Genomic DNA, 50,461 nt, shown 5'->3' on the forward strand with positions numbered 1-50,461 from the left:
CAGCCAAGGCTGATTTATTTGACTATATTGAGCGATTCCATAATCCTCGCATGAGAAGACGAGTCGCGAGAAGCGACATGAAGTTTTCAACCGTTTTCAAACCGTCCGTGGAATCGGGGTAGAACCCCAATTATCGTTTTGTGACAGAATTTTTGGCTTTCTAGCTCTACTTCCATCAAAGAAATGTTCTTTATATGTCCACTCATAGTGGTGCTCAAGTGTGTACAGAGCGGCTTCTTGCATCAGGCCTGCCGTGACAACACTGACCGCAGCATCATACGGTGTGAAGGTTGAGCCACAGGATATTCGTTGTTCATTGTGACGGTTTAAATTTTCAAATCTGAGATCAGTACCATTTTTATAAAAACCTCTCTCGGATATTAAGCATCCAAAGCATGACTGGCCATTATCAATGAATACTTTTGATGCACGCCCAAACCCATCATTGAAACCATGGATGATTACTGGCCTCGCACCACTATCGATTTCACGAACAACACAGGCAAGTCGCTTAGACACAGTTGGTCTTCCAGTTGCATCGATAATGATGTCATATTTCCTCAGGTTAATTTTAGTTATAGGAAAATAACTGTCAAAGGCCTCTATGGTGGTCGTGAAGTGAATGGACTGATGCAGCATTCTAGTAGTGGCTTCGGCCTTGTTTGTTTGAAAAGCTTCAGAGGTTAATGAGTGACGGCCATAATTTTCCGGTTCGAAAATACCAGGGTCGTATAAATGTAAATAACCATCACCACAACCTGCACCTGAGCGAAGTAAAAGCGGTGCTAGGTATCCACCTATTGTTCCACATCCAATTAAAGCGATTTTCTTAGTACGTAAATCGCCAACTTCGGGGCGAGGGCGATTGCGTGCGAGCAACGACTCTTTATCTAGTTTTTCAACCCTTAACCGGATGAACTGTTCAACTACTAGAGGATTTTTCAGAACTGACAATAGATTTGCTTCTCTGAGCTTCCTGGGGTTTTTCTTGGTTTTTCGATGTTTGCCACTGTAACTTTTGAGAGCTGCTTTGTTGCTATTGATTGCAACGTAAAGCGCTATCAGTCCATATCCTAAGACGTCAAAGAGTAAAAAATGTCTTTTCTTGGTGTGGGCTGCGAAATACTGTAAAAGATTCGATAAAGTGTGTGAATCCACCTCATTTAACCAAGCTAAGAATGCCTTGAAGTTTTCTGGAGGCCAAGATAAACCTGACAGTTTTTTAGGATTAACCCTAAAGCAACTGGAAGAGCATGTATATTTCTTTGTCTCATTAAATTTATTGAGATGCAGCCATTTTTGATATTCGGCAACATCATTCTGATCAAATAAGACCCAGCGGGATTTTTTCTCTTGGTTAACTATACATAAATCTAGAGTTTTTGCCTGTAATGGTTGCGTTTGAGAAAGAAGATAAACAGTCCTGTCAGCAAGCCAGTAAGCTGAAAACTCTCCCTCAAGTCCTTGATCTGTACTTTCACTGTTACTGTTGGCAACAATTTGCAGTGTTTCCTTTATTTGGGTGTCTACACAGTAGTAAGTGCTGTATAAATCATTAGGATCCCAATCAGCCTCCATTTGTTCGACATAACAAAGGAACCAACCAAAGTTTATATGTGGTAGAAGTCGCCCCTTATAGTGGTCTGGAATACTCAATAGACAGGCTGTTGGCAGCAGAAGGTGAGGATCTTTGGAAATATCTAATAGAACACAGAATTTCCCACCTGATGTAACAAATTCTTTTTGGTAGAAACCAGTGGAGTGACTATATTTTAATATGGGAGAATCTTTGGGAAGTTTGTTCGAACTGATGTAGCAGTAACCCAACCCCAATAAAATTTGGTGCAGTTCACTCAAGATACTGTTAACCACTAGACATTGTAGGGCTTATACGTTTTGGCTTTGCTGTTAGTGTGGGCTCATTCGTGAATGCGGGAGTTGCTTGTTTAGCAATGATCAATTCAGAATTAGTAACCCAGGCACCGAACATCTGACTCATCATATCTAGTGCTTCAGACTTTGTTAATGCTTTATAAGCACTGTTGATAGTAACTTTTAGAAGATCAAGTTTACCCATCACATCAATCTCATCAACACCATGTTGATGGGAAGGTGGGAATAAAAAACTATCACTGGTGGGATCTGGACTTTTTATGCCCGAGGTAAATTCAACGGGTAATTTCTCAACTAAAAGTCGCATAGCTGAGTCCATGTCACTCTTATCATGCGGATACGAGTCTAAAACATTCACAGTGGCGGTCATCAAGGCTATTGAGGAGGGCCCCCCATCGGACCACTGTACATCACGCCATGATTTCATAAAACGACATAAGCTGCGTAAATGTTTGCCAATGCGTATGCAGCTCTCATTGAACCAGTCTTCAACAATTTTCGGATCGCTTTTTATCCATTTCTCTTCGCCTTCACGTACGGCAAGATTCACAGAGTTTGAATCAAGTTGATACTGAGATTCACGACCTGTTAGCAGCTCATTGATATTAATATAAGAGTCTGAAAAAGACAGTTGAGCCTTTAACGCTGCTTCTTTTTGTTTGAATTGGTCTGCTGGAACGGCATACATTGGTACATCAATATGAGTATTATGCTGCGGAATTTGTAACCGAGCGCAAGTACGTTTGGGGGTGAATTTCCAGTTATTATTTTCAGCAACCAATGAGAGCAGCGCTGAGTCGACGAGTAAAATGAGTAAACGATGTCCAATTACTGGTCGTTCATCAAATAGCTCCATTGGTAAATAGGTGCCATCGTCAATATCCATTTCCTGTGGGGGAGTAACATAAGGCTTGTTTAAAGTGTCATACTGAAAACTACCTTGTGTTCTGAATCGAGGGTTTAGGGAGATAAAAGACTTCCTAGCCTTCTCGTCCATGGTACTCAACAATCGAGTAATCTCTGTCTGAGTCTCAGGTGTTAGGTATCTAAGTAAGCTTTTTGATACTTCAATCTTGACGCTTTCGAAGGTGAAATTATTACGCTCGCACATGCGAGCAATAGTTTTTGCCTCATCAAATACATCTTTTATCCTAGACCTTACCAGTGAACGTAGCCTCTTGAGACTTGTGGTATGAGCCTCGTCGAGGCGTAATTTTCCTATCAGTCCATCTGAGCGGTTAGCGTAATACTGGTGGAAGTTCCAGACCATTGTTCTTCTCCCTTGAACGTCTATATTTTTTGGGTGGAAAGTTGCAGCTTATGGTCGCAAGTCTGCAACTTATGCCCGTTTCTACATCAATCAAATCATCAGTCCCATTTGAGACCAGCACCAGTCTGATATTCAGTGACTTTAGTCTCAAAGAAGTTTTTCTCCTTCCGCATATTGGCCTGTTCATCGAGCCAGGGCAGGGTGGCTTCGGCACCGGGGAACGGTTCTTCAAAGCCAAGCTGTTTGGCACGACGGTTGGCGGTGTAGCGGAACTGGCCGTGGTGCATTTCTTTTGAGTAACCCAGGATCGGGTCTCGCAGAATGTAACCGGCGTAGGTTTCTTCGGCCGCGTCGGCCTCTTCAAACATGGTCTGGATTTTCTTCGGATCCAGTTTGACGTTTTCTTCTTTAATGATCTGCTTGACCACACGGATACCGAACGAGGCGTGCATGACTTCGTCACGCATGATGTATTGCAGCTGTTCGGCGGTGCCTTTCATCAGGCCGCGGCGTTGCAGGGCAAAGATCGGTGAGAAACCGTTATAGAACCAGGCGCCTTCGAAGATGCCGCCGAAAAAGGCATAGGACATTACGAAGTTTTCCAGTTCGTCCGGGTCACGCAGGTCGATATCGCTGCGCAGCACGGTATTCAGACGGTCATTGGCCAGTTTGATCTTCTGGTAAATCTCCGGCACTACGCGGTAACGGTTGTAGATTTCCGACTGGTCCAGACCGATGGTTTCGATACAGTGCTGGTAGGTCCAGGTGTGCAGAGCTTCTTCATAAACCTGACGTGCCTGATAGATTTGCAGTTCGGGCGCCGCCATTTTTTCCATCACTGCCAGACCGATATTACGCATGGCGAGAATATCGGAGGTGGTCAGGTAGGAGAGCACGTTTTCATAGACGTGGCGTTCTTCCATCGTCAGCTTGTGACGATAGTCGTGAACGTCCTGCGCCATGTTGATATCCAGCGGCGTCCAGTGGTTTTTGTTGGCATTGAGAAAGTAGTTCCAGGCCCATGGATACTTGAACGGTGCCAGCTGGTTAATGTCGGTTTCGCCGTTAATGACGCGCTTGTCATCGACATTGACCGGCTTGGCATTGTTCATGGGCATCGCTTTGACCTCAGCCGAAGCGGGTGCTTCGGTGAGATCATTGGCTGCAGGGGCTGCAGCTTCGGCCTGTTGTGCTTTCTCTTCTTCTTTTTTCGCCTCAGCGGTACCGGCTATCGGTGCTGAGAATGGATCATCCCAATTCAACATTACTGACATGCCTCGCAATCTGGTTCCAAAATTGAGCACGCTTTCGGTGCTTCCATACCTTCGCCCAAGAAGTCTTCACTGTCGGCTTGGGCTGTGGCCGTAGCCAGGGTCGAAGTGCTTGTTGCAGCACTGGCAACCGGGGCCGCTGCCGGGCCAGAGGCAACCGGTTTAGGACCGCTTGGCTTTTCGGCTGATGGCGGTGGTGTCGGTGCAGAGCTGGTTTTCTCGGCACCGGTCGCACCCATCGAGCGCAGGTAGTAAGTGGTTTTGAGACCACGTACCCAGGCCAGTTTGTACAGGTTATCCATCTTCTTACCTGATGGTTCTGCCATGTACAGGTTGAGGCTTTGTGCCTGATCAATCCATTTCTGACGACGGGAAGCGGCTTCAATCAGCCAGCGTGCATCCATTTCGAATGCGGTGGTGTAAAGCGCTTTCAGTTCGTCCGGAATACGGTCGATGTCCTGCAGGCTGCCGTCGAAGTATTTCAGGTCGTTGATCATCACATCATCCCACAGGCCGCGTGCTTTCAGGTCTTCAACCATGTAGGGGTTGATGACGGTGAATTCACCGGACAGGTTCGATTTGACGAAGATGTTCTGATAGGTCGGTTCGATTGACTGGCTGACACCACAGATATTGGAGATGGTGGCCGTCGGTGCAATCGCCATGGTGTTGGAGTTACGCATGCCCTGACGTTTGATCTTGTCACGCAGCATATCCCAGTCCATGGTTTTGCTTTCGTCCTGTTGCAGGTATTCGCCGCGTGACTCTTTCAGCAGCTTGATTGAGTCGATAGGCAGAATGCCTTTGCTCCACAGGCTGCCTTCATATGACTGGTACTTGCCGCGTTCGGCTGCCAGATCAGAAGAGGCTTCAATCGCGTAGTAGCTGACCGCTTCCATGGATTCATCAGCGAACTTGACCGCTTCTTCAGAGGCATAAGGCATACGCAGTTTGTACAGCGCATCCTGGAAGCCCATGATGCCCAGACCGACCGGACGGTGCAGCAGGTTGGAATGACGCGCCTGCGGCACGCTGTAGTAGTTGTATTCGATAACGTTGTCGAGCATACGCATCGCGGTACGGATGGTTTTTTGCAGCTTCTCTTTGTCTAGCTGACCGTTTTCGTCGATGTGCTTGACCATGTTGACCGAGCCCAGGTTACAGACCGCGATTTCCTTGTCTGAGGTGTTCAGGGTGATTTCGGTACACAGGTTGGAGCTGTGAACGACGCCGACATGTTGCTGCGGGCTGCGGATGTTGCATGGATCTTTGAAGGTAACCCAGGGATGACCGGTTTCAAACAGCATGCCCAGCATTTTGCGCCACAGGTCGACGGCAGGCATTTGCTTGAAGTTACGGATTTCGCCGCGGGCGGCTTTTTCTTCGTATTCGGTGTAGGCCTTTTCAAATGCCAGACCAGTCAGATCGTGCAGATCATCGACTTCTTCCGGTGAGAACAGGGTCCATTGACCTTCTTCAGCTACACGCTTCATGAACAGGTCAGGGATCCAGTTGGCGGTGTTCATGTCGTGGGTACGACGACGATCGTCACCGGTGTTTTTACGCAGATCCAGGAACTCTTCAACGTCAATGTGCCAGGTTTCGAGGTAGGCACAGACGGCGCCTTTACGTTTACCACCCTGATTAACAGCCACCGCCGTGTCGTTGGCGACTTTCAGGAATGGCACGACACCTTGTGATTTACCGTTGGTGCCTTTGATATGGGCGCCCAGACCACGGACACGGGTCCAGTCGTTACCCAGACCACCGGCAAACTTGGAGAGCAGCGCATTGTCGCGAATCGCGCTGTAAATGCCGCTCAGATCATCCGGTACGGTGGTCAGGTAGCAGGAAGACAGCTGCGGACGCAGGGTGCCTGAGTTGAACAGGGTCGGGGTGGAGCTCATGAAATCGAAGCTCGACAGCAGGTTGTAGAACTCAATCGCACGTTCTTCACGGTTGATTTCGTTAATCGCCAGACCCATGGCAACACGCATGTAGAACGCCTGTGGCAGTTCGAAGCGGGTACCGTCATGGTGAATGAAGTAACGGTCATACAATGTTTGCAGGCCTAGGTAGGTAAATTCGAAGTCGAGTTCCGGCTTCAGCGCTTTACCCAGACGTTCCAGATCGAACAGACCCAGTTCAGAGTCGACCAGTTCGTGTTCGATGGCAGCATGAATGTAGGTTTTGAAATAGTCCGGGTAAATGTCGGCCATTTCACTTTGCTTGGCTTGTCGGTGAGTTTTGTAGACAAAGCTCAGGGCTTCACGGCGGATACCGTCCATCAGCAGGCGAGCGGCCAGCGTGCTGTAGGCGGGATCTTTTTCGATGAAGGTACGGGCACCCATTACCAGGGCTTTTTCAACGTCGGAGTGTTTCACGCCGTCGAACAGGTTACGTTGGGTGTCACGCAGAATACGTTCACGATCGACTTCGGCAAGGCCCTGACAGGCTTCGGTGATCAGATCGTGCAGGCGGTCAATATCGAGCGGTTGGCGAGTGCCGTCAGCGGCGGTGACATGCAGGGTCGTTTCGTTCGCTGGTGATGGATGTTTTTTCTCTTCTTCGGCGCGTTTTTCAGCTTGTTTCTCACGATAGAGCACGTAAGAACGGGCAACCTTGTACTCTCCGGCACGCATCAGTTGCAGTTCGACCTGATCCTGGATGTCTTCGATGTGGACCGTGCCACCTTCGTCAAGACGACGCAGCAGGTTCTCGGTGATTTGTCTGGTCAGATCTTTAACCGTGTCATGAATGCGGCGACTGTCTTTGGCCGATTCGCCTTCAACGGCCAGGAAGGCCTTGGTCATCGCTACAGCGATTTTGCTGCTGTCAAAATCGGTGACTTTACCGTTACGACGGATAACGCTGTAGCCGCTTTCGGCCGTGGCGTTGTTAATGGATTGTGCTGGTTCGCTCGCCATAATGAATTCCCTGCATAGTGGTGAAAAATCAAAAATCATGAAAACCACTATAGATTGTGGTTTTGAAATGATTGAACCACAAGATAGTGTGTTTTTGAAGCCTTGGCAAGGGGAAAAGTTGCACATAATTTGTGCACATTTTGTGGATAACTTTAAGGCGATCCCGACGTAGCGTAGCAGGGCTGCCAGCTCACAGGATTTGAGCTGTTTTGGTGCCTGAAAAATAATTTTTTCAGTGAGGCAAAAAAAGCATTTTTTGCCTGCCCGAAGTCAGGGGCTGGCAATCATACTGTCGCCGATGGCAGAAAACAACCACCGGCGACTGTTTAAATTTGAAGCTGCATGATACTCAGAGTGTATCAATAACAGAAATTGCTGCCGGGCTAAGCAGTTGTCGTGCCCGCTGTTGTGCATCACGATCCCGGGCCTGGACGATAACCGCCCATTTATTATCCCTAGTCGCTTCCATTGTTTCGTTGATCAGCGGATCGTGGTCCGGACGCACGGTAAAAGCCCCTGCGGCAATCATGCCGAAGAAAACACCGAACATCGCCAGCACCAGATAGGTCAGCATTGGGCTGGATTGGGTAAAGGTGGGGCCAATAGTGGTGACGATGGCCGCAATGATAAGACCACCCACCAGACCGGCAGCACCCAGAATGTAATGCCAGAGTATCAATTCTTTACCAATGGCCTTGGTTTCCGGTTCCAGGCGATCCTGTATATGGGTATCACCGGGTTTTAATAATTGCACTTCCTCAGAGTGGAAGTGACCTTCGTCGATCAGCGAGTCTTCAGCGTGTTTGGCTTTGTCTTCGGATTCGAAGATCCCTGCGACAGTGTGCGGGCGTTTTTCCAGATTCATTTTCATATCTTTCATCGTGCCTCCTTACAGATTCGGGATATGCCCTTACAGAAAGTGACAATAAAAAAGCCGCAGATATCCCTATCCACGGCAGGGGAAACGATAGCAATACGAGGACTAGCGAGGACTGACCTGGAACACACCCACCAGTTGAGTCAGTTTATGGGCAGTGTTTCGAACCATCACTGAGCGTTGTTGCAGGGCATCGATAGCCTGCGTCATCAGGCCGGCTGAGTGGCCGACATCCCGCGCGGTTTCGCCATGGATCTGACTGTTCTTCTCCAGTTGCTTGATGGTAGCGAACATCTGTTCTACCAGTTGGTGTAAAGCGGTGTTTTCAGAGGAGGCCTCTTCAGTTTTCTTGAGGCTGCGGTCGACGTTGTCGACGCCGGACTCCATGAATTTGACGGCTTCCAGCGTTTCGGACTGCATGGTTTCAATCATTTTCTGGATTTCTTCAGCCGAGTTCGCTGTGCGCGAGGCGAGCCCGCGGACTTCATCGGCAACGACTGAGAAGCCTCGGCCGTGTTCACCGGCCCGAGCGGCTTCAATCGCAGCATTCAGCGCCAGCAGGTTGGTCTGGTTGGTGATTTCGGAGATGACACCAATGATGTTGCCGATTTCAGCGGTACGGCTGTGCAGGTTCTGAACTGCTCTGGCCGAGGTCTCGACCACATCACGGATTTCCTGGGTGCCACTGCGGACTGATTCGAATTGTATCCGTGCGTCATGCACCACTTCATCCATTGCCTGTTTCATTGATTCAGCGGTGTTGGAGGCGCTGCCGATATCGTTAATCTGGGTTTCCAGTAGCTGCAGCATCTTATCGATGGCATCGGCTACTTCATTGGAAACGCTGAAAGCTTCACGGTTGGTTTCCAGCATGGCCTCATTGGTGTGGCTGACATTTGTGCTGGTTTTAATAACCTGGCCGACAATGCCGTCTAGGTTATCGATAAAGCTGTTAATCCAGCGTCCCATATCCCCGGTCTCGTCACTGGCCATCCGATTGTTATCGAGACGCTGAGCCAGATTACCTTCACCTTCAGCAATGGTGCGGATAACTTCAGTCATTGCATCCAGCCGGTTGGCCAGCGGATTGGTGGTGAGCTTTTTGTAGAGCATCGCGATCACAATCAACATGGAACCGGAAATAGCGCCAATGGCAAGATCCGGGAGAGCGGTCAGCATATGCAGGCCGGAATTCACCCCCAGCAGCGCCAGCATCGAACAAACAAAGCCTTTCAACAGGCTGACATTGATGGAGCGACGACGATAGACCTCTTCCAGGTCGCCTTCACACATCATGCCCCAGCGATCCGATGACCCTTTAAGCTGGAAGGTGACGCCTTTACCGATAACCGGGATATGACGGTAGTCGGAATAGCCGGGATAGGTCACAAACAGGTTGCTACCGTTACGGATGGTTTCACGCACGCCGGGGTGAAGTTGACCCGTCGCCGGATCGGTAAAGCGGATTTCAAACTCGGTATGGCGATTGACCCGGACCGTGCCCCAATTGGTATGAATACCGCTTTTGAGGTTTTCACCATGAGAGAAAGTATTGTCTTCAAAGCGTGAGCGGGAGAGGGCAATACCCTGTTGCAGATTGGGTTCAAATCGTGACTCAACCATGAATATATAGTTGTCACCCGACTCAGGATAAATGTGGCCGGCTTCACGCTGAATCAAATCACCCAGGACATCATTAGGCACCCGGCCACAGACAGCCCCCAGTTTTTCACCGTCACGACTCAGCGGCTCATAGAACATTAAAGTGACTTCATCATGGAATTTGGAACTGGAAGGCCCACCTTTAAGGTCAGCTCATCAACGTATGGTCCATGCAGGAAGGCTTCATTGATCCCTTTTGCTACCGCTTTTTTATTCAGATCGTTTTGACCGATATGGGCACTGTGCGTCGAATGGGTGACACCCCCGTTAAGGTCGATAACAAACAGCTCGGAAAAATCCGGTGCTGCAGTGAGGCGATCATTAAGTGTGTGAAGGTTAATTTCCGGGTAGCTGTTAATCAGCTGTTCGGCGAGCAATTCCATTTGATCCCACTGGCTGGCAACCCATTGCTGCAAGAGTTTGACGCGGGTAGCGGCAATGCCTTCGAAGGTTTTTTCCACAGCACTGTAGTTGTGGCGGTTAAGGAAGCAGGAGCGTGACATGGCGAGTTTGCCGGTACTGCCAAACCAGGGCAGCCATTTTCGTTCTGCCCGGCTGAGATGCATGGAGAGGCTTTTCAGATTGCTCATTATCTTTCTCTATTGTTGTAACCAATAGAGAAAGAGCAAATCCTGCGCCAGCTGATTAAACAGATGTTTTCGCTGAATATTCTGATGCACCGCTATCATACGGGTGCATCAGAATAGTGCGACTGGTTTAAAGACAGAGAAAATAATGAACCAAACTAGTGCTTGTTTTTATCTTTTAAACCATCAGTTTAAAATGGGTATTTAAAGTTCCGATATAACTTCCTTGACTTCATCGACATGTTCTTTCACTTTGACCTTGCGCCACTCATGGCGCAAAACGCCTTCTTTGTCGATAAGGAAGGTGCTACGCTCAATACCCAGATGTTCCTTGCCGTACATTTTTTTCAGTTTGATCACATCAAACAGTTTGCAAACGGCTTCGTCTTCATCTGATAACAGGTCGAAAGGAAAACACTGCTTTTCTTTAAAGTTTTCATGCTTTCTCAGACTGTCACGGGAAACCCCGACAATGACGGTATCGTGTTCATTGAAAAATTCGATATTGTCGCGGAAGTTCTGGCCTTCAGTGGTGCAGCCAGGGGTGCTGTCTTTCGGGTAGAAATAAATCAGTACGTTTTTGCCTTTAAAGTCCGAAAGACGGAAGGTTTTATCGCCGGTGCTCGGCACTTCAAAGTCAGGGACCTGCTGTCCCACTGCAACTTGACTCATCTGATCATCCTGTTTTGAAACGATTTAGGGAGAAACGTACCTTACACAATCACTGCTGATCTTGTCATCAACAGGCAGGCAAAGTACCATGCCTGTTATTTTTCCGGAGTCTCATAAATTATGTATAGCGGCAGTATGGTAGCGCTTGTCACACCGATGCATGAAGATGGTGCACTGGATGATGACAGCCTGCGAAAGCTGATTGAGTTTCATATCAGCGAGGGAACTGATGCCATCGTCGCTGTGGGCACGACCGGTGAGTCTGCTACTTTGAGCGTCGAGGAGCACTGTGGTGTGATCCGCAAAGTGGTTGAACAGGTCAATGGCCGCATTCCGGTGCTGGCCGGTACCGGTGCCAATTCGACTTCGGAAGCGATTGAACTCACACAATACGCCAAAGATCTGGGTGCGGATGCAGCCTTGCTGGTTGCACCTTATTACAACAAGCCCACCCAGGAAGGCATGTATCTCCACTTCAAAGCGATTGCTGAAGCGGTCGATATCCCGCAAATTCTCTATAACGTGCCGGGGCGTACGGCTTCTGACTTACTGCCGGAAACAGTTGGGCGCTTATCTGAAATTCGTAATATTATTGGTATCAAGGAAGCGTCCGGTGACGTGTCGCGGGTTCAGCAAATCCGCCAATTGTCGACCGAAGATTTTGAGCTCTACACTGGCGAAGACGCCAATACCGTTGACTTTATTCTCGCCGGTGGACGCGGTGTGATCTCCGTGACAGCCAATGTGGCACCGAGACTGATGCATGAAATGTGCATGGCTGCCATGAACGGTGACGAGGTCAAAGCTCGAGAAATTAACCAGAAATTGGTTGCCCTCCATCAATTTTTATTTGTCGAGGCTAACCCGATTCCTGTTAAATGGGCGTTGGCTGAAATGGGAATGATTCCGAAAGGGATTCGTCTGCCCATGACGGTATTGTCGGAAAAATACCATCAGTCAGTGCGCGAGGCCCTCATTACGGCGGGTGTCCTGAATTAGAATTAATGGGTGAACTGTATTAAATGAACGCGAAACAATTCAAACAAACATCGCTGGTCGTCATGATGACGTCCGTATTGAGTGCTTGTGGCGCATTTTCTAACCTGGACGAAGTGGTGCCTGACAACACGCAGGAATATCGCCGTGCCGAAACCATGCCGCCACTGGATGTGCCGCCCGAATTGAGCACCAATCGTATTAACGATGATATCGCCGGTGAGAAAGATTCCACCGCCACCTATTCCGAATTTGAGGAAGCCTCCAACAATCCGCTTGCGGCCAAATACAATATTCAGCCAGACAAGAAACCATCTCTGGCTGGTGAAGGTGCGGATCGTCACCTGATTGTTCCCGGTGAGCGGGAAGTGACCTGGGAGCGGATTCAGGACTTCTGGAAAACACAGGGTCTGGCGATTGAACGTATCGATAGCCGTATTGGCCTGATGGATACCACCGCAGATGCTGATGGTTACGCCTATCGAATTCGTATGGAGCGTGGTGATAGCTCCAAACAGTCAGAAGTGTACCTGAGCGCCGTGGATGAAACCCGCAGCAATGCTCAGAAGAATGAAGCGACCCTGCGTCAATTAGCTGATTATCTCGGTACCCTCTATCAGGAAGATGTGCAGGAAATGCGGGTGGCTCAACCGGCACCACCGCCGGAAGAAACCGCGCGCGTTCTGCTGATTGATGAAGAGGGTGGCCAGCAAAGTCTGTTTATCGAACAGGATTTCCAGACAGCCTGGCGTCGTGTCGGCCGGGTCCTGGACAGTAAAGGTTTTACTGTTGAAGACCGCGATCGCAGTCTGGGTCATTACTTCGTACGCTATATCGACCCGTTCAAGGAAATTGAACAGGAAGAAGAGGGCTTCTTCAGTGGTCTGGCTTTCTGGCGTGATGAAGTGGAAGAAAAACCGGAAGAGTATTACTACATCAAGCTGATTTCAGAAGCTTCCGACACCCGCGTCGTGGTTCTGGATGCCGAAGAAAAACGCACCTCCAGTGATACGGCCAAGCGTCTGCTGAATCTGATTCAGGAGCAGCTTGCCCCGTAATGCGCTTTGCTTCCCTCGGTAGCGGTAGTCGAGGCAATGCAACCATAGTCACGCACGGAAAAACCACACTCATGATTGATTGTGGTTTTTCTGCTCGTGAGGCCGAGAAAAGACTGCAACAGCTTGATATTGATGCCCGGTCGCTGACGGCGATTCTGATCACCCATGAACATGCCGATCATATGGCCGGTGTCAGGGTGATGGCCCGCAAGCATCGTCTGCCGGTGTATGCGACGCCCGGCACGGCCGGTTGCCTGCCCGCGGATATCAGTGCCTACATCCGTGAGTTTAACTGCCATGAACGTTTCACTATCAACGATATAGAAGTCGAACCGTTTCCGGTTCCGCATGATGCGCGTGAACCCAGCCAGTTCGTTTTCACTAACGGACAGCACCGTTTGGGGCTGCTGACCGATGTCGGTTCGATCACCCCGTTGATAGAAGACACTTTAAATGCCTGTGACGGCCTGTTGCTGGAAACCAATCACGATATGACGATGTTGGAGCAGGGCGAATATCCCGAGCATCTGAAGCGTCGCGTCGGTGGCAGACTCGGGCACTTAAATAACGTGCAATCTGCGACATTACTTGAGAAAATTGATACCTCGAAATTGCAGCACATCATGGCGATGCATATCTCGGAAAAGAATAATTGTCCATCGATAGTCGTCCCATTACTGGCCAAAGCCTTGCAATGCGAAGAAAACTGGATAGGTGTCGCTGAACAGGATGCCGGTTTTGGCTGGCGCGAACTGGTCACCCGATAAAGAGAATAGCAATGGAAAAGAAACAAGAACTGTATTCAGGTAAGGCTAAAAGTGTCTTTGCCACTGATGATAATGACTATGTCGTCCTGAGCTTCAGAGATGATACTTCCGCCTTTGACGGCGAAAAGGTCGAACAATTGAGCCGCAAGGGCGAGGTTAACAATAAGTTTAACGCCTTCATCATGCAGTATCTTAGCGATAACGGTATTCCGACCCATTTCGAAAAACTGCTCAATGCGACCGAATCGCTGGTCAAGAACATGAAGATGATTCCGGTCGAGTGTGTGGTGCGTAATGTCGCTTCCGGTAGTCTGGTTCGCCGCCTGGGCGTGGAAGACGGTATGGAACTCAATCCACCGGTATTCGAATTCTTTTTAAAAAATGATGCGCTGCATGATCCGATGATCAATGAATATCATATTGAAACTTTCGGCTGGGCCAAAGCTGAAGATGTCAATAAAATGAAAGACCTGACGTTCAAAGTTAATAAACTTTTGAAGAAGTTGTTTGCTGATGCAGGCATGATTCTGGTGGATTACAAACTGGAGTTCGGTCTGTTCAAAGGCGGAGTTTATCTCGGCGATGAGTTCAGTCCGGATGGCTGTCGCCTGTGGGATGCCGAAACCCGTAAGAAGCTGGACAAGGATCGTTTCAGACAAGGTCTCGGCGGTGTCATCGAGGCGTACGAGGAAGTCGCACATCGTATCGGCGTGCCGCTGTAAACGCTGTCAGGATTCTACCCAGGCAAACAAACCCTGAGCTGTCGCTCGGGGTTTTTGTCTTGAAAGGAGGCCACGCTGAAAGGCCCCTGGTGAGCTTAAGCCGTTTCTGCTGTCTGATTGTGTTATGTTGCAGATAAAATAGTAGAGGGGACTTTATGCAAAAGCCAGATAAACCGGCCGATGAGGAAGACAGGATCATTACCCTCAGATCACTGAATCTGCTCGATACCGAGAAGGATGAACGTTTCGACAGGCTAACCCGGCTTGCTCTGCATGTGTTCGAAGTGCCGATCGCTCTGGTCAGTCTGGTCGATGAGAGCCGCCAGTGGTTCAAGTCCTGCTTTGGTCTCAGTGTGTCCGAGACCCACCGTGATGTGTCGTTTTGCGGTCATGCGATTCTTGGTGATGAGGCCTTTGTGATTCAGGACACGCACAAGGACCCACGTTTTACTGACAACCCGCTGGTTACCGGGGAACCCTATATTCGTTTTTATGCTGGTTATCCGATTCGCTACAGTGATGGCAGCAAATTAGGCACACTCTGTCTGCTGGATCAAAGTCCACGTCATTTCACCCAACGTGAACAGCTTATTCTTGAAGATCTGGCAAAAATCGTAGAGCACGAAATTCATGCGGTACAGCTGGCCACGATCGATGAACTGACAGAGATCCCCAATCGCCGTGGTTTTTTTGCCTCAGCGACCCAGGCACTGAGCCTATGCCGGCGTCAGAAATTACCCGTCAGTCTGGTATTTCTCGACCTCAATCAATTCAAACCGATTAATGATCATTTCGGTCATGCTGAAGGCGACAAGGCATTGATAAGATTTGCCACGATGCTGAATCAGGTTTGCCGGCAGACGGATATAGCGGCCCGGATTGGTGGTGACGAGTTCGCGTTGCTATTACCCAATGCCTCAACTGCAGCTGTCGACAAGATTCTTACGCGTTTTGCCAGCATGGTAGCGCAGGAAAACCAGGAACAGACACTGGATTACAGGATTGCCTATTCTCATGGCGTGGTGCATTTTGATCCGGACAAACATCAGGATCTGGATGATTTGCTGGCCGAGGGCGACCAGCTGATGTATCTGCGAAAGCACAAGGGTAAAATGCAGCAATCAGGCCTTTAGCTGCCAGCCGAGCAGACCGCCGGCACGCATCGGGACCAGTTCATTGTCTGCAAACGGCAAAGTTTCCGGCACCTGCCAGCTTTGTTTGCTCAGCGTGATATTGTCGTTGTTCCTGGGCAAGCCGTAAAAGTCCGGGCCGTGGAAACTGGCAAAGCCTTCCAGCTTGTCCAGTGCACCCGCCATTTCAAAGGCTTCCGCATAAAGTTCGATCGCGGCATGGGCGCTGTAGATACCGGCACAACCACAACTGCTTTCTTTACCTGCACGGGGATGCGGCGCGCTGTCGGTGCCGAGGAAAAATTTGGGACTGCCACTGGTGGCGGCCTGAATCAGGGCTTGCTGGTGTGTATTACGTTTCAATACCGGCAGGCAGTAGTGATGTGGATGGATACCACCGACCAGCAGATCGTTACGGTTGAGCAGCAGATGATGCGGCGTAATAGTCGCAGCGATACGATCTTCTGCTTCGGCGACAAATACAGCCGCATCTGCTGTGGTGATATGTTCAAATACCACCTTGAGCTCAGGAAAGTTTTTCAGTAAAGGGGCCAAGACACGGTCAATAAAGACTTTCTCGCGATCAAATATGTCAATATCTGCGCTGGTGACCTCGCCATGAACCAGCAAAGGAATGCCATGTTTCTGCATCGCTTCCAGTGCCTTATGGCAGTGTTTCAGGTCGGTGACGCCGGCATCCGAATTGGTGGTTGCACCGGCGGGGTAAAGTTTGACAGCATGGACAAACCCGCTGTCTTTGGCGTGGTGAATTTCATCGGCCTGCGTGTTGTCTGTCAGGTACAGGGTCATCAAGGGCTGAAAGGCACTGTCTGCCGGCAGTAAGGCCATGATGCGCTGACGATAATCCCGGGCCATGTCGACAGTGGTTACCGGCGGGCGTAAATTAGGCATCACAATCGCACGTGCAAATACGCGTGCCGTGTCGGGAACAGTGCGGGCAAGTGCTGAATCGTCCCGCAAGTGGAGATGCCAGTCGTCGGGACGGGTGAGTGTAATTTCGGTTGGTTTTATTTGTGTCATAGCCGTGAATTATGCCATAGCAAATAGCTTAGGCTGAAAAACTTGTGAACAGCGCTCGAAGGGCAACAGCGCTTGTTCTTGACCTTATCACGCATTACAAGTAACTTTACACGTTTGATGTTTTTAAGCTTCTCGTGACGAGATTAAGAGGGAAACACGTGGAATTAAGCGGTGGCGAGATACTGGTTCAGTGTCTCAAAGACGAAGGTGTCGATTTCCTGTTCGGTTATCCGGGCGGTGCCGTACTTCATATTTATGATGCACTGTACAACCAGGAGGATGTCAGACACATCCTGGTGCGCCACGAACAGGCCGCGACACATGCAGCAGATGGTTATGCACGGGCTACAGGTAAGCCTGGTGTCGTCTTAGTCACATCAGGCCCCGGCGCAACGAATGCCGTCACAGGTATTGCGACTGCCTATATGGACTCCATTCCGATGGTTATCATCACCGGTCAGGTGGCGACAGCCAATATCGGTAGTGATGCTTTCCAGGAAGTCGATGCAGTCGGTATTACCCGTCCGTGTGTCAAACATAATTTCCTGGTCAAAGATATCAATGATCTGGCTGAGACCGTCAAAAAGGCATTCTATGTCGCAACGACCGGTCGTCCTGGCCCGGTAGTGGTTGACGTGCCTAAAGACATCACTGATCCGAGTATCAAGATTCCGTATCACTATCCGGAAACAGTTCAGATGCGTTCCTATCAGCCGACGCTGAAAGGCCATAGCGGCCAGATTAAGCGCGCGGTGGATCTGCTGCTGTCTGCCAAAAAACCCATGATTTACACCGGTGGTGGTGTGGTGCTCGGTAAAGGCTCGGATGAACTGCGCCGGTTTGTTCGCAAGCTCGGCTATCCAATTACCAGTACTCTGATGGGGCTGGGGGCTTATCCGTCCAGTGATGAACTGTTCCTGGGCATGCTGGGTATGCATGGTACATACGAAGCCAATATGGCGATGCATGATTGTGATGTACTGATCGCCATCGGTGCCCGTTTCGATGATCGTGTTACCGGCAAGATCGCTGAATTCTGTCCCGATGCCAAGATCATTCATATTGATATTGATCCGTCATCGATTTCTAAAACCATTACGGTCGATATTCCTATCGTTGGCAGCGTGCCTGACGTATTGCAGGAAATGAATGGCCTGCTGGAATCCAGCAAGAAGTCACCGGATAAAAAGGCGATTAGCGCCTGGTGGGCTGAAATTAACAGCTGGCGTAGCATGAAATGCCTGTCTTATGACCGCAACAGTGACAAGATCAAGCCGCAGATGGTGATTGAGATGATCCATGAGATCACTCATGGCCAGGCTTACGTGACTTCTGATGTCGGTCAGCACCAGATGTGGGCGGCACAGTATTACGGTTTTGATGAGCCTAATCGCTGGATCAACTCCGGCGGTCTCGGCACCATGGGCTTTGGTTTGCCGGCAGCCATGGGTGTGCAGTTTGCTTATCCGGATGACACTGTTATCTGTGTGACCGGTGAGGGCAGTATCCAGATGTGTATTCAGGAACTGTCGACCTGTCTGCAGTATGGTTTGCCAGTCAAGATCGTCGCGCTGAATAACCGTTACCTGGGTATGGTGCGTCAGTGGCAGGAATTCTTCTATGAGAATCGCTACTCGCATTCCTATATGGAATCGTTGCCGGACTTCGTCAAGCTGACAGAAAGTTACGGTCACGTGGGTATCCGTATTGAGAAACCCGAAGATTTGCGTAAGGAACTGGAACGCGGTTTCGCGATGAAAGATCGTCTGGTTTTCTTTGATATCGTGACTGACCAGACAGAAAACGTTTATCCGATGATTGCCCAGGGTAAGGCGCATAACGATATGCACATGTCGCCTTACTGTGAACCACCACAAGACCCAGAGAGGGAGCTGTCCTAACATGCGTCACATCATTTCCATCCTGATCGAAAACGAAGCAGGGGCGTTGTCGCGTGTGGCCGGTTTGTTTTCTGCGCGGGGTTACAACATCGAATCCCTGACTGTCGCACCGACCGAAGATCCGACTTTGTCCCGTATGACAATCGTGACTTCGGGTACCGAGCGTATCATCGAGCAAATCACCAAGCAGCTGAACAAGCTGGTCGATGTGGTGAAATTACTGGATCTGACTGAAGGTCCTCACATCGAACGTGAAATGATGCTGATCAAGGTCAAGGCATCATCCATGGCTCAGCGTGAAGATGTGAAACGCCTGGCGGATATTTTCCGTGGACATATCATTGACGTCACCACCTCGACTTACACCATCGAGCTGACCGGTGCCTGTGTCAAGCTGGACTCATTCATCGATGCCCTGGCTGAGCACAAAATCATTGAAACCGTGCGCAGCGGTGTCACCGGCATTGCCCGTGGTGAGAAAAGTCTGCACCTTTAAGTAACACCATTTCGCTTTTTAGAAAAAATCTAAGGAATTCAATCATGAGTTTGAACATCTATTACGATAAAGATTGTGACCTGTCCATTATCCAGGGCATGAAAGTCACCATTATCGGTTATGGTTCCCAGGGCCATGCCCATGCCTGCAACCTGAAAGACTCTGGCGTTGATGTGACTGTCGCGCTGCGTCCCGGTTCATCTTCTATCGCCAAAGCGGAAGGTGCCGGCCTGAAAGTGTCTGACAACGTCGCAGAAGCGGTTAAAGGCGCTGATCTCGTCATGGTGCTGACACCGGATGAATTCCAGTCTCAACTGTACAAACAGGAAATCGAACCGAACCTGAAACAAGGTGCTGTTCTGGCCTTTGCTCACGGCTTTGCTATCGTTTACAACCAAATCGCGCCACGCAGCGATCTGGATGTCATCATGATCGCACCTAAAGCACCGGGTCACACTGTACGCAGTGAATTCGTCAAAGGCGGCGGTATTCCTGACCTGATCGCCATTGAACAGGATGCTTCCGGTAAAGCGAAAGACATTGCGCTGTCTTATGCTTCAGGTGTCGGCGGCGGTCGTACCGGTATTATCGAAACCACTTTCCGTGATGAAACTGAAACCGATCTTTTCGGTGAACAAGCGGTGCTTTGTGGTGGTGCAGTTGAACTGGTTAAAGCCGGTTTTGAAACCCTGGTTGAAGCCGGTTACGCCCCTGAAATGGCTTACTTCGAATGTCTGCACGAACTGAAACTGATCGTGGATCTGATGTACGAAGGCGGTATCGCCAACATGAACTATTCCATCTCGAATAATGCCGAGTATGGTGAATATGTTACCGGCCCACGCGTTATCAACGAAGAAAGTCGTTGGGCCATGCGTGAAGCCCTGAAAAATATTCAGGAAGGTAAATACGCCAAACAGTTCATTCAGGAAGGTCAGTCCGGTTACCCTGAAATGACGGCGATGCGTCGTCTGAACGCTGAGCATCCGATTGAACAAACCGGTGAAAAACTGCGTTCAATGATGCCTTGGATCCAAAAAATCGTTGATAAGTCTAAAAACTAATTAAGCTTTTTCAGCGTCACAGACGGGGACGGTTGTGTAAACGGCCGTCCCCGTTTTGTTTGCGAGCCGCAAATGTCATAATGCCTTCATCAGTAATCAGGGAGTGTTTTCATGGTCAGTAGTGACAAACAGCAGCGACGCGGTATTTACCTGCTGCCGAATTTGTTCACAACAGCAGGATTGTTTGCTGGTTTTTATGCCATTATCGCCGCCATCAGGCAGGATTTTGATGCCGCAGCGATGGCTATCTTCGTGGCCATGATCATGGATGGGCTTGATGGACGTATCGCCCGCATGACCAACACCCAAAGTGCTTTCGGCGCTGAATATGACAGCCTGTCAGATATGGTTGCTTTCGGCCTCGCTCCGGCACTGGTGGTCTTCCTCTGGGCTTTACTGGACATGGGTAAATTCGGCTGGATGATTGCCTTTATTTACGCTGCTTGCGGCGCGTTACGCCTTGCGCGATTCAATACCCAGATTGGCACGGCTGACAAACGTTATTTTCAGGGCTTGCCCAGTCCGGCGGCAGCGGCCCTGGTCGCAGGTTGGGTCTGGCTTGGAACCGACCGTGGTTTTGATGCGGCAGTGATCAGTAATATCGCGGTACCTATCACTTTTTTTGCCGCGATTCTCATGGTCAGCTCAATGCGTTATTACAGTTTCAAAGAGCTGGATCTGAAAAACCGCGTTCCCTTTATAAAACTGTTGGCACTGGTGCTGATCTTTGCCCTGATTGCGAATGATCCACCGCTGATGTTATTTGCCGCTTTCCTCATCTATGCGGTGTCGGGTCCGGTTTTCACCCTGTTCAAACTGCGTCAGCATCGCAGTGAGCGTGCCGGTCCCAAATAGCTTGGCATCAGCCCGTTTTCGACCTAATATTATTAAATACAACATGCACAGCATAATCTGTCATTTCAATGGATAAGATGCCGAAGATGGCCATGGAAAAACCTATTTCAGTCCTGCTACACCTGCCCTGAGGGGCACTACAGACCTGGAGAATATCCGCCTTGCCGGATCAAGCTATTGAATAACACAGTCTGCACTGGAGCAGGAACATGAAAGACCAGTTAATTATTTTTGATACTACCTTACGTGACGGTGAGCAAAGTCCCGGCGCATCCATGACCAAGGATGAAAAAGTCCGGATTGCCAAAGCACTGGAGCGTATGCGGGTAGATGTGATTGAGGCGGGCTTTGCGGTGGCCAGCAAAGGTGACTTTGAAGCCGTACAGGCCGTTGCCAGAGCGGTTAAAGACAGCCGCATCTGCAGTCTGTCGCGCGCATTGGAAGCGGATATTGATCGCGCTGGGGAGGCCTTGAAACCGGCCAATGCTTCGCGAATCCATACCTTTATTGCCACCTCGCCGATTCATATGAAAATGAAACTGCGGATGGAGCCGGATCAGGTTGTTGAGAATGCCGTTAAGGCGGTGAAGCATGCCCGCCGGTATACCGATGATGTTGAGTTCTCTCCGGAAGATGCCGGTCGCAGCGATATCGATTTCCTGTGCCGGATTCTGGAAGCGGTGATCGATGCCGGAGCCACCACGCTCAACATCCCTGATACGGTTGGCTATAACCTGCCACATCAGTTTGGTTCTTTGATCGGCACATTGAGAGAACGCATCCCCAATGCGGACAAAGCGGTGTTTTCTGTCCATTGCCACAATGATCTGGGTCTGGCTGTTGCCAACTCGTTGTCGGCGGTGATGAATGGTGCCCGCCAGGTGGAATGCACGATTAACGGCTTAGGCGAAAGGGCCGGTAATGCGGCTCTGGAAGAAGTGGTGATGGCAGTTCGAACTCGCCAGGATATGTTCCCCTGCGATACCAATATTGATACCCAGCATATACTGGCTGCCTCGCGGCTGGTGTCCGGGGTCACCGGCTTTGTGGTTCAACCCAATAAAGCCATTGTGGGGGCCAATGCATTTGCCCATGAATCCGGTATTCACCAGGATGGTGTGCTTAAAAACCGCGAAACCTATGAAATCATGCGCGCCGAAGACGTTGGCTGGAATACAAATCGTATGGTGCTGGGTAAACATTCAGGCCGTAATGCTTTCCGCAGTCGCTTGCAGGAACTGGGCATTGAACTGGAGTCGGAAGTTGAACTGAACGCGGCTTTCACCCGCTTTAAAGAGCTGGCTGATAAGAAGCATGAAATTTTCGATGAGGATTTGCAGGCTCTGGTCAGTGAGGTTGTGGCAACCACAGACGAGCGTATTGCGCTGGTATCAATGAAAGTCTGCAGTGAAACCGGTGAAACCCCGGTCGCAACGGTGACTCTGTCTGTAGATGGTGAAGAAGTCCACACACAGATGAGCGGCAGTGGGCCGGTTGATGCGGCCTATAAAGCGATTGAAGCCATTGTACAGAGCCATACGGAGTTGCAGCTGTATTCGGTCAGCAATATCACGACAGGAACGGATGCCCAGGGTGAAGTCAATGTTCGCCTGGAAAAGGGAGGGCGTATTGTCAGTGGCCAGGGAGCGGATACCGATATCGTGATTGCTTCTGCCAAAGCCTACCTCAACGCGCTGAATAAAATTCTGGCGCATGTAGAAAGAGCGCACCCTCAGGTCTGATGCAGTTATCCAATTCACAACAACGCATACTGGCTGATATGGGTATTCAGCGCTGGGCATTACGTCGTGAAGCGCCGGTAGTCAGTCACGATCAGTCATTAGAACCTGCAGGTGAGGCTGCGGCGGCTGCAATAAGTGTTGATGCACAGACAGTATTGCTGTTGGTGATGGATGAGACCCGGCTTTCTGATGCAGCCCAGCGTTTGCTCAATGCGATGCTCAAAGCCGTCTCGCTGCGCCCGGAACAGGTGACAACGCTCTCTGCAGGTGATTTCGCGCAAGTCGATACTGCCTCACTGGCGAATAAGGCTGTGCTGTTGCTGGGCACAGCCGTTACAGCGCAACTCGTTCCTGAACTCTCTCCTGAGCAGCCGCAGCCAGTCACTCTTTATCAGGCGCGTTTTTCTGCCTGTTTCAGCCTGGAAGAGATGTTGCAGCGTCCGCAGAATAAAGCTGCTGCCTGGCGGGCTTTGCAGCAATTGAGAATCGTGTTCTGAAGGTCAAGCCGATGATGCTCCCGCGAGTCATGCTTGAAGACGACCTGTTTGAGGTGCATGCTATTGAGAAAGCGGCCAACCGCTTTCCCTGGAGCAAAACAAATTTTTCGGACAGCCTTGATGCCGGCCATTTTGCTTGGGTTTACTGTGATGCTTTTGATGACATTATCGGTTATGCCATCGTGCAACTGGTCCTCGATGAAGCGCATTTACTGAATATCTGTGTGCGTCCGGAAATGCAGCGGCAGGGCTTTGGCCGTCGCATACTTGAGCATGTAATCGATCACGCTCAGTCACGTTCGGCGACGCTGGTCGTGCTGGAAGTCAGACAGTCTAACTTTCGTGCCCAGCAGCTTTATCAGCAGCTGGGATTCAACGAAATGTCGATACGCCGGGGCTATTACCCGGCAGAACAAGGCAGGGAAGATGCGATTTTGATGGCGCTGGATCTGACATCTGAGTCGATTTTCGGCGGAATTTAGCGTAGCCCGCGCTGTCATTACTAGTGTGTCAGGCTACGGCAGCAGCCATTCAACAAATGGCACTACTACCTATGAGCACTTGCTATAGCGCGGGTGCTCTTTTAGACTAATTGACTTAATTACTCGGTTATTTTTTTCACATTTAGGAGATAAAAATATGGCTTTTGAATTGCCACCACTTCCTTATGCACAAAATGCTCTGGAACCGACGATTTCAGCTGAAACGCTTGAATATCACTATGGTAAGCATCATCAAACCTATGTGAATAACCTGAACAACCTGGTACCCGGTACTGAATTCGAAGGCATGTCACTGGAAGAAATCATCACCAAATCCAGCGGCGGCATCTTCAACAACGCAGCACAGGTCTGGAACCACACCTTTTACTGGAACTGCATGACACCTGACGCCAAAGGCGCGCCATCAGGTGATCTGGCTGCTGACATCGACAAAACCTTTGGTTCTTTCGACCAGTTCAAAGAAGACTTCAGCAAGTCTGCTGCCACCAACTTCGGTTCAGGCTGGACCTGGCTGGTCAAAAACAAAGATGGCAGCATCGCTATTGTGAACACCAGCAATGCCGGTTGCCCACTGACCGAAGGTCAGACCCCGCTGCTGACTGTTGACGTATGGGAACATGCTTATTACATCGATTACCGCAACGCGCGTCCTAAGTACCTGGAAGCCTTCTGGGGCCTGGTCAACTGGGACTTCGTCGAAGCCAACTACGCGGCCTAAGAACAGCGGGAGAGGGTGAAGTTTACTTCTCTCCCGTTAACTTATAAAATACCGCTTTTTTGATTGATGGCAGTTTCGTCAGAAACTGCCATTTTTCGTTTCAGCAGGTCTGAAAAGACCCGGTTTTCATGCCGTCACGGCAAGGAGTTTTCAGCCATGACAGATTCGGTTATGCCGACATACGGGCGACTCGATGTGGCTTTCGCCAGTGGAAAAGGCGCCTGGTTAACAGATATCCATAACAAGCAGTATCTTGATGCGCTGAGTGGTATTGCTGTCTGCAATCTTGGCCATTGTCACCCTGCCGTGACCAAAGCGATTCAGCATCAGGCTGAAACGCTGGTACATACCTCTAATATGTATCACATTCCCCTGCAGACTAAACTGGCTGAAAAACTGACCAGTCTGTCCTCAATGGAACAGGTGTTTTTCTGCAACTCCGGTGCTGAGGCCAATGAGGCTGCAATTAAAATTGCCCGTAAATACGGTCACAGCAAAGGCATAGATAAGCCGGTTATTATCGTGATGGATGGCAGCTTCCATGGTCGTACTATGGCAACGCTGACTGCAACCGGTAATGCCAAGGTTCAGGTCGGCTTCGATCCGCTGCTGCCAGGCTTTGTACGTGTCCCCTACAACGATCTGGATGCACTGCGTATGGCAATTGGTCACTGGCCAGAAGCTGTTGCCGTCCTGGTTGAGCCGGTGCAGGGTGAGGGTGGCGTAAAAGTGCCTGATCCTGATTTTCTCGCCGGTGTTCGTGCCATCTGTACCCAACGTAAACTGTTGATGATGCTGGATGAAGTTCAGACCGGTATCGGTCGGACAGGCGCGTGGTTCGCTTTTCAGCATAATGAAGATCTGATCCCGGATGTGATGACCCTGGCAAAAGGCCTGGGTAATGGGGTACCGGTTGGCGCCTGTCTGGTTGCCGGCAAAGCTGTCGGCGTACTTCAGGCCGGTAACCATGGATCTACCTTCGGTGGAAACCCGCTTGCATGCAGTGCTGCTCTGGCGGTACTGGAAACCATTGAAAACGACGGTCTGCTCAATCATGTTCAGGCGCTCAGCAAGCAGATGCTGACGGCTTTCCGGGAGAAACTGCTCGGTCATGAAGGGGTTAAAGACATCCGTGGTCTGGGCTTTATGTTCGGTATTGAACTGAGCGTGCCCTGTGCACCACTGGTCAAGCAAGCGCTGACTGAAGGTCTGTTGATTAATGTCACAGCAGATTCTGTTATCAGATTATTGCCGCCGCTTGTCATTAATGCAGAAGAGGCCGGGCTTATCGTAGATAAAGTCTGCAAACTGGTGCTCGACTTTTTATCATCCCACGCTGTTGAGAGCGTTGCCTGAAAAATGAAACATTTTCTGACACTGAAAGATCTGACTCCGGCCGAACTGAAGCTGCTAATCCAGCGTGCCGTTGAACTCAAAAAACTGCATAAACACGGCGATATCTACCAACCGCTGAAGGGGAAGGTACTGGCGATGATTTTCGAGAAATCATCCACCCGTACCCGCGTCTCTTTTGAGTCGGCCATGATTCAGTTTGGTGGCGGTTCCATCTTCCTGTCTCCGGATGACACGCAGCTGGGGCGGGGTGAACCGCTGGAAGATTCGGCCCGGGTTATTTCCAGCATGGTCGATGCGGTAATGATTCGCACCTTTGCTCACAGCAAGATCGAAACATTTGCGAAATATTCCTCTGTGCCTGTGATTAACGCGCTGACCGATGAATATCACCCTTGTCAGCTGCTGGCTGATATGCAGACTTACCAGGAACACCGTGGTGATATCCGCGGCAAGAAAGTAGTCTGGATCGGGGATGGCAATAACATGTGTCATTCCTATATCAACGCTGCCGAACAGTTTGGTTTCGCGCTGAATATCGCGACACCAGCAGGTTATGAACCGGATGCGGCAATTGTCGAGTCAAGCAAGGCTGAAGTGAATCTGTTCAATGATCCGAAGACGGCTGCGGAAGGCGTTGATCTGGTAGTGACCGATGTCTGGGCGAGCATGGGGCAGGAAGAAGAACAACGTAAGCGTGAACAGGCGTTTGCCGAGTTTCAGGTTGACCAAAACATCATGGCGCTGGCTAATAAAGACGCATTATTCATGCATTGTCTGCCTGCGCATCGTGGGGAAGAGGTCAGTGCAGAAGTCATTGATGGCCCGCAGAGTGTGGTCTGGGATGAAGCTGAGAACCGGCTCCATGCCCAGAAAGCCTTACTTGAGTTTCTGATCGGCGAGTAATTCGGCCTCAAGTGCTTTCAGGCGCTCAACGGTGCCGATATCTGACCACTGTCCGTGATAATGCTGGCCGCTGACTTGCTGCCGCTCAATAGCTTGGTCGAATAGAGGCTTGAGTGGCCTTTTTTCATTGCTGAGATCAGCAAACATCGCCGGTTTGTATATGCCAATACCGCTGAAGGTGGCTTTTTCAGCATGATTGTTCAGCACATTGCCGGCATCATCCAGTGCAAAATCACCTGCCGGATTGTGGGCCGGGTTATCAACCAGCACCAGGTGACAGAGCTTGTCAGCCGCCAGTTTAAAATCAGCTAAGTCACTGAAATCAAAATCAGTCCAGATATCGCCGTTAACAACCAGAAACGGTTCATTGCCAAGTAAGGGCAGGGCATTGATGATGCCGCCTGCGGTCTCCAGCCCGCCTGCTTGTTCCGGTGAATAACTGATGCTGGCGCCATAACGTTTGCCATCACCCAGCGTTTCAGGAAATTGCTCGCCCAGATGGGCATAGTTAATCACCAGATCATCAAAACCGGCTTTAACCAGGCCCTCAATCAGATATTCAATCAACCGTTTCGGCCCGGCCTGAAGTAATGGTTTGGGTGTTGAATCTGTCAGCGGTCGCAGGCGTTCGCCGCGACCGGCAGCGAGAATCATTGCTTTCATTTGATCGCCATAATGGTCGGAGATTGCGTTAAAAACTGATGCAGTGAGGCCAGTTCAGGATAGCGTCCGGTGACCTGCAACACATAGTTCAGTGTCAGGGGCAGATCATTCATATACCCGGCTTTACCATCACGGTAATTGAGCCGGCAGAAGATACCGAGTACTTTCAGGTGCCGTTGCAGGCCCATCCAATCGAACCAGCGGATAAAGGTTGATCTATCAACCTCTGACAACAGTCGTTTATCTGTGGCCTGTTCAAAATAGTAATCCAGCCAGCTGTCGAGCCTGGATTGAGGCCATTGGATATAACAATCCTTTAACAGAGATACCAGATCGTATGTCGCGGGGCCGATAACGGCATCCTGAAAGTCGATAACACCAACCTCGTTGTCGGGTCCCAGCATCAGGTTCCGGCTGTGATAATCACGGTGAACAAAATACTGCGGTTGCTTAATCGCATTGGAAATCAGCTGATCAAACACGAAATCCAGTTCAGGCGGCGGTGTGAGCGATAAATGTTTTTCCAGAAACCAGTCGGGAAACAGCTTCATTTCATCACGTAATTTCTCGTCATCATAAGCGGTTAATTCGAGCTCGGCGGTTGGGGCCAGCTGCATCTTGATGATCTCGTCAATGGCCGCCCGATAGAGTGGGTCAGCACTATGCTCGTTCAGTGCAGACAGGTAGGAGGTATTGCCGAGATCACTGAGTAACAGAAAACCCTGCTCCCTATTCTTGGCAAAAATCCGTGGCACATGAATGTCAAAACCGGCTAAAAATTCGGCAATCGAAATGAATGAATCGATATCTTCATGTTCAGGCGGCGCATCCATGACGATCCGGCTATGCTCGTGCTGATAGACACGAAAGTAGCGGCGGAAGCTGGCATCGCTCGAAGCCACTTCCAGTTTGAACTCACCGTAAGGCAATACCGCTGTCAGCCATTCTTCGAGCTGCGATAAGCGGGGATCGGAATCAGAATTTATTTTCATTAAATTATTAAGATGTTGTTCTATGTGGTTGATTAATATTTATTATCTGTAGGGTTATCTCTGTTTAGCCAGACGCTTAAACAGGCCTTGCTGCCGAATTAAAGCGGTTCATGTATCATCAGGGAATTATTTCCCGCTTTACCTGTCCATGATGCTGGACAATAGCGTACTAAACCATAAGTAATATCGGAGTAGCAATGAACAAATTCCTATTTTCTGCCGCTTTGCTGACCGCCTCGACTGTGGCGCTGGCTCAGGATTATGTCACCCCGGCTGATTTGTCTGAACAGGCCTCGGACAAAATGTACAGCATCCTTACCCAGTACAATAGTTGTATGATGCAGGGACGTTTGGAAGCCTATCCGGAAATTGAAAGCGGCCAGGACGCAGCCACCCAGGTGATGCAGAACTGTGAAAGTCACCTGGATGATTTGAAACTGCATTTGAGTGAAAACAATGTTGAGCCGTCACTGGTCGAAGGTATGGCCAAGAAAATGCGCTCCCGAGCGGCCCGTCAGTTGATGACTAAAACCATGAACAATCTGGCTGCACAGGCTCAGGCCGCGGGTAATGCAGAGAAAATGAAACAGGAAGCTGCTGAGTAACAAGGCCTAGTGATTGACTTGCAGCACATCAATTGCTTCGTGCTGCAGCATCTCAATCAGGCGTATCAATGGCAACCCTATGAGTGTGTTGGGATCATCCCCATCGAGTTTTGAAAACAGGCTGATACCAAAGCCTTCAGATTTAAAACTGCCTGCACACTGATAGGGTTGTTCTTTTTTCAGATAGAAATCAATCTGGTTGTCAGTCAAGTCCCTGAAATGCACGGTGAACGGCTCAACCGAGGACTGAATCCGGCCCGTTTTGGCATTCAGTAACGCCAGACCTGTCAGAAACGTCACTTCACGGCCGGAAGCACGTCTGAGCTGTGCCATAGCATTCTGATGATTGCCGGGCTTACCGAGAATATCATTGTCGATGACAGCCACCTGATCGGAGCCGATGATGAGCGCCTCGGGATGAGTACGGGCAATTTCACGGGCTTTACTCTCAGCCAGTCGTTCAACCAGCGCGGCCGGGGATTCAGCGGAGCGGGGTGTCTCGTCAATATCAGGAGAGACCTGGATAAAAGTCAGGCCAAGTTTGTTCAACAGCTCGGCGCGAAACGGCGAGCTTGAGCCCAGAATTAGTTGTTGCATTCGTTATAACCTTTAGGTGATCACTGTTGGTGCCGTGCGGCCGGTGAAATCATGAATCATGGCAAGCTGGTCTGCCAGTTCAATCAAATCGCCCAGTGCCTGTTGCGTGTCCTGATGTTGTTTATTCCGATCGGCTTGATAGGACTCGATGTAGATCCGTAAGGTCGCGCCTTCTGTTCCTGTCCCCGATAAACGATAAATAATTCGATCTCCGCCTTTGAAACCGATACGAATGCCTTGTTTTTCGGCGACGCTGTCATCAACCGGGTCGCGATAACTGAAGTTGTCTGCATAATCGACAGTCCGGCCACCAAACTGCCTGCCAGGCAAATCAGACAGTTGATTTTCAAGGTGCTGCATCAAGGCCTGTGCCTGCTCTGTCGGGATCGATTCATAATCATGTCGGGTGTAATAATTGCGGCCGAATTCCTGCCAGTGGCGATTGACCACTTCAGCCACAGACAAGCCTCTGACTGCCAGGATATTGAGCCAGAACAATACCGCCCAGAGGCCGTCTTTTTCACGGATATGATTTGAACCGCTGCCGAAACTCTCTTCACCGCATAAGGTGGCACGGTCGGCATCCAGCAAATTGCCGAAAAACTTCCAGCCGGTCGGGGTTTCATGGGCCTCAATACCGAGTTTTTCTGCCACTCTGTCAACCGCCTGACTGGTGGGCATGGAACGCGCGACGCCTTTCAGGCCGCCACGGTAGGCTGGGATGAGTGCCGCATTGGCGGCCAGAATCGCGAGACTGTCGGAAGGGGTCACAAAGACGTTATTGCCAAGAATCATATTTCTGTCGCCATCTCCGTCGGAAGCGGCCCCGAAATCCGGTGCATGCTTTGAGAACATCTCTGCTACCAGCTCTTCGGCATAGGTGAGATTAGGATCAGGATGTCCTTCCCCAAAGTCTGGTAATGGCACCCCGTTAATCACCGTGCCTTCGGGCGCGCCCAGGCGTTTTTCCAGAATTGCTTTGGCATAGGGCCCGGTCACGGCATGCATGGCATCAAAACGCATACGGAAATCGCCGCGGGTCAATAAGCCATGAATAGCCTCAAAATCGAACAGCTGAGCCATCAATTCAGCATAATCCGTTACGCTGTCGATGACTTCGACGGTCATGCCATCCAGTTTCTGTAAACCGATTTCGGCGAGATCAATGTCGTCGCTGTCACTGATAAGGTATTCGCTGATTTCCAGGCTGTTATTAAAAATGCTACTGGTAATCGATTCCGGTGCCGGGCCGCCATTGGCGGTATTGAACTTGATGCCGAAGTCGCCATTTTCACCTGCAGGATTGTGGCTTGCTGACAGAATAATACCGCCAAAAGCCTGATATTTGCGGATAATGCAGGATGCTGCGGGTGTCGACAGTATTCCGCTCTGACCTACCCAGACATGGCTGAAACCATTGGCGGCTGCCATTTTCAGAATGATTTGTATGGCAGTCTGATTATAGTAGCGACCGTCACCGCCCACGACCAGCGTTCTGCCCCTGCAGTCGCCCAGAGCATTGAAAGTTGATTGAACAAAGTTCTCCAGATAATGGGCCTGCTGAAAGGTTTTGACTTTTTTCCGGAGCCCGGATGTACCGGGTTTTTGATCATCAAAAGGGGCGGTTTGCACCGTCATGAATGCCATAGATGCGTCCTGTTGAATTTGAGCATAAGAGCGGCTTTGTTGCTAGACTCAGCCTGTATATCCCGATTAACTATACTGACTCCATGAATAAGCCTCAACAGATTGATAGATCGCGTTTGTTACGACTGGCAACCTATGCTTCAGTTGCCACCGCAGTGACTTTGATCCTGGCGAAATTAATCGCCTGGTTTATCAGTGATTCGGTCAGTATTCTTGCCACTCTGATCGACTCCAGCCTTGATGCCCTGGCTTCGGTCATCAACATGATTGCCGTCCATCATGCACTGCAGCCAGCTGATCGCGAACATCGCTTCGGCCACGGTAAGGCAGAAGCACTGGCCGGACTGGGACAGTCGATGTTTATCGCCGGCTCAGCCGGCATATTACTGCTGCAGGGCATCAGCCGCCTGATTAATCCACAGCCACTTGAAAAAGGACTGGGCCTCGGCGTCGGTGTGATGCTGCTGTCTATCGTCGCCACACTCGCTTTGCTGAGTTTTCAGCGATATGTGATTAGACGCACGGACTCGACAGCGATTAAAGCCGATGCTTTGCATTATAAAACTGACCTGCTGGTTAACGGCAGTGTCATTGCGGCACTGTTACTGACTTTTTACGGCTGGAATTTTGTCGATCCCCTGTTTGCCATCGCGATTGCGCTGTTTATTCTCTACAGTGCCTGGCAAATTGTTCGTGAGGCAGTCAATTTGTTAATGGATCATGAGTTGCCGGATGAGGACAGAAAGAAAATTCGTGCCTTGATTACCCAGCACCCGTACGCGATTGGCTTCCATGATCTCAGAACCCGCCAGGCTGGTAATACCGTCTTTGTGCAACTGCACCTTGAGCTGGATGAAAATTTATCTCTGAAACAGGCACATGCAATCGCTGATGAACTTGAGAACAAGGTCGCCGAACTGTTTGATGACGCCGAGGTGATTATTCACGAAGATCCGGTTACCCATCTGCCGCCCGACACCACTAGCAGGAAATAGCGTACAAAATAACAGCGATCTCGTATAATTCGGCCTTGCAAAATGGAAGGGGACACAGTTATTTACAAGCCAGACTCAAGCACGCAATTGCTGTTGATTGCAGCGGTTGTTTTATTAACGCTGTTCATCATTCTCGTTCGTCGCCGTCTCGTCATGACCAGGAAAGGTCGCCGGCTCGACAAAATTCTGCGCAACTATAAACAGCAAGAGGTACGTTCTATTGTCATCCCTGATGGGATAGGCGGACTGCTGGAACTGGACCGGCTGATTCTCACCGAACGGGGGTTACTCGTCATTGAAACTTACCCAATGACCGGCCATCTGTTTGGCGCAGAGCAAATCGATCAGTGGACACAAATCATTGACGGACGCAGTTTCAAATTTGCCAACCCCCTGCACCATATTCAGAATGCAAAATATGCTTTGCAGCAACTGGCACCGAAAGTCCCGATTTTCTATCTTGTCGTGTTTACCGGTGACAGTGATTTCCCCAAGGGGAAACCGGACTATGTGTCTACACTGCAAACCCTCGAGCAGGACTTGCAAGCCATTCTCGAAGCGCCGAAGATGTCAGATAGTAGCTTAAAAGCCTGGAACAGAATTTTGAGGATTGGCCGAAAAAATGGTCAGGCAGTATTAAGAGAAGTGACATCCTGATGGAAACCAAACCGCTTGTTGTGGCAATTTCTTCCCGAGCCTTGTTTGACCTCGACGAAAGCCACAGGATATTTGAAGAGCATGGCACTGAGGCCTATTGCCGGCATCAAATCGAAAATGAAGATGTGCCGTTGGCGCCGGGCGGTGCGTTCAATCTCGCCCGCAAGCTGCTGGCACTGAACGATAACAATCCCAAGACGCCGAAAGTGGAAATCATTCTGCTGTCACGTAACAGTGCTGATACCGGGCTGCGTGTATTCAACTCGATTCAGCATCACAAGCTGTCTATTATCCGTGCGGTCTTCACTTCGGGTAGTAGTCCTTACCGATATGTCGCACCGTTTGGCGCCAATCTTTTTCTGTCGACCAGCCCGGAAGATGTGGCCATGGCACTCGATGCCGGCATTGCTGCAGCGACCATTCTGCCATCAAACGTCGGTAACAATAGCGAGTCGTCTGAACTGCGCATCGCATTTGATGGTGATGCCGTGTTGTTTTCCGATGATTCTGAAAAAATCTACAAGGAAAAAGGTCTGGAAGCTTTCACTGAAAATGAAACTCAAACTGCCAGAGAGCCCTTGCCCGGTGGCCCATTCAAAGACTTCCTGATGGCGCTTAACCGCATTCAGACCGAATATCCCGAGAATGACTCGCCCATTCGTACCGCCCTGGTGACGGCGCGCTCAGCGCCGGCGCATGAGCGGGTGATAAGAACGCTTCGGGCCTGGGATATCCGGATCGATGAAGCCATTTTCCTGGGGGGCAAACCCAAGGGCCAGTTTTTGAAAGCCTTTGGTGCTGATATCTTTTTTGATGATCAGGAACAGCACTGTCATTCAGCCAAGGAGCATGTTGCCACTGGCCACGTCCCTCATGGCGTTGCCAATAAAAAAACCATAATTAAGCAGGATTAACATTGGCCGTGCAACAAAGTCGAGCTGTCCATAACTGGATCAAACAGCTTAATGAAAAAGATATGCCGGTGTTTTCAGGCACTGTGGCTGAAGTCAGCGTGGTAGTGAACAGCAGTGACACCTCTGCCTCCGATGTCGCCAATGTTGTATTACGTGATGCCTCACTGACCGGCAGGGTGCTCAAAGCCGTTAACAGTTTTCATTTCAATCCCACCAATCACACGATTAATACCGTGTCCCGTGCGGTCATGGTGATGGGGTTTGATCAGGTCCGCGTACTGACCCTGTCCATGGTGCTGGTAGATAACCTGACACAAGGTTATCAACGGCAAAAGTTGATTGATGAAATGGCCAGCGCTTTTCATGCCGCCACCCAGGCGCAGGAGTTTGCCCGCATTAACAGGGTCGGTGATCCGGAAGACCTGTTCGTCGCTACCTTACTATCACGCCTGGGCAAGATGGCTTTCTGGGCTTTTGCTGGCAAGCAGGCTGACGATTTGCTGGAAAAGCTAGAGTCAGGCATGCCCGAAGCTGAAGCAGAGCGGGAAGTGCTTGGATTCGAGTTGAGCGAATTAACCAGAGCACTGAGTCAGGAGTGGCATCTCGGTGAAGTGGTTAATGATTATCTGCATGGCCGGATTGATAAAAACAAGGCTGCCTGCATTAATGCCGGACTGGCGCTGGCTGATGCAGCGAAAGCGGGCTGGGAAAGTGATGAAGCCCAACAGGCTATTTCTGAACTGGCCGCACAGTTCGATCTTGAACCGGATGAATTAGAGCAAACTGTGCTGAACAACGCCCTCAAAGCCCGGCAAGTCACCGAGCTGTATGGCAGCAAAGCAGCCAGTGAATTTATTCCTGTAGCGGAAACCGAGGATGAAGGCCTGATTGGCGAGACGCAGACGGACAATTCCGAAGTTTGTGTTGGAGAAACACAACCAAGCGGTTTCCCTGAGCCTGATATTCACTACCAGATGACAGTAATGCAGGAAATATCGGCTACAGTTCAGGAGCGGCCAAGTATTGGTATTATTCTGGAAATGGTACTGGAAGGCATTTACCGCGGTGTGGGCACTGACAGAGCCATGTTTGCCATGCTCAATCCGGAGCGCACACATCTGAGCTGTAAATATCTACTGGGTATGGGAGCGGATAAGCTACGCGAACAACTCAGTATTGACGTCCGCCGTGCCGAGAACATCTTTCACCAGATCATTCAAAGCCAGAAACCCCGGCTGTTACCGGGCGATCCGACACAACTGGGTGGTACTTTGTCACGCGAAACGCTTAGCCTTTTGGGTAAGCCACCTTATATGGTGATGCCCGCCATCGTAAAAAACAAAGTCATCGGGATTTTTTTCGCCGATCGAAATGCCAGTGGCCGTCCGCTGACTGAAAGTGACTTCCTGGCATTTCAGCAGTTCTGTCAGCAGGCAAACATGGGCTTAACCATTTTGGCGATGCAAGGGTAGTTTTATCATAGCCGACTAGCTATAATGTCGGACTTCTTCAGGCGGACTACACCGCTTGATAACCAGATTTTGCGAGAGTGGCGGAATTGGTAGACGCGCTGGATTTAGGTTCCAGTAGGGTAACCTGTGAGAGTTCGAGTCTCTCCTCTCGTACCAAATAACAATGAGGCAGATGGTGTCACACCATTCATGTCTTCACCCCATGTTTGAGGTAGATAATGCAAGTTACTGTAGAAAATGTGAGCGAACTCGGTCGCCGGATGACGGTGACAGTCGAAGATGCCAATATCGAAAAAGCAGTACAGGAGCGTCTCAAGTCAATCAGACCTAATGTCAAAATGGCTGGCTTCCGCCCTGGTAAAGTGCCCATGAATATGGTGGCACGTTCTCATGGTCCTGCTGCCAGACGCGATGTCATCGACTCACTGGTGCAGGAAAGCATGCGTGAAGCTTTCACTCAGGAAGGCATCAATCCCGCTGGTCCGCCTCACATCGACAGCATGGATGAAGAGGGCGAAAAATTCGTCTACACCCTTAATTACGAAGTTTTCCCTGAAGTTGACAGCATCAAGCTTGATGACATCACACTGGAAAAAACAGTGGCCGAAGTCACCGATGAAGATGTCGACAAAATGATTGAAACCCTGCGTGAGCAGCGCATGAGTTGGGAGCCGCTGAAACGCGGTGCCAAAGAAGGCGACGGGGTCACCATTGATTTCGTCGGAACCATTGATGGTGAAGAATTCCAGGGTGGTAAAGGCAAGGATGTTCTGATTGAACTGGGTGAAGGCAGAATGCTGCCGGAATTCGAAGAACAGTTGATCGGTAAAAAGGCTGATCAGGAAGTCGAAGTGACAATGACTTTCCCCGAAGACTATCGTGCTGAGCACCTGCAGGGCAAAACAGCCAAATTTGACGTGACCGTCAAACAGGTCGCGAAGAAAAAACTGCCTAAGCTCGATAAAGAGTTTGCTGCCATGTGTGGTGTTGAAGAGGGTATTGCAGCGCTGAAGAAAGAAGTCCGTGCCAACATGGAACGCGAACTGGCTTCTGCACTGAAAACCCTGAACAAACGCCGCGCCATGGACATGCTGGCCGAGAAAAATGAACTGGCTTTGCCGGAAGCACCGGTCGAGCGTGAAGCTCAATACCTCGCCGAGCAGGCTAAAAACAATCTCCGCAACCAGGGCGTCAATGTCGAAGGCATTCCCTTTGATCTGGAAAACTTCAAACCTAACGCGCAAAATCGCGTTAAGCTCAGCCTGCTGATCGGTAAGATTATTTCAGATAATGAAATCAAGCCTGATGAGGATCGTGTTAAGCAGGCAATTGATAACATTGCTGCCAGCTACGAAGATCCGGAAGAAGTAGTGAACTACTACATGAACAACCAGGAAAGACTGTCAGAAATTCAGATGACCGTGGTAGAGGATATGGTTGTTGAATGGATTTTTGACCATGTTAAAGTAGAAGAGAGTACATCAACATTCTCAGACGTCGTTAACGCTGTATCTAACTAATTGACGACGCTGATCTGGAATGCAGCCCGTGCTCATCTTTGTTGGGCACGGGCTGATTTTTTATTAGGATCCGGAAAATAGGACGGTTATGACAAACAAATTCTCTAACGAAGAATTCCCAGGTATACAAAACGCACTGGTCCCCATCGTTGTCGAACAGACTGCACGGGGTGAACGTTCTTATGATATTTATTCACGCCTGCTGAAAGAGCGCGTGATATTCCTGGTAGGACCGGTTGAAGATCAGATGGCCAATCTGGTTGTTGCCCAGTTGCTGTTCCTGGAGTCTGAAAATCCGGACAAAGATATCCACCTCTATATCAATTCGCCGGGTGGCGCTGTCACTGCCGGTATGGCGATTTATGACACGATGCAGTTTATCAAGCCTCATGTCAGTACCTTGTGTATCGGTCAGGCGGCCAGCATGGGTGCTGTGCTGCTGGCAGGCGGTGCAGCAGGTAAACGTTATTGTCTGCCTAACTCCAGGGTAATGGTCCACCAACCATTGGGCGGTTTTCAGGGCCAGGCCTCGGATATCGACATCCATGCCAAGGAAATCCTCAGTATCCGTGAACGCCTGAATGGAATTTTGGCCCATCACACTGGTCAAGATATTGAAACCATCCGTAACGATACGGACCGGGATAAGTTCATGAATGGCGATGAAGCAGTTGAATATGGTTTAATTGATTCTGTACTGACCAATCGTCCTACAGAAACGGCATAATCCGCCGATAATGATTACAGAAATGATGAGTAAGGTAGTGAGGCTATGAGCGACGACAAGAACAACGACGACAAATTACTCTACTGCTCTTTTTGCGGTAAAAGTCAGCATGAAGTCAAAAAGCTGATTGCTGGTCCGTCAGTGTTTGTTTGTGATGAGTGCGTCGATCTCTGCAATGACATTATTCGCGAGGAAATGCAGGAGATGTCTGCTGATGAAGCAGAGACAAAACTGCCGACGCCACGTGAAATCAATTCAGCACTCGACAATTACGTCATTGGCCAGGAAAAAGCCAAACGTTACTTGTCTGTGGCGGTTTATAACCACTACAAACGACTGCGCACCGGTCACAAAGACAATGATGTTGAGTTGTCGAAAAGCAATATTCTGCTGATAGGGCCGACCGGTAGCGGTAAGACGCTGCTGGCAGAAACACTGGCCCGGCAGCTCAATGTGCCGTTTACTATGGCAGATGCCACCACACTGACTGAGGCCGGTTATGTCGGTGAAGATGTGGAAAACATTATCCAGAAGCTGCTGCAGAAATGTGACTACGACGTCGACAAAGCCGAAACAGGAATTGTCTATATCGATGAAATCGACAAGATTTCACGCAAGTCTGATAATCCTTCCATCACCCGTGATGTGAGTGGTGAGGGTGTACAACAGGCGCTGCTGAAACTGATCGAAGGCACCATCGCCTCGGTTCCACCGCAGGGTGGACGCAAACATCCACAACAGGAATTTCTGCAGGTTGATACCAGCAAGATTTTGTTTATATGTGGCGGCGCTTTTGCGGGACTGGATAAAGTCATTCGCAACCGTACCCACAAAGGTGGAATTGGCTTCTCGGCTGAAGTGAAAAGCCTGGACGATCAACGCCCGCTCAGCGAAGCCTTGCGGTCGGTTGAACCGGAAGATCTGATTCAATACGGTCTGATTCCTGAGTTTGTTGGTCGTTTGCCGGTTGTCGCGACACTGGATGAACTGGATGAAGATGCCTTGATTCAGATTCTGACTGAGCCGAAGAACGCACTGACCAAGCAGTACAGCAGACTGTTCGAGATGGAAGGTGCTGAACTGGAGTTCCGTGACGATGCGCTGCGAGCTATTGCCCGCAAGGCAATGGAACGCAAAACCGGTGCACGTGGTCTGCGCTCTATCATCGAAAATGTACTGCTCGATACCATGTTTGAACTGCCCTCACTGGAGAATGTTTCAAAAGTGGTTATCGATGAAAGCGTTATTGCCGGCGAAAATTCACCCATTCTGATTTATGAAGATCAGAGTGCTGATATGGCCTCCGGCGATAAATAAGCCACTTTAACAATCTGCAGCCACAGTTCTCCGGCACTGCGGCATTTTCACCCTCCCGGCTGGCAGTTAATACTGTCAGCCAGGGCTGGCTGAAACTTACCTCTGTCATTTCATCTGACTTATATCCCGCATAGTTTTTGTTCAGCTTCTGCTGATTTAGCCTGATTCTCTGCCGGGGCTGGCTTGCAAAACCATATCAACAATAACCATGGCAAAGGGGAGCAGACTGGCGCCAGATAAATTGCGTAAATAATAAAACTCAACGCTTGATATCCTGAAGTGTGTCCCCATATTGAAACCATGTTTGATTTGAGTGTCGCTGGCACTTGTAAGAGGTTCCCCAATGGAAAATGAAGTAAAAACCACCAACGATAACAGCATGAAAGTTGTGCCTGTCCTGCCGTTGCGTGACGTTGTTGTCTATCCCTATATGGTCATTCCGCTGTTTGTCGGCAGGGATAAATCTATCAAGGCTTTGGAAGTTGCGACAGATGAGAATAAGCAGGTACTGCTTCTGGCACAGAAAGACTCATCCGAAGACGCACCGGAATCTGATGGTCTCTATGAAACGGGAACACTTGCCAACATCCTGCAGTTACTGAAACTGCCTGATGGAACTGTCAAAGTGCTGGTTGAAGGTACACAGCGCGCGCGAGTGGCCTACTTCAACACAAACACCGAATATCTGGAAGCAGAGGTCGCAACGTTTGTAGACGATACGACCGATGACCGTGAATCAGATGTACTGATGCGTACGCTGATGGGACAGTTCGAACAATACGTCAAACTTAATAAAAAGATTCCGCCGGAAGTGATTGCCTCGCTATCCAGTATTGACGATATTTCGCGCATGGCTGACACGGTTGCCGCCCATATGAGCCTGAAGCTCGAAGACAAGCAGAATTTGCTTGAAATGAGCGACGTGAAAGCACGTGTTGAAAAGCTGATGGCCTTTCTCGAAGGTGAAATTGATATTCAGCAAATCGAGAAACGTATTCGCAATCGCGTCAAGAAACAAATGGAGAAAAGCCAGCGCGAATATTATCTGAACGAACAGCTTAAAGCGGTTCAGAAAGAGCTGGGTGAAATTGACGAAACCGCTAATGAAACGGACGAACTCGAAGCCCGTATCAACAAAGCCGGTATGCCAGCTGAGGCGCGTGAAAAAGCAGAATCAGAACTGAAAAAACTGCGCATGATGTCGCCGATGTCAGCGGAAGCGACCGTAGTTCGTAACTATATCGAATCACTGCTGGAAGTGCCCTGGAAAAAACGTTCACGCGTGACCCTGGATCTGGATCGTGCAGAAAAAGTACTGGAAGAAGATCACTACGGTCTGGAAAAGGTCAAAGAGCGTATTCTCGAGTATCTGGCGGTACAAAAACGCGTCAAGAAACTCAAAGGCCCAATCCTGTGCCTGGTCGGCCCGCCCGGTGTTGGTAAAACCTCTATCGCGCAATCGATTGCACGTGCCACCAACCGTAAATACACACGGATGGCATTGGGTGGGGTACGTGACGAGGCCGAAATTCGTGGTCACCGCCGCACTTACATTGGTTCCATGCCGGGTAAAGTCATTCAGAACATCTGTAAAACTGGCGTTAAAAATCCATTGTTCCTGCTTGATGAAATCGACAAGATGGCACAGGATTTCCGTGGTGACCCGGCTTCAGCGTTGCTGGAAGTCCTGGATCCGGAACAGAACTCGACATTCGCCGATCATTATCTGGAAGTGGAATATGACTTGTCGGATGTGATGTTTGTCTGTACCGCTAACACCCTGAATATTCCTGATGCGCTGCGTGACCGGATGGAGATTATTCGTCTGGCGGGTTACACCGAAGATGAAAAATTAAATATTGCCGTTAAGTATCTGTTACCAAAAGCAATAAAACAGAATGGTCTGAAAGCGGATGAGGTAGAAATTACCGAAGAAGCGATTATGGAAATCATCCGCCGCTATACCCGTGAAGCAGGGGTTCGCAGTCTTGAGCGTGAAATTTCCAAGATTTGCCGCAAACTGGTCAAGCAGATTCTGCAGGAGAAAAGCAAAGAAAAACTGGTGGTCACAGCCGATAACATCGAAGATTATCTTGGTGTATATCATTACCAATATGGTGTCGCTGAGGAAAGCGATCGTATCGGTCAGGTCACCGGCCTGGCCTGGACCGAAGTCGGTGGTGAATTACTGACGATTGAATCCGCTGTGATGCCGGGTAAAGGCAAATCAGCCTATACCGGTAAACTCGGTGATGTGATGCAGGAATCGATTCAAGCTGCGACAACGGTAGTGCGTTCACGCTCTACAGAGTGGGGCATCAGCGAAGATTTCCTGCAAACACATGATTTGCATGTCCACGTACCCGAAGGCGCGACACCGAAAGATGGTCCAAGCGCTGGTGTAGGTATGTGCACCGCACTGGTGTCTGCGATTACCGGTATCCCGGTCAAATCCAATGTGGCCATGACCGGGGAAATCACCCTGCGTGGAGAAGTGCTGGCAATCGGTGGTCTCAAAGAGAAGCTGCTGGCCGCTCATCGTGGGGGCATCGACACCGTGTTGATCCCGCAGGATAACGTTAAAGATCTCAGAGAGATCCCGGACAATGTCAAACAGGGGCTTAAAATATTACCTGTTCGCTGGATCACGGAAGTGCTGGAAGTCGCGCTGCAACATATGCCGCATGGTACCGAGACCAGTGGTGAAGCCGAAAGCGTTATTGCCAGTGAAAAATCCAGTTATCATGAGGTAAACTCTCCTCAGAAAAGACACTGATAACTTCGGGAGCAGGCAATGACACTGATTCAGCAACAACGCTTATTGGGCGCGGTACTACTGGTTTGCCTGATTGGTGTCATTGCCTGGTTTTTACTCGATACAGTAGAGCAGAACCAGCCGGCTCAGCCGCAGGAAGAGCCGATTGCTTTTGATTCAGTGATAGAGCCGATTCCTGAAGATGTTGAAGTGGTTGAGCCGGTTGAAGAGGCGATGCTTGACCCGCAGGGCCTGTCTCAGGCGGACGCCGAAGATGAGCCACAAACAAGTACTGAGACAGAAAAAGCCAGCACTGTGTCGGCTGAGTCGAGTCCGGAGCCGGAACCCGCTCCCAAGCCTGAGCCAAAAGCTGCACCGGACCCTGAGCCGGCACCAGTGCCTCAAACTGAGCCGGATACAGAGCAGCAAAAACCTGAGAGTCAGCCCGCAGCGACATCAACGGCCGAACCAAAATGGGTGCTGCAGCTGGCCAGTTTTTCGGTACGTGAAAACGCTGATGCTTTATCCGCTCAGCTCAAACAGATGGGTTATGACCCAATGATCGAAACGATCTCCAGTGCCGGCACCCTGATCTACCGTGTCAGACTGCAGCCTGTTACTGATCGAATCAAGCTGCAGCAGACCGCCCAGACCTTGAGTCAGAAACTCAAATTAAATGCTCAAATCCTGCAACATAATCCCTGATTTGTGGTCTCACTTATCTCTGCAACATAACTGTAAAAAGGCTGGGTTGTTGTCGGCCAATCTGTTAGAATTCGCACTTTAAAACGCAGGGTTTTGCGGAGTCTATATGGTTTGGGTTGATTACCTGATTATCGGGATTATCGCCCTCTCGGCCGGTATCAGTATCGTCCGTGGGTTTATGAAAGAGGTACTCTCGCTGATCAGTTGGATCCTGGCATTCTGGGTCGCCCTGATGTTCCACTCTCATCTATCAACCCTGTTGGCAAATTACATTTCCACCCCATCAATCAGATTATTTCTGGCGTTCTTCATTTTATTTGCTGTGACGTTGATATTGGGGGCCCTGGTTAATCACGTTATCTGTCAGGTGGTTGAAAAAACCGGCCTGACCGGCACGGATCGCTCGCTGGGCGTAGTCTTCGGTTTACTGCGTGGACTCGCCATTGTGACAATTTTGGTTCTGGCTGCAGGCGCCACACCCATGCCTGCTGATATATGGTGGCAGAACTCACTGCTTATCGATCACTTTGTGAAACTGGCACTCTGGGTCCGGGAGTTTTTACCGGCAGAGATTGCACAACACATCAACTACAACTAAATCCTGACAGGGCAATTTATGTGCGGAATTATTGGTATTGTTGGTCATTCTGAGGTTAACCAGGCCTTATATGATGGATTGACCGTGTTGCAGCATCGGGGTCAGGATGCCGCCGGCATCATGACATGTGACCAGCAAGGTAAGTTTTTTCTGCGTAAGGATAACGGTCTGGTTAAGGACGTGTTTCATACCCGGCATATGATCCGGCTCAAAGGCAAAATGGGTATTGGCCATATTCGTTATCCCACCGCGGGCTGTTCCAGCTCTGCTGAATCACAACCTTTTTACGTTAACTCTCCGTTTGGTATTGCCCTTGCACATAATGGCAATCTGACCAACACTAAGATTCTCAAAGAAGAACTGTTTCAGACCGATCGCCGTCATCTCAATACTGACTCTGATTCAGAAGTCCTGCTCAATGTCCTGGCACATGAGCTGCAAAACAGCAGCAAACTCAAACCGCAACCCGATGATGTCTTTAATGCAGTGAAAGAAGTGCATCGACGTTGTCGTGGTGCCTATGCCGCCGTCGCCATGATTTCCGGCGTTGGTGTGCTGGCATTTCGTGATCCCTATGGCATTCGCCCCGTTGTTATCGGTAAGCGCGAAACTGCCAAAGGCACAGAGTACATGGTGGCTTCCGAGAGTGTCGCGGTTGATATTCTGGACTTTGAACTGGTCCGCGATGTTGAACCGGGTGAATGTGTTTTTATTGACACTGAAGGCAATTTCCATTCTCAACAGTGTGCCCAGAACCCGGTTAAATCGCCTTGTATCTTTGAATACGTTTATTTTGCCCGGCCGGATTCAATGATGGATGGTATTTCTGTTCATAAGAGTCGTATGCGAATGGGCACCAAACTGGCCGAGAAAATCAAACGCGACTTTCCCGAGCATGATATTGATGTGGTGATTCCGATTCCGGATACCAGCCGAAGCGCCGCGCTTCAACTTTCCTACGATTTGGGCGTGGTTTATCGCGAAGGTTTTATCAAGAACCGATATATCGGCCGTACTTTTATCATGCCCGGCCAGACCATGCGTAAAAAATCCGTGCGTCAGAAGCTGAACGCGATTGATCTGGAATTCCGCGGCAAAAATGTGCTGCTGGTTGATGACTCGATAGTTCGTGGCACGACATCACAGCAAATTGTGCAGATGGCACGCGATGCCGGCGCGAATAAGGTCTACCTGGCATCGGCCGCACCGCCTGTCCGTTTCCCTAATGTTTACGGCATTGATATGCCATCCGCAACAGAGTTTGTAGCGCATGACCGCAACGTCGAAGAGATTGCCAAAGAGCTCGGTGTAGACTGGTTGATTTACCAGGACCTGCCTGATCTCGTTGCCGCCATAAACAAGAAGAGCAACGTCGAACGCTTTGATACCTCTTGCTTTGATGGCGATTATATTACCGGCGATATCGATGCGAATTATCTCTATTACATCGATGCACTGCGTAATGATGCCAATAAGCAATCAAAAGAAAAGGGTAACGCCGTCATCGAATTGCACAATAACGCTTGATGCGGCATGCCGCTTGCTTTGATGCGTTTTGCTGTTTAGTCACAATTCTTATATAATCCCGTCGATTATGCGCCAGCAATTACCAAAAGAGATTGACCCGTTTCGTTTTGCCAATACCGGGCGTGAACTGGACGGCAAGGTGGATCTGGCCGAAATGCCACGCCTGGCTGAGTCATTACGTCACACTGACGGGGTGGTCAAGGTCTGGATGCGGTTTGATATCGATGATACCGGCACGCCATTTATGGAAGGCCGCTTCGAAACCACCTTGTCCTTGACCTGCGAGCGTTGCCTGCAGGAAATGACATTGCCAATGGAAATTGACAGTCTGCTTGGATTGGTTCGCCATGAAAAGTTGGCAGAAAAACTGTCTGATCAGTACGAACCCTGGGTGGTTGATGATACTGAACTGACCGATCCTGTGTCAGTGGTTGAAGATGAGTTGATTCTGGCACTGCCCCTGGTGCCAAAGCATGATGAAGACTGTTTGCCTGATGAGGCTAAGTTTTCAGGGGATGAAGAAGTGGAAGAGAAAGAGGCGAAGCCGACATCTCCGTTTTCAGTGCTGTCATCACTGAAAACAAAAAAATGATTTGAATTTAATTTTAGGGTTAGGAGTTTAACTAATGGCTGTTCAACAAAACAAAAAGAGTGCTTCACGTCGTGGCATGCGCCGTTCACACGATGCGCTGAAAGGTTCAACGCTGTCTGTCGACGCAACCACAGGTGAACTGCATCGCCGTCACCATGTGTCTGCTGACGGTTACTACCGTGGCCGTAAAGTCGTTGCAGATAAGAGCGAATAAGGCCTGGATAGACATTGAGCCTGACGATATCTATTGATGCTATGGGCGGGGATCACGGACCTGAGGTCGTGATCCCCGCTGCCTTATCAGCGCTGAAAAAACATCCCGAGGTCAACTTCATCCTCGTGGGTGACAAAGATACTCTCACTTATCACCTGCAAAAGCATAATGTGCTGGATGACCCGCGCATGCAGATTCATCATGCTTCGCAGAAAGTGGAAATGGATGATCTGCCGTCCCAGGCACTGCGTGGTAAAAAAGATTCATCCATGCGGGTAGCGATCAATCTTGTGAAAGAGGGTATGGCTGCCGCCTGTGTCAGTGCCGGCAATACCGGTGCGCTGATGGCGACTGCCCGTTTCGTGCTGAAAACCTTACCCGGGATTGAGCGTCCCGCCATCGTGACAGCCTTGCCAACCATGACCGGACATACCTATGTCCTGGATCTGGGCGCTAACGTTGATTCCAGTGCCGCCCACCTGGTGCAGTTTGCTGTGATGGGGTCGGTATTGGCAGAACTGGTCGATGGCAAACCCAATCCAACCGTAGGCCTGCTCAATATCGGCTCAGAAGAGATCAAGGGCAATGAACGCGTTAAAGAAGCATCACGCTTGCTTGAACAAACCGATCTCAACTATCAGGGATATGTGGAAGGTGATGGCCTGTATCACGGTGAAGTCGATGTGCTTGTCTGTGATGGTTTTGTCGGAAATGTGGCGCTGAAAGCCAGTGAAGGTGTCGCCCACATGATTCGTCATTATCTGCGCGAAGCCTTCACACGAAACTGGCTGACCAAACTGGCTGCGATTATTGCGTCGCCGGTACTCAAACAATTCCGTCGTGATCTGGATCCGCGTGCCTTCAACGGCGCCAACCTGATTGGTCTGCAGGGTATCGTCATTAAAAGCCATGGCGGGGCAGATGCTTTTGCTTTTGCCAATGCTATTGATATAGCCATTGTCGAAGCCAAGAAAGATGTACCCAAAAATATCAGCAAGCATCTGGATGTACTGCTGGAGGGGCAGGTGCTGTGATTTATTCCCGCATTGCCGGCACCGGCAGCTATTTACCTGAGAAAGTACTGACCAACCACGATCTTGAAAAAATGGTGGATACCACTGATCAGTGGATCACGGACCGTACCGGTATCAAGAAACGCCATATTGTGGCGGATGACGAGACCACGACTGATCTGGCTTATCAAGCTGCTATCAAAGCGATGGAAGCGGCCGGTATCAGTAAAAATGATATCGATATGATTATCGTCGCCACCACAACACCGACACGTATTTTCCCCAGCACCGCTTCATTGCTGCAGGAAAAACTGGGTATTGGTGGTTGTCCTGCCTTTGATATCCAGGCTGTCTGTACCGGTTTTGTTTACGCACTGACCGTCGCCGATAAGTTTATCAAGGCCGGAGGTGTCAATAACGTGCTGGTCATCGGCGCGGAGGCTTTTTCCCGCATTGTTGACTGGACGGACCGTAATACCTGTGTCTTGTTCGGTGATGGTGCCGGTGCCGTTGTTCTGCAGGCTTCGGAAGAGCCGGGTATCTTATCGACCCATATTCACTCTGACGGTAATTTCAATCAGTTACTGCATGTACCCTCCGGGCCGGGTTCGAAGGGCTTCAATGAGGACACAGCCTATGTCGACATGCAGGGTAATGAAGTCTTCAAAGTTGCCGTCAAGACGCTCAGCACCATTGTTGATGAAACACTGGAAGCTAATAATATGGATAAAAAAGATGTGGACTGGTTGATTCCACATCAGGCGAATATCCGTATCATTGCCGCTACTGCGCGTAAATTAAACATGTCGATGGATCATGTGGTCGTCACTGTCGATGAGCATGGCAACACCTCAGCAGCTTCGATTCCACTGGCGCTCGATGTTGCAGTCCGTGATGGTCGAATCAAACGTGGCGAAACCTTATTATTCGAAGCTTTCGGTGGTGGATTCACCTGGGGCTCAGCACTCATTAAATACTGATCATTCAGAGGGTTTTTGATGAAATCAGCATTCGTTTTCCCTGGTCAAGGTTCACAGTCAGTCGGCATGCTCGCTGACTTGGCTGCCGAATTCAGCATTGTCGGCGATACATTCGAGCAAGCCTCAGCCGCACTGGGCTATGACCTCTGGCAATTAGTTGCAGCAGGTCCAGAAGAACAATTAAACCAGACTGATCGTACTCAGCCGGCGATGTTAACTGCCGGTGTTGCGGTCTGGCGTGTCTGGCAGTCTGTCTCAGAGATTAAGCCTGCTTATTTCGCCGGTCACAGTCTGGGAGAGTACACCGCACTGGTTGCTGCTGATGCGCTGGACTTTGCTGATGCCGTCAAGCTGGTTGAAAAACGCGGTCAATTCATGCAACAGGCCGTACCGGTTGGCGAGGGTGCGATGGCCGCTATTCTGGGGCTCGATGATGATATCGTTCGTGACCTGTGTGCTGAGGCTTCTGCGCAGGGTGTGGTTGAAGCGGTTAACTTCAACTCTCCGGGACAGGTCGTTATTGCCGGCAGTACAGCAGCAGTCAAACGGGCGATTGAACTCGCCACCGAAAAAGGCGCCAAGCGTGCATTGCAATTACCGGTCAGCGTTCCCTCGCACTGTGAACTGATGAAGCCAGCAGCAGAACAACTCGCCGCTGAACTCGACAAGATTGATGTGCGCATGCCGTCAACGCCAGTGATTCATAATGCCAGTGTGACCGCTGCCAGCGATACCAATGAACTCAAACAGTTGCTCGCAGCGCAGCTTTACAGTCCGGTTCGCTGGGTTGAAACCATCCAATGGTTTGCTACTCAGGGGGTGGACACCGTTGTTGAAAGCGGTCCTGGTAAAGTGCTGGCTGGTCTCAATAAGCGTATTGATAAAAGCCAGATGGCGTTGCCACTGTTTGATCCGGCTACGCTGGAAAAATTACAACAAGCTTTGGGAGAAGGATGATGAGCCTGGAAGGTAAAGTTGCGCTGGTGACTGGCGCTACCCGTGGTATTGGTCGTGCAATCGCACTGAGTCTGGGTGAGCAGGGCGCTACGGTTATTGGTACTGCCACTTCCGAAAATGGTGCCGAGACTATCAGCAGCTTCCTCAAGGAAGCCGGTTTCAACGGCAAGGGTGTTGTGCTCAATGTCACTGATGCCGATGCAATTGAATCCGTTGTCTCCGCCATCGAAACTGAATTTGGTGCTCCGGACATTCTGGTTAATAACGCTGGTATTACTCGTGACAACCTGCTGATGCGGATGAAGGATGAAGAGTGGGATGACATCATCAACACTAACCTGACGCCGGTTTTCAAGCTCAGCAAGCGTTGCCTGCGAGCGATGACTAAAGCCCGCTGGGGCAGAATCATTACTATCACCTCCGTTGTCGGTGTGATGGGGAATGCCGGACAGTCTAACTATGCTGCCGCAAAAGCCGGTGTCATCGGTTTCAGTAAATCGCTGGCCAGAGAAGTTGGTGCCCGTGGCATTACCGTCAATACGGTGGCTCCCGGCTTTATTGACACCGATATGACCAGTGGACTGGCCGAAGCACATAAAACCGCGCTGCTGGAACAGGTACCTGTAAAACGTCTGGGTGAACCTGAAGAAGTTGCCGCGGCGGTCAGTTTTCTGGCCAGCCCGAGTGCCGCTTACATTACAGGTGAAACCCTGCATGTAAACGGCGGTATGTATATGAGTTAATCAGCGCTAAGCGTATGATGGCACTGATTTTTATTGATGGGACTGTTGCGCTTACCGGCGTTTAGCTTGTCTCCATGGTGCTGGCACTATAAAATGCCAGCACATTGTTTGATGTATTAACCACCAAAGGAAACATTAGTTATGAGTGATATCGAAGCTCGCGTAAGAGAAATCGTTGTTGAGCAACTGGGCGTGAACGCAGATGAAGTCACTGCAGACGCTTCATTTATCGACGACCTGGGCGCTGACTCTCTGGACACCGTAGAACTGGTCATGGCACTGGAAGAAGCATTCGAATGTGAAATCCCAGACGAAGAAGCTGAGAAAATCACCACAGTTAAAGAAGCTGTTGCATATATTAACGCTCACCAGTCTTAATATAGCTGAAGGCTTGAAGATAGCCGTCTAGTGTGTGTTCACGCTAGGCGGCTATGTTGTGTATAGCAGTGCTCTATCACGATAATATTGCTGCGTTTCATTTTCTTCTCCAGCTTTAGTTGAACCTGTTGTGCGGTGCGGTGAAGCTGAGCACGCCTTCCAGGCTGAAATGTGACAATCTTATCTTGAGAGAGTATCGGTTTTGAGGGGAAATCCTGATGTCTAAAAGACGTGTTGTGGTGACCGGCCTGGGTGCCGTCACTCCTGTTGGCCTGACAGTGAAAGAAAGCTGGAACAATATCGTTGCCGGCAAAAGTGGAGTGGCACCACTGACGCTGTTCGATGTGTCTGATTTCAGTGTGCGTTTTGGCGCTAATGTGAAAAACTTCGACGTCACCAGCGTCATTCCCAAAAAAGATGCCAAGAAAATGGATACCTTCATCCATTACGGTATCGCTGCGGCCAAAGAGGCCATCGAAGACTCAGGCCTTGAAGTCACAGAAGAAAATGCCGAACGTATCGGGGTGGTTATCGGTTCCGGTATTGGTGGTTTACCGGGTATCGAGGCGGGTTACGACAATTACCTCAGCGGCGGTCCGCGTAAGATCTCTCCTTTTTTTGTACCCAGCAATATTATCAACATGATCTCCGGCAATCTGTCGATCATGTACGGTATGAAAGGGCCTAACACGGCTATCGTGACTGCCTGTTCCACCGGAACACACTGTATCTCTGCCGCGGGGCGAATGATTCAGTACGGTGAAGCCGATGTCATGATTGCCGGCGGTGCAGAAATGGCAACATCAAAAACCGGTTTGGGTGGTTTTGCTGCCGCGCGCGCTTTGTCAACACGTAATGATGATCCGGAATCGGCCAGCCGCCCATGGGATAAAGATCGCGATGGTTTTGTTCTGGGTGATGGCGCCGGTGTGTTGGTACTGGAAGAATATGAACATGCGGTTAAACGTGGCGCCACCATTTATGC

General features: G+C 49.9%; 48 protein-coding genes, 1 tRNA gene and 1 pseudogene. 37 read left to right on the plus strand and 13 right to left on the minus strand.

Annotated features, from left to right (window positions below; all coding sequences use genetic code 11):
• Positions 1 to 122: pseudogene (locus FH755_RS12600) on the plus strand (IS3 family transposase); the annotation flags it as partial.
• Here the strand turns inward: FH755_RS12600 and FH755_RS12605 are convergent.
• From FH755_RS12605 to bcp, 8 genes are all read right to left on the minus strand, one after another.
• Positions 97 to 1,857: an E2/UBC family protein gene (locus FH755_RS12605; protein WP_292441472.1), complete on the minus strand. Its 1,761-nt coding sequence runs from the start codon at positions 1,855 to 1,857 to the stop codon at positions 97 to 99. The pseudogene FH755_RS12600 and the gene FH755_RS12605 overlap by 26 nt on opposite strands.
• 7 nt (positions 1,858 to 1,864) lie before the next feature.
• Positions 1,865 to 3,163, minus strand: coding sequence for a CBASS cGAMP synthase (locus FH755_RS12610; protein WP_292441473.1), 1,299 nt, complete (start codon positions 3,161 to 3,163; stop codon positions 1,865 to 1,867).
• Between the two features lie 98 nt (positions 3,164 to 3,261).
• Entirely contained in the window at positions 3,262 to 4,428 is a 1,167-nt protein-coding gene (locus FH755_RS12615; RefSeq protein WP_292441474.1) for a ribonucleotide-diphosphate reductase subunit beta, read from the minus strand.
• Complete coding sequence (locus tag FH755_RS12620) at positions 4,428 to 7,361, minus strand: ribonucleoside-diphosphate reductase subunit alpha (RefSeq protein ID WP_292441475.1); 2,934 nt, start codon at positions 7,359 to 7,361, stop codon at positions 4,428 to 4,430. Before FH755_RS12620 ends, FH755_RS12615 begins: the two co-directional genes overlap by 1 nt.
• 349 nt (positions 7,362 to 7,710) lie before the next feature.
• Positions 7,711 to 8,241 (minus strand): hypothetical protein, encoded by a 531-nt coding sequence (locus tag FH755_RS12625; RefSeq protein ID WP_292441476.1) that lies wholly within the window; start codon positions 8,239 to 8,241, stop codon positions 7,711 to 7,713.
• 102 nt (positions 8,242 to 8,343) lie between these two features.
• On the minus strand, positions 8,344 to 9,999 hold the full coding sequence (locus tag FH755_RS12630; protein WP_292441477.1) for a methyl-accepting chemotaxis protein: 1,656 nt from the start codon (positions 9,997 to 9,999) through the stop codon (positions 8,344 to 8,346).
• Positions 9,999 to 10,490: a hypothetical protein gene (locus tag FH755_RS12635; RefSeq protein ID WP_292441478.1), complete on the minus strand. Its 492-nt coding sequence runs from the start codon at positions 10,488 to 10,490 to the stop codon at positions 9,999 to 10,001. The genes FH755_RS12630 and FH755_RS12635 overlap by 1 nt, the downstream gene beginning before the upstream one ends.
• A 201-nt stretch (positions 10,491 to 10,691) precedes the next feature.
• Positions 10,692 to 11,159 carry a thioredoxin-dependent thiol peroxidase gene (bcp, locus tag FH755_RS12640; protein ID WP_292441479.1) on the minus strand — a complete coding sequence of 156 codons (468 nt, stop codon included), beginning with the start codon at positions 11,157 to 11,159 and terminating at the stop codon, positions 10,692 to 10,694.
• Positions 11,160 to 11,279: 120 nt separating this feature from the next.
• On the opposite strand from bcp, the gene dapA reads away from it, so the two are divergent.
• The 5 genes from dapA to FH755_RS12665 all read left to right on the plus strand — a co-directional run bounded on the left by dapA (position 11,280) and on the right by FH755_RS12665 (position 15,835).
• Positions 11,280 to 12,158, plus strand: coding sequence for a 4-hydroxy-tetrahydrodipicolinate synthase (gene dapA / locus FH755_RS12645; protein WP_292441480.1), 879 nt, complete (start codon positions 11,280 to 11,282; stop codon positions 12,156 to 12,158).
• A 23-nt stretch (positions 12,159 to 12,181) separates the two neighbouring features.
• Positions 12,182 to 13,213, plus strand: a complete 1,032-nt coding sequence (gene bamC, locus FH755_RS12650; protein ID WP_292441481.1) for an outer membrane protein assembly factor BamC — start codon at positions 12,182 to 12,184, stop codon at positions 13,211 to 13,213.
• On the plus strand, positions 13,213 to 13,980 hold the full coding sequence (locus tag FH755_RS12655) for an MBL fold metallo-hydrolase (RefSeq protein WP_292441482.1): 768 nt from the start codon (positions 13,213 to 13,215) through the stop codon (positions 13,978 to 13,980). Before bamC ends, FH755_RS12655 begins: the two co-directional genes overlap by 1 nt.
• An 11-nt stretch (positions 13,981 to 13,991) precedes the next feature.
• Positions 13,992 to 14,702 (plus strand): phosphoribosylaminoimidazolesuccinocarboxamide synthase, encoded by a 711-nt coding sequence (gene purC, locus FH755_RS12660; RefSeq protein WP_292441483.1) that lies wholly within the window; start codon positions 13,992 to 13,994, stop codon positions 14,700 to 14,702.
• 155 nt (positions 14,703 to 14,857) lie between these two features.
• Positions 14,858 to 15,835, plus strand: a complete 978-nt coding sequence (locus FH755_RS12665) for a sensor domain-containing diguanylate cyclase (RefSeq protein ID WP_292441484.1) — start codon at positions 14,858 to 14,860, stop codon at positions 15,833 to 15,835.
• Here FH755_RS12665 and pyrC read toward each other — a convergent pair.
• On the minus strand, positions 15,824 to 16,873 hold the full coding sequence (gene pyrC, locus FH755_RS12670) for a dihydroorotase (protein WP_292441485.1): 1,050 nt from the start codon (positions 16,871 to 16,873) through the stop codon (positions 15,824 to 15,826). The two genes, FH755_RS12665 and pyrC, sit on opposite strands and share 12 nt — an antisense overlap.
• Positions 16,874 to 17,031: 158 nt before the next feature.
• On the opposite strand from pyrC, the gene FH755_RS12675 reads away from it, so the two are divergent.
• The 10 genes from FH755_RS12675 (at position 17,032) to argF (ending at position 26,908) form a co-directional block, all read left to right on the plus strand.
• The gene (locus FH755_RS12675) at positions 17,032 to 18,774 is read left to right on the plus strand and encodes an acetolactate synthase 3 large subunit (RefSeq protein ID WP_292441486.1); all 1,743 of its coding nucleotides are present in this window, start codon (positions 17,032 to 17,034) and stop codon (positions 18,772 to 18,774) included.
• Position 18,775: 1 nt separating this feature from the next.
• A complete protein-coding gene (gene ilvN, locus FH755_RS12680; RefSeq protein WP_292441487.1) occupies positions 18,776 to 19,270 on the plus strand; it encodes an acetolactate synthase small subunit in 495 nt (164 codons plus the stop codon).
• A gap of 50 nt (positions 19,271 to 19,320) precedes the next feature.
• Positions 19,321 to 20,334, plus strand: coding sequence for a ketol-acid reductoisomerase (ilvC, locus tag FH755_RS12685; RefSeq protein ID WP_292441515.1), 1,014 nt, complete (start codon positions 19,321 to 19,323; stop codon positions 20,332 to 20,334).
• A 111-nt stretch (positions 20,335 to 20,445) separates the two neighbouring features.
• Complete coding sequence (pssA, locus tag FH755_RS12690; protein ID WP_292441488.1) at positions 20,446 to 21,189, plus strand: CDP-diacylglycerol--serine O-phosphatidyltransferase; 744 nt, start codon at positions 20,446 to 20,448, stop codon at positions 21,187 to 21,189.
• A 209-nt stretch (positions 21,190 to 21,398) separates the two neighbouring features.
• Complete coding sequence (locus tag FH755_RS12695; protein WP_292441489.1) at positions 21,399 to 22,931, plus strand: 2-isopropylmalate synthase; 1,533 nt, start codon at positions 21,399 to 21,401, stop codon at positions 22,929 to 22,931.
• Positions 22,931 to 23,428, plus strand: a complete 498-nt coding sequence (locus tag FH755_RS12700) for a DNA polymerase III subunit psi (protein WP_292441490.1) — start codon at positions 22,931 to 22,933, stop codon at positions 23,426 to 23,428. The genes FH755_RS12695 and FH755_RS12700 overlap by 1 nt, the downstream gene beginning before the upstream one ends.
• A gap of 11 nt (positions 23,429 to 23,439) precedes the next feature.
• Positions 23,440 to 23,910, plus strand: coding sequence for a ribosomal protein S18-alanine N-acetyltransferase (gene rimI, locus FH755_RS12705; RefSeq protein ID WP_292441491.1), 471 nt, complete (start codon positions 23,440 to 23,442; stop codon positions 23,908 to 23,910).
• Positions 23,911 to 24,067: 157 nt separating this feature from the next.
• The gene (gene sodB, locus FH755_RS12710) at positions 24,068 to 24,649 is read left to right on the plus strand and encodes a superoxide dismutase [Fe] (protein WP_292441492.1); all 582 of its coding nucleotides are present in this window, start codon (positions 24,068 to 24,070) and stop codon (positions 24,647 to 24,649) included.
• A gap of 156 nt (positions 24,650 to 24,805) precedes the next feature.
• A complete protein-coding gene (locus tag FH755_RS12715) occupies positions 24,806 to 26,005 on the plus strand; it encodes an aspartate aminotransferase family protein (protein WP_292441493.1) in 1,200 nt (399 codons plus the stop codon).
• Between the two features lie 3 nt (positions 26,006 to 26,008).
• On the plus strand, positions 26,009 to 26,908 hold the full coding sequence (gene argF, locus FH755_RS12720) for an ornithine carbamoyltransferase (protein WP_292441494.1): 900 nt from the start codon (positions 26,009 to 26,011) through the stop codon (positions 26,906 to 26,908).
• Here argF and murU read toward each other — a convergent pair.
• Together murU and FH755_RS12730 are read right to left on the minus strand one after the other, a co-directional pair.
• Positions 26,882 to 27,571: an N-acetylmuramate alpha-1-phosphate uridylyltransferase MurU gene (gene murU, locus FH755_RS12725; RefSeq protein WP_292441495.1), complete on the minus strand. Its 690-nt coding sequence runs from the start codon at positions 27,569 to 27,571 to the stop codon at positions 26,882 to 26,884. The genes argF and murU overlap by 27 nt on opposite strands.
• Positions 27,568 to 28,563 (minus strand): phosphotransferase, encoded by a 996-nt coding sequence (locus FH755_RS12730; protein WP_292441496.1) that lies wholly within the window; start codon positions 28,561 to 28,563, stop codon positions 27,568 to 27,570. Before FH755_RS12730 ends, murU begins: the two co-directional genes overlap by 4 nt.
• A 197-nt stretch (positions 28,564 to 28,760) precedes the next feature.
• Here FH755_RS12730 and FH755_RS12735 point away from each other — a divergent pair, with 197 nt between their 5' ends.
• Positions 28,761 to 29,168, plus strand: coding sequence for a hypothetical protein (locus FH755_RS12735; RefSeq protein WP_292441497.1), 408 nt, complete (start codon positions 28,761 to 28,763; stop codon positions 29,166 to 29,168).
• A 6-nt stretch (positions 29,169 to 29,174) separates the two neighbouring features.
• On the opposite strand, the gene FH755_RS12740 is transcribed toward FH755_RS12735, so the two are convergent.
• Entirely contained in the window at positions 29,175 to 29,765 is a 591-nt protein-coding gene (locus tag FH755_RS12740; protein ID WP_292441498.1) for a nucleoside triphosphate pyrophosphatase, read from the minus strand.
• Between the two features lie 12 nt (positions 29,766 to 29,777).
• On the minus strand, positions 29,778 to 31,412 hold the full coding sequence (locus FH755_RS12745) for an alpha-D-glucose phosphate-specific phosphoglucomutase (RefSeq protein ID WP_292441499.1): 1,635 nt from the start codon (positions 31,410 to 31,412) through the stop codon (positions 29,778 to 29,780).
• Between the two features lie 2 nt (positions 31,413 to 31,414).
• Here FH755_RS12745 and FH755_RS12750 point away from each other — a divergent pair, with 2 nt between their 5' ends.
• From FH755_RS12750 to FH755_RS12845, 20 genes are all read left to right on the plus strand, one after another.
• A complete protein-coding gene (locus FH755_RS12750; protein ID WP_366658780.1) occupies positions 31,415 to 32,407 on the plus strand; it encodes a cation diffusion facilitator family transporter in 993 nt (330 codons plus the stop codon).
• 42 nt (positions 32,408 to 32,449) lie between these two features.
• A complete protein-coding gene (locus tag FH755_RS12755; protein ID WP_292441500.1) occupies positions 32,450 to 33,064 on the plus strand; it encodes a nuclease-related domain-containing protein in 615 nt (204 codons plus the stop codon).
• Complete coding sequence (locus FH755_RS12760; protein ID WP_292441501.1) at positions 33,064 to 33,978, plus strand: 5'-nucleotidase; 915 nt, start codon at positions 33,064 to 33,066, stop codon at positions 33,976 to 33,978. Before FH755_RS12755 ends, FH755_RS12760 begins: the two co-directional genes overlap by 1 nt.
• Positions 33,979 to 33,986: 8 nt before the next feature.
• Positions 33,987 to 35,450, plus strand: coding sequence for an HDOD domain-containing protein (locus tag FH755_RS12765; RefSeq protein WP_292441502.1), 1,464 nt, complete (start codon positions 33,987 to 33,989; stop codon positions 35,448 to 35,450).
• Positions 35,451 to 35,521: 71 nt separating this feature from the next.
• Positions 35,522 to 35,606 (plus strand) — tRNA-Leu (locus FH755_RS12770).
• A 62-nt stretch (positions 35,607 to 35,668) separates the two neighbouring features.
• Complete coding sequence (tig, locus tag FH755_RS12775) at positions 35,669 to 36,970, plus strand: trigger factor (protein WP_292441503.1); 1,302 nt, start codon at positions 35,669 to 35,671, stop codon at positions 36,968 to 36,970.
• 88 nt (positions 36,971 to 37,058) lie between these two features.
• Positions 37,059 to 37,697, plus strand: a complete 639-nt coding sequence (clpP, locus tag FH755_RS12780; RefSeq protein ID WP_292441504.1) for an ATP-dependent Clp endopeptidase proteolytic subunit ClpP — start codon at positions 37,059 to 37,061, stop codon at positions 37,695 to 37,697.
• A 45-nt stretch (positions 37,698 to 37,742) separates the two neighbouring features.
• A complete protein-coding gene (gene clpX / locus FH755_RS12785) occupies positions 37,743 to 39,014 on the plus strand; it encodes an ATP-dependent protease ATP-binding subunit ClpX (protein WP_292441505.1) in 1,272 nt (423 codons plus the stop codon).
• A 379-nt stretch (positions 39,015 to 39,393) separates the two neighbouring features.
• Positions 39,394 to 41,790, plus strand: coding sequence for an endopeptidase La (gene lon / locus FH755_RS12790; protein ID WP_366658782.1), 2,397 nt, complete (start codon positions 39,394 to 39,396; stop codon positions 41,788 to 41,790).
• A gap of 18 nt (positions 41,791 to 41,808) precedes the next feature.
• Entirely contained in the window at positions 41,809 to 42,474 is a 666-nt protein-coding gene (locus FH755_RS12795) for an SPOR domain-containing protein (protein ID WP_292441507.1), read from the plus strand.
• 106 nt (positions 42,475 to 42,580) lie between these two features.
• The gene (locus FH755_RS12800; RefSeq protein WP_292441508.1) at positions 42,581 to 43,072 is read left to right on the plus strand and encodes a CvpA family protein; all 492 of its coding nucleotides are present in this window, start codon (positions 42,581 to 42,583) and stop codon (positions 43,070 to 43,072) included.
• A gap of 18 nt (positions 43,073 to 43,090) precedes the next feature.
• Positions 43,091 to 44,599, plus strand: coding sequence for an amidophosphoribosyltransferase (purF, locus tag FH755_RS12805; RefSeq protein ID WP_292441509.1), 1,509 nt, complete (start codon positions 43,091 to 43,093; stop codon positions 44,597 to 44,599).
• 67 nt (positions 44,600 to 44,666) lie between these two features.
• The gene (locus FH755_RS12810; RefSeq protein WP_292441510.1) at positions 44,667 to 45,191 is read left to right on the plus strand and encodes a YceD family protein; all 525 of its coding nucleotides are present in this window, start codon (positions 44,667 to 44,669) and stop codon (positions 45,189 to 45,191) included.
• Positions 45,192 to 45,225: 34 nt separating this feature from the next.
• Positions 45,226 to 45,405: a 50S ribosomal protein L32 gene (gene rpmF, locus FH755_RS12815; RefSeq protein WP_266235478.1), complete on the plus strand. Its 180-nt coding sequence runs from the start codon at positions 45,226 to 45,228 to the stop codon at positions 45,403 to 45,405.
• 14 nt (positions 45,406 to 45,419) lie between these two features.
• Positions 45,420 to 46,439: a phosphate acyltransferase PlsX gene (gene plsX / locus FH755_RS12820; RefSeq protein ID WP_292441511.1), complete on the plus strand. Its 1,020-nt coding sequence runs from the start codon at positions 45,420 to 45,422 to the stop codon at positions 46,437 to 46,439.
• On the plus strand, positions 46,436 to 47,398 hold the full coding sequence (locus tag FH755_RS12825) for a beta-ketoacyl-ACP synthase III (protein WP_292441512.1): 963 nt from the start codon (positions 46,436 to 46,438) through the stop codon (positions 47,396 to 47,398). Before plsX ends, FH755_RS12825 begins: the two co-directional genes overlap by 4 nt.
• Positions 47,399 to 47,416: 18 nt before the next feature.
• Positions 47,417 to 48,355 (plus strand): ACP S-malonyltransferase, encoded by a 939-nt coding sequence (gene fabD / locus FH755_RS12830; protein WP_292441513.1) that lies wholly within the window; start codon positions 47,417 to 47,419, stop codon positions 48,353 to 48,355.
• Positions 48,355 to 49,098: a 3-oxoacyl-ACP reductase FabG gene (gene fabG, locus FH755_RS12835; RefSeq protein WP_292441517.1), complete on the plus strand. Its 744-nt coding sequence runs from the start codon at positions 48,355 to 48,357 to the stop codon at positions 49,096 to 49,098. The genes fabD and fabG overlap by 1 nt, the downstream gene beginning before the upstream one ends.
• Positions 49,099 to 49,239: 141 nt before the next feature.
• On the plus strand, positions 49,240 to 49,476 hold the full coding sequence (acpP, locus tag FH755_RS12840) for an acyl carrier protein (protein ID WP_266235472.1): 237 nt from the start codon (positions 49,240 to 49,242) through the stop codon (positions 49,474 to 49,476).
• Between the two features lie 218 nt (positions 49,477 to 49,694).
• Positions 49,695 to 50,461: beta-ketoacyl-ACP synthase II (locus FH755_RS12845; protein ID WP_292441514.1), on the plus strand; the 767-nt coding region annotated here is incomplete at its 3' end.

It is taken from the genome of Methylophaga sp. (assembly GCF_009711715.1).
Classification (GTDB): Bacteria; Pseudomonadota; Gammaproteobacteria; order Nitrosococcales; family Methylophagaceae; genus Methylophaga.

Bases quoted from the DNA above. Each gene is read 5' to 3' on its own strand.
- sodB (WP_292441492.1), top strand. From the start codon at position 24,068: ATGGCTTTTGAATTGCCACCACTTCCTTATGCACAAAATGCTCTGGAA.
- rpmF (WP_266235478.1), top strand. From the start codon at position 45,226: ATGGCTGTTCAACAAAACAAAAAGAGTGCTTCACGTCGTGGCATGCGC.
- clpP (WP_292441504.1), top strand. From the start codon at position 37,059: ATGACAAACAAATTCTCTAACGAAGAATTCCCAGGTATACAAAACGCA.
- purF (WP_292441509.1), top strand. From the start codon at position 43,091: ATGTGCGGAATTATTGGTATTGTTGGTCATTCTGAGGTTAACCAGGCC.
- FH755_RS12610 (WP_292441473.1), bottom strand. From the start codon at position 3,163: ATGGTCTGGAACTTCCACCAGTATTACGCTAACCGCTCAGATGGACTG.
- fabD (WP_292441513.1), top strand. From the start codon at position 47,417: ATGAAATCAGCATTCGTTTTCCCTGGTCAAGGTTCACAGTCAGTCGGC.
- FH755_RS12630 (WP_292441477.1), bottom strand. From the start codon at position 9,999: ATGTTCTATGAGCCGCTGAGTCGTGACGGTGAAAAACTGGGGGCTGTC.
- FH755_RS12655 (WP_292441482.1), top strand. From the start codon at position 13,213: ATGCGCTTTGCTTCCCTCGGTAGCGGTAGTCGAGGCAATGCAACCATA.
- FH755_RS12665 (WP_292441484.1), top strand. From the start codon at position 14,858: ATGCAAAAGCCAGATAAACCGGCCGATGAGGAAGACAGGATCATTACC.
- tig (WP_292441503.1), top strand. From the start codon at position 35,669: ATGCAAGTTACTGTAGAAAATGTGAGCGAACTCGGTCGCCGGATGACG.
- bamC (WP_292441481.1), top strand. From the start codon at position 12,182: ATGAACGCGAAACAATTCAAACAAACATCGCTGGTCGTCATGATGACG.
- fabG (WP_292441517.1), top strand. From the start codon at position 48,355: ATGAGCCTGGAAGGTAAAGTTGCGCTGGTGACTGGCGCTACCCGTGGT.
- ilvN (WP_292441487.1), top strand. From the start codon at position 18,776: ATGCGTCACATCATTTCCATCCTGATCGAAAACGAAGCAGGGGCGTTG.
- FH755_RS12625 (WP_292441476.1), bottom strand. From the start codon at position 8,241: ATGAAAGATATGAAAATGAATCTGGAAAAACGCCCGCACACTGTCGCA.
- FH755_RS12750 (WP_366658780.1), top strand. From the start codon at position 31,415: ATGCGTCCTGTTGAATTTGAGCATAAGAGCGGCTTTGTTGCTAGACTC.
- FH755_RS12740 (WP_292441498.1), bottom strand. From the start codon at position 29,765: ATGCAACAACTAATTCTGGGCTCAAGCTCGCCGTTTCGCGCCGAGCTG.
- FH755_RS12695 (WP_292441489.1), top strand. From the start codon at position 21,399: ATGAAAGACCAGTTAATTATTTTTGATACTACCTTACGTGACGGTGAG.
- FH755_RS12615 (WP_292441474.1), bottom strand. From the start codon at position 4,428: ATGTTGAATTGGGATGATCCATTCTCAGCACCGATAGCCGGTACCGCT.
- FH755_RS12635 (WP_292441478.1), bottom strand. From the start codon at position 10,490: ATGAGCAATCTGAAAAGCCTCTCCATGCATCTCAGCCGGGCAGAACGA.
- lon (WP_366658782.1), top strand. From the start codon at position 39,394: ATGAAAGTTGTGCCTGTCCTGCCGTTGCGTGACGTTGTTGTCTATCCC.
- FH755_RS12730 (WP_292441496.1), bottom strand. From the start codon at position 28,563: ATGAAAATAAATTCTGATTCCGATCCCCGCTTATCGCAGCTCGAAGAA.
- rimI (WP_292441491.1), top strand. From the start codon at position 23,440: ATGATGCTCCCGCGAGTCATGCTTGAAGACGACCTGTTTGAGGTGCAT.
- clpX (WP_292441505.1), top strand. From the start codon at position 37,743: ATGAGCGACGACAAGAACAACGACGACAAATTACTCTACTGCTCTTTT.
- FH755_RS12715 (WP_292441493.1), top strand. From the start codon at position 24,806: ATGACAGATTCGGTTATGCCGACATACGGGCGACTCGATGTGGCTTTC.
- murU (WP_292441495.1), bottom strand. From the start codon at position 27,571: ATGAAAGCAATGATTCTCGCTGCCGGTCGCGGCGAACGCCTGCGACCG.
- FH755_RS12755 (WP_292441500.1), top strand. From the start codon at position 32,450: ATGGAAGGGGACACAGTTATTTACAAGCCAGACTCAAGCACGCAATTG.
- pssA (WP_292441488.1), top strand. From the start codon at position 20,446: ATGGTCAGTAGTGACAAACAGCAGCGACGCGGTATTTACCTGCTGCCG.
- argF (WP_292441494.1), top strand. From the start codon at position 26,009: ATGAAACATTTTCTGACACTGAAAGATCTGACTCCGGCCGAACTGAAG.
- FH755_RS12760 (WP_292441501.1), top strand. From the start codon at position 33,064: ATGGAAACCAAACCGCTTGTTGTGGCAATTTCTTCCCGAGCCTTGTTT.
- FH755_RS12700 (WP_292441490.1), top strand. From the start codon at position 22,931: ATGCAGTTATCCAATTCACAACAACGCATACTGGCTGATATGGGTATT.
- purC (WP_292441483.1), top strand. From the start codon at position 13,992: ATGGAAAAGAAACAAGAACTGTATTCAGGTAAGGCTAAAAGTGTCTTT.
- FH755_RS12745 (WP_292441499.1), bottom strand. From the start codon at position 31,412: ATGGCATTCATGACGGTGCAAACCGCCCCTTTTGATGATCAAAAACCC.
- FH755_RS12735 (WP_292441497.1), top strand. From the start codon at position 28,761: ATGAACAAATTCCTATTTTCTGCCGCTTTGCTGACCGCCTCGACTGTG.
- dapA (WP_292441480.1), top strand. From the start codon at position 11,280: ATGTATAGCGGCAGTATGGTAGCGCTTGTCACACCGATGCATGAAGAT.
- FH755_RS12620 (WP_292441475.1), bottom strand. From the start codon at position 7,361: ATGGCGAGCGAACCAGCACAATCCATTAACAACGCCACGGCCGAAAGC.
- pyrC (WP_292441485.1), bottom strand. From the start codon at position 16,873: ATGACACAAATAAAACCAACCGAAATTACACTCACCCGTCCCGACGAC.
- acpP (WP_266235472.1), top strand. From the start codon at position 49,240: ATGAGTGATATCGAAGCTCGCGTAAGAGAAATCGTTGTTGAGCAACTG.
- FH755_RS12810 (WP_292441510.1), top strand. From the start codon at position 44,667: ATGCGCCAGCAATTACCAAAAGAGATTGACCCGTTTCGTTTTGCCAAT.
- FH755_RS12795 (WP_292441507.1), top strand. From the start codon at position 41,809: ATGACACTGATTCAGCAACAACGCTTATTGGGCGCGGTACTACTGGTT.
- bcp (WP_292441479.1), bottom strand. From the start codon at position 11,159: ATGAGTCAAGTTGCAGTGGGACAGCAGGTCCCTGACTTTGAAGTGCCG.
- FH755_RS12800 (WP_292441508.1), top strand. From the start codon at position 42,581: ATGGTTTGGGTTGATTACCTGATTATCGGGATTATCGCCCTCTCGGCC.